The organism is Veillonella absiana (assembly GCF_032970865.1).
Lineage (GTDB): Bacteria > Bacillota > Negativicutes > Veillonellales > Veillonellaceae > Veillonella > Veillonella absiana.
Window position 1 is genome coordinate 115,344 of record NZ_JAWJZB010000005.1, and the last position, 56,963, is coordinate 172,306.

Consider the following 56,963-nt stretch of genomic DNA (forward strand, 5'->3'; position numbering starts at 1 on the left):
AGGTAGATTATTAAGAAAATAAATAATAGAAACCTAAGTTGGATTGAGTATGAGGGGTTGGAAATGTGGAATTTTTAGAGTTAAGTACATGGATAATTATTGGCAAGATTATTATGATAGATATTTTGCTAGCTGGCGATAATGCTGTCGTTATTGGTATGGCCGCAGGAAAATTGAGCCCGGACCTCCAAAAGAAAGCGATTTTATGGGGGACATTTGGTGCCATCGCGTTGCGCTTGTTATTTGCAACGGTATTAGTAGAGGCGTTACATTTGATTCCAGCCATTCATTTGGGCGGTGGTCTCGTATTGTTGTGGATTGCCATTCAATTATTGAAAGGTGATGACGAGGAACACAATATCGAAGCTAAGGATTCCTTACGTGGCGCCGTATTTACGATCATTATGGCCGATGCCATGATGAGTATCGATAATGTACTCGGTGTAGTAGGTGCATCCAATGGTCACTTGGAATTTGTTAGCGTCGGTATGTTAATTACGGTGCCACTCATCATTTACGGATCTTCCATATTTGCTAAATTAATTGGTAAATACCCAATCATCTTGTTATTTGGCGGTGGTTTGCTTGGTTGGGTTGCCGGTGAAATGATGGTAGAGGACCCAATTTTAATGCCATACGTACAAGGTGAGGAATTGTTCTTTAAAATTGGTACCGTATTCTTCGTTCTTATCGTAACAGCGATGATCAAGGCATACCGTAAATTGAAAGCAAGAAAATAGTAACATTAATCATAAGTAGGATACAATGGGAAAACAACAACGAAAACAAGAAAAAACATCCAAGAAATGGGCGAATCTGCCTGTTTCTATGGATGAAATTGTTTCAGTCAATATTCATGGTATCGGTTCTAGTGGCGAAGGAGTGGGCAAAGTACAGGATTTTACTGTCTTTGTCCCTTTTGCGTTACCAGGGGAAACCGTAACCGTAAAAATTACAACACTGAAAAAAACATATGCGGTGGGTCAACTAGTATCAGTGGATATGCCGGCAGATAATCGTATCGAGCCGAAATGTGAGCTCTACGGCACCTGTGGGGGCTGCCAGCTACAACATATTACATATGAAGGACAACTGGCCCTTAAAACGCAAAAAGTGCGTGATGTCATTGAACGTATCGGTCACCTCAATCCCGATTTGGTAAAACCAACGAAGGGGCCTGAAAATCCTTGGGCGTACCGCAATAAAATGCAAATGCCTGTAGGTGGTACAAAACAACACATCAAAATGGGCTTCTATGCCATGGGTTCTCATGATATCGTGCAGGGCACCAATTGCCTTATCCAACGAGATGAAAATAACCAAATCGCTCAGGTCTGCTACGATACAGTCGTTCATTTAAGTATCGAGCCATATAACGAACTCACCGGCGAGGGTATATTGCGCCATGTTATTGGCCGTATTGGTGAAAGTGGATGGATGGTAATCCTAGTTACCACAAGTGAAAGTCTACCAAATGCAGACAAATGGGTAGCAGCCATTCGCGAACAATTACCACAAGTAACATCCATCGTACAAAATATTAATCCCAAGAAAACAAATGTCATCTTGGGACCAAAAAATATTTTACTATATGGTGATGAGTACATTCGAGATAGCATCAAGGACATCTCCTTTAATCTATCTCCACATTCCTTCTTTCAGGTTAATCCTGAACAAACAACAGTACTGTACGATCAAGCATTAACCTATGCGGACCTACAAGGCGATGAAACCGTTATCGATGCGTATTGTGGCACAGGAACTATATCCTTGTTCCTAGCCCATAAAGCAAAACACGTCATCGGTATCGAAATAGTAGAACCAGCTATTCTAGATGCACGGGAAAATGCGAAACGCAATGGCTTTACCAATACCGAATTTATCGTAGCCGACGCCGCCGTAGAAATGCCAAAACTCTACAAAAACGGTGTGCGTCCCGATGTTATCGTTTTCGATCCCATCCGCGCCGGCTGTAAGGAAGAAGTCCTAACCTCTGCCGTTGCTATGGAACCAAAGAAAATCGTTTACGTATCCTGCAACCCAGCCACCATGGCCCGGGACATCGCCATCTTAGTAGATAACGGATATGAACTACAAGAAGTCCAACCCGTGGACATGTTCCCCATGACCAGCCATGTGGAGTGCGTAGCGTTGATGTCAAGGGTTCAGAAGTAATGTGTGAAAAGGACTTGAAATAAGGGGATTTCCGAGGGTTGAAGGTTAAACTTCAGCTCTCGAATTTTTGGTTGTAATCGAGGAACCATTATTATCGGTCAGGGCTCGAAGCTTGGCTGGACCAGCAATGTTATCATTGGTCTGTTTATAGCATTTGCGATTGCCGCCATTGCCTTTTTTAAGATTGAGTCGAGCAAGGCCAACGCATTCGTTGATTTCAAATTATTCAGCAACAGCACCTATACCGGCGCAACGCTGTCAAACTTTTTGCTGAATGGAGCCGCAGGAACGATTTTAGTCACACTTACTCTTGTGCAGAAGGGTGCCGGCTTATCCTTCTTCGAGGCCGGTTTGCTTACCTTGGGCTACCTGACTGCCATCCTTGCTACGATAAGGGTCGGGGAAAAGCTCCTGCAAAAATGGGGGCCGCGCAAGCCAATGCTGTTGGGCTGCAGTATTACGGCTGTGGGCATCCTGCTTAACTGCCTCAGCTTTCTTTATGCCTGGCAGTATATGATAGCCTCAGTCATAGGTTTCACACTGTTTGGCATAGGATTAGGGTTTTACGCAACTCCTTCAACTGACGCGGCCTTGTCGAACGTCCCACAGGACCAGGTGGGTGCTGCGGCCGGGATTTACAAGATGGCCTCCAGCTTGGGTGCGGCTTTTGGAGTTGCAATCTCAGCCGCGATTTTCACGGGGTTAAGCAGTGAGAAGGTTGTTTACTGGCATGAACTTTTCATAGGCCGTACCGATAATGTGGAAGTGAGGTTTGCCGCTGCTGTGGCCTTGCTTTTCAATCTCTTGATGACCCTTGTCGCGATAGCGGCAATCACAAAGACCGTTCCCAAAAAAGCTTAGGATTGAAGCTGGAGGCCTCGGGAAAACGATTTTGCCTGATCATTTTAAAAAGGCCCATCGGTATCGTGCTTCAGAACGATACCGATGGGCTTTTTTATTAAGAAAACGGCTTTCCCTGTTCGTAGCGCGTTCTTGCAATGGGAGATCCGATAGCTACATTTAGGAAGTATTAAGAAAGAAACCCGAATTGCAATAATAAGTTGAACACCCGGCGAACCTTTATGCAGTAAGTGCTGCAAGCATTTCTTCCCTAAAGCACTCCTCGGGTGTCTTATAGCCGAGTATTTTTCTTGGCAGGGTGTTGGCCCAGCACTCTACTCTGGAAATGTGTTCCACTGGGTAATCCTGGATTTTCTTCCCTTTGGGAAGAAATCGACGGAATAAGCCGTTGTGATTCTCATTCGTACCTTTGTCGCTGGAGCAGTACGGATGCGCATAATAGATCCGTGTGTGACTTAGTTTCTCTAGCTCCGACAGGCTAGAAAACTCACTGCCATTGTCTGTCGTAATGCTGAGGAACACTCGGCTGAAACAGCCGCGGAACATTCCATCCTTTATGTTTTTTAAATGGATTTTTAAGACCTTTGTGGCTGTGTTGATTCTCACAAATACTTTTAATATCATCATGGGGATTTTTGATATGTCACAGCATGTTGTATCAAATGCCGCAGGTGTAATCATCACAGATACCAATATCGACATAACCACAGTAATAGCCAACATGGAGGAAAGTCTTAAAGAAATGGAACTCGGCCCTCTTTTAGGCTTGTGGTTACAAAGCACTCTAATAGGTTTCACCATGACCGCACTATCTATTTGCATTTTTGTCATCATCTACGGAAGAATGATAGAGATCTATTTAATGACCTCAATGGCTGCAATCCCCCTTGCAACAATGGTAAATCGTGAATGGGGCAGCATGGGTCAGAACTATTTAAGAGCCATGCTCGCCCTTGGCTTTCAGGCGTTCCTAATCATGGTGTGCGTAGGTATTTATGCCGTACTTGTACAGTCCATTTCCACCGATGGCGATATTATCAAGGCAGTGTGGACTTGTGTTGGCTACACAGTACTACTCTGCTTTACCCTATTTAAGACAAGTTCAATGGCAAAAAGCCTGTTTAATGCCCACTAAGGGACGAAAGGAGCTTTTATGGCTTATGTATCCGTACCAAAAGATTTAAGCACCGTTAAAACAAAGGTTGTCTTAAATCTAACCAAACGACAGCTTATCTGCTTTTCTGCCGCACTTGCAGTGGGATTGCCCATATTTTTCCTCACAAAGGACAGTGTTGGCACAAGTGCATCATCTCTATTGATGATTTTTTCCATGCTACCTCTATTCATGTTTGCCATTTACGAAAAACATGGGCAGCCACTGGAGGTTATCCTAAGACACTATATTGAGGTGCGTTTCTTAAACCCCAAGCAGCGCCCCTATAAAACCGACAATTTCTATGCTGTTCTAATGAGGCAAGACAAATTGGACAAGGAGGTACAACACATTGTTGAACAAAGAAAAACAATCTCGCCTAAAGCTAACAAAGGCAGAACGGCAGAAAATTAACGCTGCCATTTTGATGGCAAGAAACAGAAACAAGAAGGAGAAAACCGCACAAGACTCTATCCCATTTCAAAAAATGTACCCCGATGGCATCTGCCGTGTGACGGATAAGCTTTACACCAAGACCATTCGTTTTCAGGACATCAACTATCAGCTTGCCCAAAATGAGGACAAGACCGCTATTTTTGAGAGCTGGTGTGATTTCCTCAATTACTTTGACAGTTCCATTCACTTTCAGCTCTCTTTCCTCAATATGACTGCCAATGCCAATGACTATGAAAGCAGCGTTACCATCAATCCACAACAGGACGATTTTGACAGTATCCGTAGTGAATACTCAGAAATGCTGCAAAGTCAGCTTTCTAAGGGGAATAATGGCTTGATGAAAACCAAGTATTTAACCTTTGGCATAGAAGCTGATAGCGTTAAAATCGCAAAACCAAGACTGGAGCGAATTGAAAATGACCTGTGGAACGCCTTTAAGAGGCTTGGTGCATCTGTAGACTCCCTCGATGGAAAAGAAAGACTGAGGCTCTGTCACAATATCCTGAGAATGGACGGTAATGAAACCTTTCATTTTGACTGGAAATGGCTTGTGCCTTCCGGACTATCAGTAAAGGACTTTATCGCACCTTCCTCTTTTGAGTTTCGTGAGGGCAGAATATTTAAAACAGGTGCTAAATTTGGGGCGGTATCCTTTTTACAGATACTTGCCCCCGAACTGAATGACCGCATTTTAGCAGACTTTCTCGATTTAGAAAGCAATCTCCTTGTAACCATGCACATTCAATCAGTAGACCAAACTAAAGCAATCAAAACCATTAAACGCAAGATTACTGATTTGGATAAGATGAAGATTGAGGAACAGAAAAAAGCTGTCCGCAGTGGCTATGATATGGATATTATCCCCTCCGACCTCGCCACTTATGGTGGTGAGGCGAAAAAACTCCTTGCGGATTTGCAGAGCCGAAATGAAAGAATGTTCCTTGTGACCTTCCTTTTGATGAACACGGCTGATACCAAACAGCAACTTGAAAACATTGTGTTTCAAGCATCAGGCATCGCCCAAAAGCATAATTGTACATTGGTAAGGCTTGATTACCAGCAAGAGCAAGGATTTATGTCCTCTCTCCCACTTGGCTTAAATCAGACTGTTATTCAGCGGAGCTTAACCACATCTTCAACAGCGATTTTCGTTCCCTTTACTACGCAAGAGCTATTCCAGTCAGGCGGCGAGGCTCTTTACTATGGACTGAACTCTCTTTCCAATAACCTCATCATGGTAGACCGCAAAAAGCTCAAAAATCCCAACGGCTTGATTTTGGGAACACCGGGCAGCGGAAAGAGTTTTTCTGCCAAACGTGAGATTACCAACATCTTTCTCATTACTACAGATGACATCATTATCTGCGATCCAGAGGCAGAATATTTCCCTCTCGTTAATCGTCTTAACGGTCAGGTGGTGAAAATTTCACCAACGAGCACCGACTTTGTAAACCCGATGGATATCAACTTAAATTACAGTGAGGATGAAAGTCCATTATCCTTGAAATCCGACTTTATTCTCTCCCTTTGCGAGTTGATTGTTGGAGGGAAAGAAGGCCTGATGCCTGTTGAAAAAAGTATCATAGACCGCTGTGTTCGTCTCATTTATGCTGATTACCTTTCTGACCCTGTGCCTGAAAAAATGCCAATTTTAGAGGACTTGTATAATGCCCTTAAACAACAGGATGAAAACGAGGCACAGCATGTCAGGGCAGCTCTTGAAATCTATGTTACAGGCTCACTCAATGTATTCAACCACCGCACCAATGTGGACATTACAAACCGACTTGTCTGCTTTGATATTAAAGAGCTTGGCAAGCAGCTTAAAAAGCTAGGTATGCTCGTAGTACAAGATCAAGTTTGGAACAGGGTAACGGTAAATCGTGCAGAAAAACGCTCCACACGCTACTATATAGATGAGTTTCACTTACTCTTAAAAGAGGAACAGACTGCCGCCTATTCTGTGGAGATCTGGAAACGCTTTCGTAAATGGGGCGGCATCCCAACAGGAATAACACAGAACGTGAAAGACCTTCTTTCCTCTCGTGAAGTGGAGAATATCTTTGAAAACTCCGACTTTGTATATATGCTCAATCAGGCATCAGGTGATAGACAAATCCTTGCAAAGCAGCTGAATATTTCGCCACATCAACTTTCCTATGTAACCCATTCGGGTGAGGGCGAGGGGCTTCTCTTTTATGGCAACGTTATTCTACCTTTTGCAGATAAATTTCCGAAGGATACTGAACTGTACCGAATTATGACTACCAAGCCAACTGAAACAGAAAAAGCATAGGTAAAAGGCAACAAGGGGACAATCTATCCCCCTGTTGTTTTTCAAAAGCTTTTTTCCCATTTTACAATGTGGGAAAAAATGATATAATGAGCGGAAGGCGGTGAGAAAATTGGCAACACTAATTGCAGCAGAATATAAACAATTTGAAGATATAAAGCACACTGATAAAAACGGCATTGAGTTTTGGTATGCCCGTGAGCTTGCCAGTGTCCTTGATTACACCCAATGGCGTAATTTCACAAAGGTAATTGATAAATCGATGTTGTCCTGCCAGAACAGTGGTTTTGAGTGTGCAGACCATTTTGTTGAGATCAGCAAAATGGTAGCGATGCCAAACAGGGCAAGCAAAAAAATCAACGATTTGGAATTGTCACGCTATGCCTGCTATTTGATTGTACAGAACGGCGATCCACGCAAAGAGCCTATCGCTCTCGGTCAAACCTATTTTGCTATACAGACCCGAAGACAGGAAATAGCGGATCGTTTTAATGAGCTTGACGAGGACAATAAACGCCTTGTTATACGTGGTGAGGTCACAAGTTGGAACGCTATGCTAGTGGATGCGGCACATAAAGCGGGCATCACAGATCAATTGGAATATGCTCAGTTTCAAAATGCAGGCTATATGGGATTGTATGGCGGCTTGACTGCCGCAGATATTCACAGACGAAAAAAACTCAAAACAAGTGAAAAAATCCTCGACCATATGGGCAGTGAAGAACTCGGTGCAAACCTATTCCGCATTACGCAGACCGAAGCAAAGCTCCGCCGTGAACAACCGAAAGGACTAGAAACGGCAAGTGGCATCCATTACCAAGTCGGACAGACTGTCCGTGAAGCTATAGCAAAAAACGAGGGTACAATGCCAGAGGATTTACCTACTCCCGAAAAGAGCATTGCCGAAATTGGCAAAGAGCAACTTAAAAAACTGAAAGAAAAAAAAGAACCGCCTATGCTTGATGAATAGGCAGTTTGAACGTCTTGCTGAGGTCAGCAAAACGTTAGCATATCGTGCGTTTAAGCCGCTTGTAGCGATACAGGCGGCTTTTTGCGTGGAAGGAGGATCATTAGTTGAGCCAAAAGAGACAAAAGCCTTTCCGTCCTGTTGGGAAGGTATCTCGCCTTGCCTTTACGGAAGAAGAACGTGCTGTCCCCACCCTAGAAAAGTCACTTAAAAAAGCAGAAAAAGCAGCTGACAAACTAGAAAAATCACAGGAGAGAATCCCTAAAAAGAAAGTCATTGTCCCAGAACGTGTTGTAAATACCAGCACAGGTAAAAGTAAGGTGCATTTGAACTTTGAAGAAATCGACAAACCAAAGCCTCCCACCAAGCTTACACATGGCATCAAGTCCATTCCTCAAAAGAAGCTACTCTCTCAGGTTCATAAAGAAATTAGAAAAGATGAACATGATAACGTGGGCTTAGAAGCAGCACATAAAACCGAGGAAAGTGCCGAATTTGTGGCAAGTAGTATGCAAAGAGCCTATCGCAGCCACAAGCTTAAGCCTTACCTACAGCTTGCAAAAGCAGAAAAAAATACGGTAAATGCAGAGATCAACTACCTATACAACAAGAATATAAAAAACAACCCACAGCTCTCCTCCAATCCGCTTTCAAGATGGCAACAAAAGCGAATGATTAAAAAGGAATACCTCGCTGCAAGGTACGGCAAAGGAGCAAAGACCTCACACCAGACTGCTGCCAATACCAAAAAAGCTGTTACTACAGTGGCAGATACAACCGATAAACTGATGCAGTTTATTGTCAGTCACCGAAAAGGTTTTTTTATGTTCCTTGCTATTGCCACTGTTATCATCGTTCTAATGAGTACAATTTCTTCTTGCTCTCTCATGCTTGAGGGTGGCTTGAATAGCATTATCGGAACTTCCTACACCTCAGAGGATGCAGATATTATCGCCACCGATAACAACTACACTGCCTTTGAAAATACCTTGCAACAACGAATTGACAACATTGAAAGTGAGTATCCCGATTATGATGAGTACCGCTATGACCTTGATACCATCGGGCATAACCCCCATGAGCTTGCAGCTTACTTAACTTCACTGTTCCAGACCTACAAGCCAAGCGAGGTGCAGGTCGAGTTGCAGCGTGTCTTTGATTTGCAGTATAAGCTGACCTTAACCCCAGTGGTGGAGGTACGCTACCGAACCGAAACAAGGACGGATACATGGACTGATGATGATGGAAATACCCACAGAGATACGTATACCGTGGAAGTCCCTTATAATTACTACATTTTAAATGTAAAACTTGATAATTTCTCAGTCACTTCCATCGCAAACAAGCTACTAAATATTGAACAGCTTGAAATGTATAGTATCTACCTCGAAACAAGGGGCAATAAGCCATTTATCTTTGGTGGTGGTACAAACAACTCTGCTCCTTCTACCGATTTAAGCGGTGTAAAATTTGAAAATGGAACACGAGAAGGCAATCAAAATATTGTGAACATCGCAAAAGATCAAGTTGGAAATGAAGGTGGTCAACCTTACTGGTCATGGTATGGCTTTAACAGCCGTGTAGAATGGTGCGCCTGCTTTGTATCGTGGTGCTTAAATCAAGCAGGATACAGTGAACCAAAGTTTGCCGCCTGCCAATCTCAGGGTATTCCTTGGTTTCGTAATAATGGGCAGTGGGCAAACGGTAATTACAAGGATTTAGCTCCCGGCGATGTGATTTTCTTTGATTGGGAAGGCGACGGCAGTGCAGACCATGTAGGTATCGTCATTGGTACCGACGGCCAGCGAGTTTATACAGTAGAAGGCAACAGCGGCGATTCCTGCCGCATAAGAGATTATGATATAAACAGCAATGTCATTATGGGATATGGACTAATGAATTGAAAGGAGACGCTATGAATACTAAGCTAAGCAAACTTCAAATGGAGATAGACAAGATCAAGCTAAAAATTACTGAGCATCAATCTAAGCTTCGTGAGCTGGAACAACAAAAAACCGAAATTGAGAATACGGAAATTGTAGAGCTTGTGCGTAGTCTGAAGATGAATACCAGCGAGCTTTCCAGCTTCCTAAAGGCGTATCGTGAAAAAAGCGATGCGCCTATTTTATAGCCAACTACACAGGAGGATAATGAACATGAAAAAAATTAAAACATGGCTTTTTACCATGCTTGCAGTAATGATGTGTCTTTGCGTATTCCCCACCACTGCTTTTGCAAACGGTGGTGAGAATAGCGAGGCTACATCTCCCGTAGTAACTGATAAACCTACTCCCGTAACTGTTCCTTTAACTCCTGACGGAAACCTGACCCTTGTGGATGATATTAAGGGCGAAGAGTCCAAGGATAAACAGTTTGTAACGCTACAATCCAAAAATGGCAACTACTTTTACTTAGTCATTGACCGTTCAGGCGATAAGGAAAATGTATATTTCCTAAACCTAGTAGACGAAGCCGACTTAATGGCACTCATTGAAGACAAAGACAAAAAGTCAGAGGCGCCCAAGATATGCAATTGTAGTGAGAAATGCGAGGCAGGCCATGTTAAAAACGATTGCACTGTCTGTATGAGTGACCTAAATCAATGTGCCGGCAAGGTAACAGCTCCTATTGAGACAACACCTGAGAAAAAGAGCAACACAGGCAATCTACTCCTAATTTTGATCTTTGCAGGCGGTTTGGGTGTTGGCGTATTTTACTTTTTCAAGGCACTTAAGAACAAACCAAAAACCAAGGGTAATACTGACCCGCTTGATTATGACTATGATGAGGACGAGGACGAGAACAATCCCGTCGAGGAAGAATACGAAACTGAAGACAATACGGAAAGTGAGGATGATGCAAAGTGAGCCTATTTATTAACAACGACAATAAGAAAATTGCGAAACAAAATCCATGTTATGGGCAGGGACAAAAATCACCTGCCACTACTGCCACTACGACTGTAAAGCATCCAAAAAAAGAGGATAAGTCACAGCACTACCGTGGCATTATATTCCTTCAAAAGGAAAGGAAAACAGGCGAATGAATTTAGTTATAGCAGAAAAGCCATCAGTAGCACAAAGCATTGCTGCTGTTGTCGGTGCAAATAAAAGACAAGACGGATATATTGAGGGCGGCGGCTTTATCGTATCGTGGTGCATAGGGCATTTGGTTGAGCTTGCCACCGCCGATACCTATGAGTCACGTTACGCAAAGTGGGAATATTCCGATTTACCTATCCTTCCACAAAACTGGCAATACAGCATTTCTAAGGGCAAGGAAAAACAGATGAAAGTATTACAAGAGCTGGCAAATCGAAAGGATGTGACCGTTATCACATCCGCTACCGATGCAGGGCGTGAAGGAGAGCTGATTTTCCGCTTGGTGTACGAAAAAATTAGCTGTAAAAAACCTGTGAAACGCTTGTGGATTTCATCTATGGAGGAAAGTGCCATTGCAGAAGGCTTCCAAAACCTCCGTGACAACAAGTATTACGATAATCTCTATCACTCTGCACTGTGCAGGGCGAAAGCAGATTGGATTGTGGGAATCAACGCCACAAGACTGTTTTCAGTTCTCTATGGGCAAACCTTGAACGTGGGCAGAGTCATGTCACCAATCCTTGCCATGATTGTGGAGCGTGAAACAGCTATCTCAGTATTTAAGTCGGAGCCGTTTTACACGGTACAACTTGATTGTGGCGGTTTCACGCTCTCCAGTGAAAAGCTCCAAGACATGCAGGCGGCAAAAACCTTGTGCCAAACATGTGATGGTCAGAGCATTACCCTTTATAGTGTGGAAAGCAAAGAAAAATCCGAAAATCCACCCAAGCTCTATGACCTTACCACCCTGCAAAGAGAATCAAATAGGCAGCTCGGCTTTACCGCTGAACAGACCCTTTCTTACACTCAAAGCCTCTATGAGAAAAAGCTCGTAACCTACCCCCGTACTGATAGCCGATACCTGACTTCGGATATGTCAGCAAACACCCCTGCTGTGGTAAAAGCCGCCGCAGGCTTTTTTATGCCCCAAGGCACAGAGCTTTCTATTTCTATGGAGCAAGTGACCGATAACAGCAAGGTATCCGACCACCATGCCATTATCCCCACGATGAACGTACAAGGCTGTGACATTGCTTCCTTACCCTTTGGGGAACGTGAAGTTTTACAGCTTATTGTCCTGCGTTTGGTGTGTGCTGTGGGCGAGAGCTGCCGTTATGGAGAAACTGTTGTAAAGGCGAATGTAGGCGGTGCAGAGTTTACTGCCAAGGGCAAAACAATCCTTGCAGATGGCTTTCGTGGCATTGAAAAGCTCTACCTCACCAATAAAAAAGAAGCGCCGCAGGAAGATAAAGAAAAGGCACTTCCGAAAATCCACCAGGGCGATAGTTTTACCTCAAAAGCGACTGTAAAGGAGGGCAAGACCACTCCACCCAAACATTATACGGAAGATACCATTCTTGCAGCAATGGAAAATGCCAACAACGCACTGGAGGACAACGACCGTAAGGGTATTGGCACTCCTGCCACTCGTGCAGGGATTTTGGAAAAGCTCATTAAAACTGAATTATTGGAGCGTAAAGGCGATAAAAAGGCGAAGTACCTTTTGCCTACTATAAAGGGAATTTCTCTGATTACTGTATTGCCAGAAACAATCCAATCTTCACAGCTTACTGCCGAATGGGAGGAAAAGCTAAAGCTGATCGAGCGTGGAGATCTCTCTCCCGTCAGCTTTTTGCAGGATATTTCTGAAATGACCGTGAGTCTTGTCAAAACCTATGAGGTAATCAAGGGGGCTAATGTCCTATTCCCGTCCGCTCAGGAAACTTTAGGCAAATGTCCTCGCTGTGGCAATGATGTAGTTGAAAATAAGAAAGGCTTTTGTTGCCTGGACAAGACCTGCGGCTTTGCCCTTTGGAAAGATAACAAGTTTTTTACTGCAAAGAAAAAAAGCCTTACCAAAGCCGTTGCAACAGAGCTATTGAAAAACGGCAAAGTAAAGCTCACAGGCTGTTATTCAGAAAAGACCGGTAAGAGCTATGATGCGGTTGTTTCGCTTGATGATACAGGCGGTAAATATGTGAATTTCACGATGGAGTTTGAGGTGAGGAAGAAATAGGGACTAAAGCGCTATGTTAATTCCCCCTCATTTTGAAAAACCGAAAGGAGTAAACCATTATGGCAGATAACAACACAACCAAAGAACGGTTAAAAGAAATAACTGATAGCATAGAAACAGGCATTATGGAGCTATTTGAAAGCGATAAATATATACAGTATCTTCGTACCATGTCACGATTTCATAACTATTCCCTTAACAACACCCTTCTCATTGCTATGCAAAAACCTGATGCCACCCTTGTGGCAGGCTTCAATAAATGGCGTGACCAATTTTCCCGCTATGTAAAAAAAGGCGAACGTGGCATAAAAATCATTGCTCCTACCCCATATAAGATAAAAAAGGAGCAGGAAAAGGTTGATCCTGTAACTCATGCCCCTATGCTTGATGAGCACGGCAAAGTACAGACCGAAGAAGTTGAAATCAAGATACCGATGTTTAAGGTGGTTTCCGTATTTGATCTCTCCCAAACTGAGGGCGAGCCATTGCCTGCCCTCGCTGCTGACCTGACAGGTGATGTCAATCAGTATAAAACATTCATGGAAGCTTTGAAACGCTCTTCCCCTGTTCCCATTGCCTTTGAACACATGGAAGCAGGAAAAGATGGATATTTCAGTAGCCGTGAACAGCGAATAGCTCTACGTGAGAGCATGAGTGAGGTACAGACCGTAGCAGCGGCTATACATGAAATCGCCCATTCAAAGCTTCATAATTATGAAAAAGAAAAACAAGCAGTCAAAGATGATGAAGCCGCACCACCTCCCATGCCTAAAGACCGTCGCACCGAAGAAGTAGAGGCAGAGAGTATCGCCTTTGCTGTATGCACCTACTACGGTATCAAAACCGATGAAAATAGTTTTGGCTATATCGCCTCGTGGAGTAAAGGCAAAGAGCTTTCTGAGCTGCGTTCTTCCCTTGAACTTATTAACAAAACTTCCTCCGCCCTCATTGGAGATATTGACCGTCATTTTGCCGAACTCGCCAAGGAGCAAGACTTGGAGCAAGCTCCCGAACACTTAGCCTATCAGGTAGGCGAGCTATATTTCTCCATTCAGGAAACCGAGGGCGGTTATGATTTTTCCATTTATGATAAAGACTATAATCTCCTTGACGGTGGTGTTTACGATAACCCCGACATAACCATCCATGAGGCAATCAAACAGATTGTTGAAGATGACCCCATCAGTGGTATATCGGCTCTTACAGACCGAGAAAATGCAACCTCCATTGACTATGACGAGCTGACCGCCAAAGCGGATCAGGTTTGGCAAGAAAGCATGAGGGCAACGGAAAAACCGACTGTTTCTCAAAACAGCACCAATATTGAGGTGAAGGGGCATACCGGCACTTGGTATGTTATTGATACTACCGAAATAACCGGAACGGAATACTTTCTCCTTGAGCATGAGGAACACGGCGATGAGGCGGCAAAAGTAATTATAAATGCTAAGGGCGAGCTTGTTTTAGATGATGTTTGGAATGGATTTACCGATTTGGAGGAATATTTTGATAGCCTTGAAGTTGTGGTTGATACTGCAAAAGACCCATTACCGGAACCGCCTGCCGAGGAACACAGCTATCCTATGCCCGACTCCTGTGTAAGTATTGCAAACCGCAATTCTTACGGCTACTTAGATGATGAAATGCTCCCCCTCTCCCAAGAACGAGCTGCCGAGCTGTTCGAACAGGACTTAACCGTGTATCTGCTTTATGAGGACAATACTGAGGCAATGGCTTTTGAGCGTGAGGACATTGACAATCACAGCGGATTATTTGGAATAGAAAAAGCCGACTGGTCTGCCCTGCAAGACTATGAGGAAATGAAAGGCGATGGCAAACTCTCTCCCGAAATACGAGAACAGCTCTTTATGAAAAGTACCGATGATGCCTTTGCCATTTATCAGCTAAAAGGTGGCGATGAATTAAGGGATTACCGTTTTGAAGGACTGGAGCGTTTACAAAATGCCGGACTTGAAGTAGAGCATGAGAATTATGACTTTATCTATACCGCATCTCTTACTGATTTTAATGGCAATGTAAACAGCATCTTGAACCAGATTTATGAACAGTTCAATATTAATCACCCAAATGGATTTACAGGACATTCCCTATCCGTCAGTGACATCATTGCCTTAAAGATAAACGATGTTGTATCCTCTCATTATGTAGATAGCTTTGGCTTTCAGGAACTTCCTCAATTTTTAGAATCTTCCCCCCTTGTGCCGGATAATTACCTAACCGGAGATCGGATCGATACACCACGGGGAAGTTTTTCCTTGACCTCCATGACAAAAGAACAGATGGAAGCAGCCGGTTATGGTTTTCATCACACTTCTGATAATGGTAACTATCATATCATGGGAAACGGGACTCGTGCATTTGCCATTAGAAATGAGGGTAATCCCCTTCGTACTGTCGAAATGTCAACTGAGCAAAACTACAATCAGATTGACGGTGTCTTAAACAATCAGCCGACTGTGGCAGGGCTTGAGGCGACCGTAAAAGCTGGTGGTACTATCTCCCTTTTAGACCTTGCCAAGGCTGTACAAGCAGAAAAGCAGGATAAACGGGCTTCAGTAGTGGAACAGCTAAAGACCAAGCCATCACAAGAGAAAGAAAAATCGAAAAAAGCACCGTCTATAGGTGCGGAAATGGAGCGATGATTATGAGTAAATTTACCGTAGAAGAAACCAATTTGATGTGCATTTACAACACAGGCTCAAGGGCTGACTTATTGGCCGAGCTTTCTGAAATGCAAAAACACCTTGAGGCAGACGAAACCGAACTGCTTGACCTGACCAAAACGGTTATGGATAAGCTGTCAGCCATGAATGACTTAGAGTTTGAGAGCCTTTCAGCAGAGCTTATCCCCGATTTCGAGGAACAGGAGGAATAAAAATGCCAACAAAAGCACAAGCCTTTGCACAGCTTGCAGAGGATACCGCCACCCACCTGACAAGTAGCCTCACCAGCTGGACTGGCTTTCTTACCACCGTAGGGCGGCTGTATAAATACCCTTACCATGAACAACTTATGATTTACGCACAAAGACCCGATGCAACGGCTTGTGCCGATTATGCGCTTTGGAATGACAAGATGAACCGTTTTGTTCACCGTGGCTCAACAGGCATTGCTCTGCTCGATTCCACAGGTGATAAGCCAAGGCTTAAATATGTATTTGATGTTTCCGATACGGGCGGCAGAGAAAATTCTCGCCGCCCTTTCCTTTGGGAAATTCAAGACCACCACAAAGAGCCAATTCTTAAAATGCTTGCTGATAAATTCGACGTTAAAAATAGTTCTCTTTCCGAGGCATTTGACATCATTGCCCGAAATCTATCGAAGGAGTATTATGAAGATCACAGGGAGGATATTCGGTCTCTTACGGAAAATAGCTTTTTAGCAGAATATGATGAGGACAGCCTTCGTTCTGCCTTTGTAGATGCTGCTACAGTCAGCACCACCTATACCCTTATGAAACGATGTGGACTTGATACGCAGGAATATTTCAGTCACGAAGATTTTCTCCCTATTTTCGATTTCAATACCACCGATGCAGTTTGCCTTTTGGGTACAGCAGTCAGTGAACAATCAGAGCAAATTTTCAGGCAGATTGCCATAACCATTACAAAAACAGAACGTGAAAGGAGCGATGAACATGAACAGCATCACTTATCAGAAGAACGGAGATTACCAGATACCCAATCTGAGCATAACCTCACCGGAGAAATCCTTGGGCAAATACGGGAGGATGCGGAAAACCTACCTTCAGAAGCATCGGACAGCATTATTCAATTCCATGCTCCTGAGCGAGAAACTTTATCCACACCTGCTGGAGATAGACCAGACAGCGAACAGGCGGATCACTCAGATAATGATCGACTTGCAGAAAACGCAGCCCCCACCCGACAAGATGACGCATCAGATGGAATGGGTAGGGTACATGAACAGCCTGAAAGCAGAGGCGGAGGAAATGATACTGACGGAGCTTATATACAGCTAAATCTTTTTCCCACTGAACAAGAACAAATACAGCGTATAGCAGAGAGCAAATTGCCCTCTGCTTTTTCTTTGCCCTTGGTAGAGATAGAACACGAGCTTTTTCGTGGTACAGGCACACAGGACGGAAAATTCCGTGTTCATCAGCTCTATCAATCCATGCCTGATAGCAAAACTGCTATTGATTTTCTGAAACAAGAATATGGGTTTTATGGACATAGCCACACCTTTACAGATGGTACAAGCGGATTTATTAATTATCAGCCATCGAAAGGCATGGTCATTCAGAACTACACCGCCAAAAACAATATCATTTTGAAATGGGCAGATGTAGAAAAACATCTTCGTGCCTTGGTTGCAGCTGACCGCTATTTAACCACCGAAGAAAAAAACGAGCTTGAGAGCCGTGAAAGATCCTTCGCGGGACTGGATACCCCCCTCCATGAGCATGAATCGTCACAGTCTCCACAGCCTGCACCCATAGCACAGGAAATCACACAGACGGACATTGACGCCGCTTTGCTGGCTTGGAATGGCAATACAGAGAGCAAGCGAAATGTAGTGTTGTATATGCAAGACCACAGCCGTGAGCGTAACACAGCTGAATGGCTGAAAAATGAGTACGGAGGTAACATCCCTGCTTTTATCGTCGTTAAAAGCGATTTGACACTGGAACTGCCATGGGCAAAGGTGCAAAGGTATATAGCAAAGCTCATTGCAGAAGATAACTTTCTCACTAAAACAGAACCTGCCTATAACGATTTTGAGAGCGAACCCCAACGCTTTACCGTAGAGCCTCCCTCCATTCCATATATCCCCGGTGATACGATCTATCTTGAAAATAATACAGCCTTCATCATTGAGAAAATCGGGCAGTATGATATTACCCTGCGTGATCCGTCACTGTTCTACCCTATCCTGAGATCCGAAAGCCGTGAGCGCTTTTTGCAGCTTTTGGAGCGTTACCCACAGCCTGAAACAGCACAGGAAAAAGGCGAAAACTTCCGCATTACCGATGAGCATTTAGGAGAAGGCGGCAAGCGTGAGAAGTTTCAGCGTAACCTTGCTGCTATCATCACCCTGCAAAGCATTGAAAAGGAAAACCGCCCTGCCACCAAAACTGAACAGGAAACCTTGTCAAAGTACATCGGTTGGGGCGGATTGCCGGAGGTGTTCGACAAGGACAACAACAGCTACGCAGGCGAGTTTGCACAACTTAAATCCGTTTTATCAGAAGATGAGTACGAAATGGCAAGAGCATCCACCTTAAATGCTCATTACACCAGTCCTACGGTTATCAAGGCAATCTATGACACCGTGGAGCGCATGGGATTTACCACAGGCAATATTTTAGAGCAAAGATGCTTGGGATTGATACAATATTGGGGACGGTGTGCATAGTGGAAAAGTCCATATATAGCGGGGGCTTGGCAAACGTCGGCAGATGGCCGGCTTTTTTTGTGCCTGGAAATAGGGGAGTGGCCTTAAGGCAAAGGCGAAGAAAAAGACGGCAATAAGAATACGGCAGTAACGATAGCTTTTTATCGTTACTGCCGTAGAGGATGACCGCTGGGAAAATCCTTAAGTTCAATAAGATACCAGAACTGCGGAATAATTGGCCTATAAATCAACTTTTTTAAAATATTGACGTATAGGTAAAAACATGATATTATTTACATATAATCAAAGGAGGAATGATAGATATGACGGAACAGTTCAATCCTAAGGTACTGTTTGACAATGTTGACTTCTTAATAAAAAGTGAGAACCGGAAAATTGGTGAGGTTGAAAGTGATGCAGGTGTCAGCGCCGGATATATATCTAGAACTAGCAAGGACGGTGGAAGTCGGCCAGGTATTGATTTCATTATGAATATAGCAAAAGTACTCCATGTTAGTATCGATACTCTTTTGAAAGTGGATATATCTTCGCTCACACCGACGGAACGATATTTAATATCATTTTTGAAAAAGTTGGAACATGATACAGTTCATGATTTGTTAGCCTGGGAAAGAGTTTCGGCAGAAAGTTTAAACAACATGGAAACGGATCAGAATGGTATTACAAATCATCCATTATTTGATTTTCATCGTTTCTATGAAGAGGGAGAGAGCGAGTACCCGGAAGAGGTTTCAAGAGTCGTATTTGTTTCAAATTCGTTCGGTGTTCATACTTCGATTCATGGGGATTGTTTCGAATTGAGGTTAAAGAATGGAGCCTACTTGCACCTCATGAATATTTCTAAGAGTGTGTATCGTACCAATGACTCGGAGGTCTTTGCAAAAGAGATATGGATGAGCATACCGGGACAAGAACCGCAATATCTGTGCAGTGATCATGGCGATTCCAAACTGGCAGAGTTCATTAACAACCTTTATGCAGCAGTGGCTGAAAATACAAAGCATCCAAAAGTAAAGCAGGAATTCAGGTATATCATTGATTCTTTCATGAAAGGTGAAAATGAGGATGATCCGCCACAACAGTTTGATGAAGAAATTCCATTTTAAAAGAGGAGGCAGTGTATATGGTGAAAATTAGGAAACAGATTAGAAATTTGCACGATACAACTCTTAATGGACAACGAGTTTTTGATGCTATCGTTGAAGGAGATAAAGTCATACTCGAAATTAAGACTAGTCAAAGAAAACTTGTGCAGATCCCTTGGGAAGATGTTGTATCCCAGGTGGATGCAGCAAAAGATATAAGCTTACTAAGATAAAGTAGAAGTTACCTCAATAGCCCGATGTGTTTTATGCGGAGCTGTAAAATGGAGCTATCTATATTGACTGAAAGGTCATGTAGATAGCTCTTTTTTTATTGTATCGGCAAATCGGCATTATTAACGAATTCACATAGATTTTCATGCAAATTAGCAAATATCTTTCTAAAAGCAAGCATCTTTTTTTGATGGGATTTTTTAACTTCTTCACTTCTTGGATAAAGTGGCTTTTTATATACACAATAGCCGCTAACTGTATCATATGACATCAAAAGTCCCCAATAAGAAAAATAATCGTAGAGATTATTAATAATATCATATTTTAGTGAATTGAGCTTCGCATTTTTAAAATCGGTATCTCTATATTTCCACATTTCATATAACATATCGAATTGTGTTGGAAGTTCAAGTGGCATAGGTTCAATTGTAGGATCTGTGCTAATACAAAATTTCAGAATTTCGTTAAAATCGTTCATAAATTTATCAAGATGCTCTAAGTCTCTGCCTGATAATAGCTTTGATATTGGTGGTTTAAGAGAGCGCTTATTTTTTGATGAAGAAACAATATCACATAAAATCTGCTCGAATAAATCGGCACAAGCATCGTCTGCATAAGTATCATTTATACCATTGCTTTTTAACCAGCCTACTACACCGTCATATGAATCAAATTCATCGGTTTGAGTTGCAATCCATTGGGAAAATTTTTTCTTATCACGATGATTATAAATGTATTTAGCCTCTTTAAGTGGAATAACACGTTTGCCGCTTAAATAACGATATTTAGTGTCAGGCTTCTTCTCAAGAATCGGACATGAATCCATGGCGGAATCCTGAATAAAATTTCCAATAATTTCATTAAAGTATTGTTCTTTGCCTAGGTGACCAGAGCAAAAAGGAAACAACCCGGTTGCAAATTCTGAAAAGTTCAAATCATATACCTCCCTTTAACCGATTGATGCTGTCCGAAATTGTCCGAGGCTGTCCATCCAGTCCGATTTTTGACGAGAGGGAATTGCTAGAATTAAGGCAGAACCAATGAGCAAGCATCTGGACAACCAAGGAAACACCATGAATTACTTATATTTTATCATACCTTGGGGAAATAGATGAGCTTATAAAGACATTTGAATGAAATTTCCGTCTCAACGTTCACTCCCGGACGCGGGTGTGCCCAGAGCCGAGAGACGGTCTGGAAAGTTAATCACGTCAGCCTACTGGGATGGTTGGCCATAGAAGCGAGGATGCATCTTATGGTCAATTTCGACAGGCTGCCTGCGTGGATTCTCGCTTCGCATTATGCGAAGGAGATCGCGCATGGCCAATCTACAGACAAACAAACAGAAGCAATACTACATTCCTCTGGAACGCACTCCAGAAACCGTCATCACCGAGGAATACAAGGACTGTGAAGTCCGCTGGTCAAAAATCGGCTGCCGTAAGGTTCGTACTGTCCTGATTCCGGCAACTGAAGAACAGTATCGTGAATACATGCGTCCGCTCTGGCGGGAAGATAAGCGCCAGCAGCGGCATGGTGCCGATGAAGTATCGGCGGACAAAGTGCGGGATGACTACGAGCTGGAGGTGCCTGATGACTTCAACTTAGAGGAAGAAGTCGTGAAGAAAGAGTTGCTGGCAGCACTGCGCCATGAACTGGCGGCCTTGCAGGATATCGACCGGACCATCTTACTGATGATTGCCGACGGTGCCAGCGAAGCGGCAACCGGGAAGGCCGTCGGCTTGAGCCAGAAAGCGGTGAATAAGCGCAAACACAAGCTGTATGCACTCCTGAAGGAACATCTCAAAGACTTCCGTTAAGAAGAAAAAGATCCGGTCACAAAAAATGTGGCCGGATTTTTTTCGGAATCGGTACTTAACGATGACGCGGCTGTCCTATTACTGGTGAAGGGCGAACGAAGAAGCCATTCAGGAAGGAGGAACTCAAGATGATGTACACACAGACACCTGAAAAACTGGCTCAGCAGCAAAAGCTGGACCGGGAACTGGCGGCGGTGCTGATGTCCATCAGCGTCACGACCCGCAGTATTGCCAGGAACATCTATCTCTTATCAATGCAAAGACATGTGAAAGGAGTCAATCCACATGAAAAACGATGAACTGCAGAAACTGGCAGCAGCCCTGGGCGATTGCGGCAAGGCGCTGCTGAAGATTTCCGAAGTCATGGCGGTGAAAGAAGATAATCCGACAGCTTCGGAAGCGAAATCAAAAAAAGCGGAAAAGCCGCTGGCACTGGAAGATGTCCGCAAAGTCGCTGCCGACAAGGCCCGCAAGGGATTCACGGAAGAAGTCCGCAGCCTTATTCAGAAGTACGGGGCGGACAAGCTCTCCGGCATTGATGCGGCGCAGTACGAAGCCTTCCTGAAGGAACTGGAGGTGATTGGACATGCCGGATAAACACGCGGTGCTGTCCGCATCTTCCTGCTACCGCTGGCTGGCCTGCCCACCATCTGCAAAGGAATGTGCCAAGCTGCCGGATACCTCCAGTGAATTCGCCCGGCAGGGGACGGATGCCCATACGCTCTGTGAATTCAAGGTGAAGACGGCCTTGGGCCAGAAACTGGAAAACCCGACGAAGGGACTCACGTTCTTTGATGAGGAGATGGCGGAATGCACTGATGAATACGCGCAGTTTGTCATGGAATGCCTGGCCACAGCCAAAGCATCCTGCAAGGACCCGCTGATCATGATCGAACAGCGGCTGGACTTTTCCCAGTGGGTGCCAGGCGGGTTTGGAACAGGCGACTGCCTCATCGTAGCCGACGATACCCTGACAGTCATCGATTACAAGCATGGCTTGGGAGTCCTGGTGGATTCCGAGAAGAATCCGCAGATGATGTGCTATGCCCTCGGTGCGCTGAACCTGTTTGATGGCATCTATGATATCCGCCAGGTGTCCATGACGATCTTCCAGCCCCGCCGGGACAACGTCAGCACCTGCACCATGAGCAAGGAAGAACTGCTCCAGTGGGCCGAAACGGTGCTGAAGCCTGCGGCAGAACTGGCGGCGAAAGGTGAGGGCGAATATAAAGCCGGTGACCACTGCCGCTTCTGCAAGATCAAGGCAACCTGCCGCAAGCGGGCCGAGTACAATCTGGAACTGGCCCGGTATGATTTCGCCGTCCCGTCCACGCTGCAGGATGAAGAAATCGAAGCCGTCCTGGAGAGGGCCGATGAACTGGTGAACTGGGCCGGGGATGTCAAGGAATATGCTTTGCAGCAGGCTCTTTCCGGCAAGCAGTGGGACGGATGGAAACTGGTCGAAGGCCGGTCGAACCGCCGCTACGTAAATGAAGAAGCGGTAGCAGAAGCTGTAGAAAAGGCAGGGTTCAACCCGTATGAAAAGAAGCTGCTCGGCATCACGGCGATGACGAAACAGCTCGGCAAGAAGCGGTTCGAAGAACTGCTGTCAGATTTAGTGGAAAAGCCGCAGGGCAAGCCAGTCCTGGTGCCGGCATCGGATAAGCGTCCGGCCATGTACACCGCGGCAGATGAATTCAATGATGAAAAATAAGGAGGAACTTGTTATGTCCAAGAATTATGTCAATCCGTGCAAAGTGATTACCGGAGTCAACACCAGATGGTCTTATGCCAACGTCTGGGAACCGAAGTCCATCAATGGCGGTACGCCAAAGTACAGCGTCAGCCTGATCATCCCCAAGTCGGATACGAAGACCGTAGAAAAAATCCGCGCCGCCATCAAGGCTGCCTACGAAGAAGGCGAAAGCAAGCTCAAGGGCAATGGCCGCGCTGTACCGGCTCTCGAAGCCATCAAGACGCCGCTCCGTGACGGTGACCTGGAACGCCCGGGCGATGATGCCTATAAAGACAGCTTCTTCGTCAATGCCAACTCGGCGACCAAGCCGGGCATCGTCGATGCCGACTGCCAGCATATCCTGGAACGCTCTGAAGTATACTCCGGCGTCTATGGCCGTGCGTCCATCAACTTCTATGCATTTAACAGCAACGGCAATAAAGGCATTGCCTGCGGACTGAACAATCTGCAGAAAATCCGTGATGGCGAACCCCTCGGTGGCAAATCCCGTGCAGAAGATGATTTTGCTACAGCTGACGATGATGATTTCCTGGCATAAGGAGGCGTGATGATGGAAACACTAATGAAGCTGATTCTGGAGTGCCTGTACTGCCTGCTTGCGCTGTGCGCTTGTGGATTCTTCGTGTCTATGATTTATACGGATATCAAAAAAGACCAGCGGGATGAAGAAATGGCCCGGCACCGGGAAGAAGAATATCATCGCAAGCAGATGGAATCCTTCCGGAACAAATAGTAGTGAATAGCGGCGGCGGGGCCTTGTGCCTCGCCGCTTTTTCGAGGTGAAGAGTATGAAAACAATCAGTATCGATATTGAGACATTCAGCGATGTCAATCTGGCGAAATGCGGCGTGTACAAATACGCAGAATCGCCAGCCTTTGAAATCCTCCTCTTCGGGTATGCTGTGGACGGCGGCGAGGTACAGGTCGTTGACTTGACGCAGGGAGAGCGCATCCCGGATGCTATCCTGGATGCCCTGACCGATGAATCCGTTACCAAGTGGGCGTTCAATGCCAGCTTCGAACGGGTCTGCCTGTCACGGTATCTGCGTGACCTGGGGATGAGCCTGGATCCGTTCCATGACCATCATCCGCTTTCCCGGAATTGTGCCAGATTCCTCAATTCGGCAGGATGGAAATGTTCCATGATCTGGTCGGCTTACATGGGGCTGCCCCTTTCTCTGGAAGGCGTGGGGGCCGTGCTGAGGCTGGACAGCCAGAAGATGAAGGAAGGCAAAGACCTGATCCGCTATTTCTGTGTTCCCTGCAAGGAAACCAAGTCGAACGGCGGCAGGACGAGGAACCTTCCTCAGCATGATTTAGACAAATGGATCTTGTTCAAGTCCTACAACAAACGGGATGTGGAAGTGGAAATGGCTATCCAAGAGCGGCTGAAGAAGTATCCCGTACCGGAACCGATATGGGATGAATATCATCTCGACCAGGAAATCAACGACCGGGGCATCGCCATTGACCGGACGCTGGCTGAAAATGCCATCGTCATCGATGCCCGCAGCCGGGACAGCCTGATGGCTGTACTGAAGGGAAAGACGGGCCTGGAGAATCCGAACTCCGTTATCCAGATGATCGGCTGGCTGGAACAGCATGGGATGAAGACCGATTCTTTGGGAAAGAAGCAGGTGCAGGAACTGCTGAAGACGGCAGAAGAACCGCTGCGCAGTGTACTGCTGCTCCGGCAGAAGCTGGCCAAATCCTCGGTCAAAAAATACCAGGCCATGGAAATGACGGCCTGCGAGGATAGCCGGGCCAGAGGCATGTTCCAATTCTATGGAGCCAACCGGACCGGGCGGTTTGCCGGCCGGCACATCCAGCTGCAGAATCTGCCCCAGAATCATCTGCCGGACCTCTCGGAAGCCAGGGAACTGGTACGCCAGGGAAATTATGAAGCCCTGGAACTCCTGTATGATTCCATCCCCGATGTCCTTTCCCAGCTCATTCGCACCGCCTTTGTACCACGGCAGGGGCTGAAGTTTGTGGTATCTGACTTTTCGGCCATTGAAGCCAGGGTGCTTTCATGGCTGGCAGGAGAAACATGGCGTTCGGATGTCTTTGCCAGGAACGGCGACATTTACTGCGCCTCGGCCAGCTCCATGTTCGGCGTTCCCGTGGAAAAGCATGGTGTCAACGGGCATCTCAGGCAGAAAGGGAAAATCGCAGAACTGGCCCTTGGCTATGGCGGCTCCGTAGGAGCGCTGAAGGCCATGGGTGCCCTGGACATGGGACTTTCGGAAGATGAGCTGTATCCTCTGGTGCAGTCCTGGCGGTCGGCCAATCTGCACATCGTCGATTTCTGGTGGCAGGTGGACGCCGCCGTGAAGACAGCCATCAAGGAACGTATCCCCATGCGGACTGGCTGCATCCGCTTTCTGTATCAGAGCGGCATGCTGTTCATACAGCTCCCCAGTGGACGGCGGCTTTCCTACGTAAAGCCCCGGATAGGCGAGAACCGCTTCGGTGGGGAATCCGTCACCTATGAAGGCATCGGCGCAACGAAGAAGTGGGAACGGCTCGAAAGCTATGGCCCGAAGTTCGTGGAGAACATCGTCCAGGGCATCAGCCGGGACATCCTCTGCTATGCCATGCAGACGCTGCGATGCTGCGCCATCGTCGGCCATGTCCATGATGAACTGATTATCGAGTGTCCCAAAGACACTAGCGTCGATGCCATCTGTGAGCAGATGGGCCGGACGCCGTCGTGGGCTGAAGGGCTATTGCTCCGGGCAGACGGGTATGAGTGCGAATTTTATAAAAAAGATTGATTTCCCGGTACTTAACATAGTGATTCCTGTCCTTTCACTATCAGAGGGAATTTCCTCGGATGTTTATTTTAAGAAAGGCGGGATTCGCTATGAAGTTTTTGATTCCGGAAGATGAATTTGGCGTGTTTGCTGATCAGAGAGGTGTACCAAGGGTCGACAGCCTGTTTGTTGCAGCGACTTTTGAAAAACAGCATTATAACGTTCTGCGTGATATCGGACGAATCACTGCATCCAATTCTGGATTAAGCCCAGAATTCATTGCACTCAATTTTGAGGGCAATACATATCGTGATGCCAGGGGAAGAAAACTGCCACGTTACCTACTGACCCGCGATGGGTTCACCATGCTGGTCATGGGCTACACAGGCTCGAAGGCGATGCATTTCAAGGAACTCTATATCCATCGCTTCAATGAGATGGAGCAGTGCATCCGGTCGCTCCTGTCTGCCCGGCAGGAATTCCCGATGCTGACGGACATGATCTGCCGCCTGCATGAAAGTCCGAAGCCGTACCACTTCAGCAATGAATGTGACATGTTGAACCGCATCGTGCTGGGGATGTCTGCCAAGCAGTTCCGGCTGGCCAACGGCATCGAAAAAGGGCAGAGCATCCGGCCTTATCTGACTGCACAGCAGATCCATGCTCTGGACCGGCTGCAGCACCTGGATTACGGCCTGCTGTATTCCTGCCCGGATTTCCAGCAGCGCAAGCAGATGCTCATGACCTATTACAAGACGGAACTGGAAGGATGAAACATGTTTTACGTAAAAGAACCACTTAAGGATGGTGTCGATGTGACGGTCGAAATCAATGACGAAAACGTTTTCTGCCGTTGCCCGGTCTGTGGCAGGGAAGTACCTGTCAATCTGAAGGATGTCCTGTCAGACAGTGACGCTGACCTGGTGGGAACGGCAGTATTGTGCGATGAATGTGCGGAGGGGTGGATGGAACTGCATGGAAAACAATCCGAAACGTAATGCAGAGTACTATCCGGACCCGACAGCGTATCAGGCAATCAGGAACGTGGAACCACAAAGGTTCCCGTTCATGCCTGTTGTGTACGTGTGTTCGCCCTATGCCGGGGATGTGGAAGAAAATATCCGGAAAGCCTGTGCCTACTGCCGCTATACGGTAGACCAGGGATATATCCCTCTGGCACCGCATCTGTATCTACCGCAGTTCCTCGACGAAGAATCGGAACGGGAACTGGCACTCTTTATGGATATTGCACTATTGTCCCGTTGCGTCGAACTCTGGGTCTTTGGCGATGTGATTTCGGCGGGAATGGAAAAAGAAATCCAGTACGCCCAAAGAAAAGGAAAACCAATTCGGTATATTAACGAGGTGAAATAAGATGGATTTTACACTTTATAGGTCAGACTTTGCTGGCGTGGAAGCGAATTGCCGCTATCCCAGGCAGCAGAAAATCAGCTGTGCCGAGGACCTGAAGGCGGCAGCCGCCTTCGATCATGTCTGCGTAGCCTTCGAAGATTGTTATCGGAAGCGGGAGAATTTTCTCTCCGCCGACGTCCTGGTCATGGATTGTGACAACACTCACTCGGAGAATCCTGCTGACTGGATTACCATGGAAAACCTCCTGGCCATGCTGCCAAAAGTCTCGGTGGCCATCGTGCCGTCAAGGAATCACATGAAACCCAAGGACGGCAAGTGTGCCAGACCACGCTTCCATGCCTATTTCGGGATTCCGGATATCACGGATGAACAGCACTATGCAGAACTGAAGCGGGCAATCCACCGTGCCTATCCCTTCTTTGATGAAGCGGCTCTCGATGCAGCCCGGTTCATTTATGGCTGCCCTGTCGAGAAAGTATTGTGGCAGGACGGGGAAACGACAATCGACCAGGTACTCAAAGTGGGAGATACCGAGTCACGCAGTATCCCGGCCGGACGCCGGAACAGCACCATGAGCCGTTTTGCCGGCCGCGTCATCAAACGTTACGGGGCGACGGAAAAGGCGTACCAGATTTTCCTCGACGAAGCGGAAAAGTGCGACCCGCCGCTTCCCGACACCGAGCTGAACACTATCTGGGGCAGTGCCGTACGGTTCGGCAAGCGCATCGCAAAGCAGGAAGGTTACGTCAGCCCGGATGAATACAACAACGATTTCGGCACCCGGGACTCCTTGCGGCCGGAGGATTATTCGGATATCGGCCAGGCCAAGGTCATCGCCAGAGAATACGGCAACGAGCTGCGCTACACCGACAGCACGGATTTCATCCGCTACGATGGCATCTGCTGGGAAGAATCGCGGCAGGCAGCGGTCGGTGCAGCGGAAGAATTCCTGGATTTGCAGCTGGCTGATGCTAATGAACAGTCCGAGCAGGCACTCATGGAATTAGCAGGGACAGGGATTTCGGAAGATATCATCCGTAAGGGCGGACGGAACCTGGAGAAGATGATCGAGGAAAAGCAGACCAAAGTCTACGCCGCCTACCTTGCCGCAGAAGCGTACCGGAAGTTTGTCCTGAAACGCCGCGATATGCGCTATATCCTGTCGGCCCTGCAGGCACTGAAACCCATGGTCCAGATGCCTATCCAGTCACTGGATGCAGATGAATTCCTGCTGAACACCCCGTCTTATACATATGATCTGCGGAAAGGGATGCGGGGACGGCAGGAACACCGAGCGACGGACTTCATCACGAAATGTACCTCTGTAGACCCGGGCATCGAAGGGAAAGCTATTTGGGAACAGGCCGTCCGGCAGTTCTTTACCGGCGATACGGCGCTCATCGACTACGCCCAGGAAATCAGCGGTCTCATGGCTATCGGCAAAGTCTATGTAGAAGCCCTGGTCATCGCATACGGCGACGGCCGCAACGGCAAGTCGACCTACTGGAATTCCCTGGCCCGCGTCCTTGGCAGCTACTGCGGCGGCATCTCTGCCGATGCCCTGACGGCAGGCTGCAAGCGGAACGTCCGTCCGGAAATGGCGGAGCTGAAGGGGAAGCGCATGATCATTGCCGCCGAAATGGAAGAAGGTGTCCGGCTATCTACGTCCATCCTGAAACAGCTCTGCTCGACGGATGAAGTGAGCGGCGAAAAGAAGTATAAGGATCCTTTCAAGTTCGTACCGACACACACGCTGGTCCTCTATACGAACCACCTGCCCAGGGTAGGCGCCAATGACGAAGGGACATGGCGGCGTCTTATCGTCATGCCCTTCAAGGCCCAGTTCGAAGGGAAGAGCGACATCAAGAACTACGCAGACTACCTGGTGGAGAAAGCCGGTCCTGCCATCCTGCAGTGGATTATCGAAGGGGCGGAGAGGGTCATTGCCAAGAACTATCACCTGGATACGCCTGATTGCGTCGCATCTGCCATCAATGAATACCGCGGGCAGAATGACTGGCTTCGGCATTTCCTGGATGACTGCTGTGAAGAAGATGCCTCTTTCAGCGAGAAGTCCGGGGAACTTTATACGGCCTATCGGCTGTACTGCCAGCAGATGAACGAGTATACCCGCAGTACGACGGATTTTTACGGAGCATTAGAGAAAACTGGGTTTGACAGGCGTAAGCGGAAAGCCGGGTATTTCATTTATGGGCTGAAGCTGAAAGTCACAGATTTCCTGTAAGAAAAAGGGAAGGGTGCAGGTCGGTGCAGGTCAATATATAAACCCCCTTTAGGGCTGAAAAATAGAAAAAATGTCTTTAAGGGAAGTTTATGAAACGACCTTCACCGACCTGCACCCCTATAAAAAAGGGGTGAGTAATATGCGAGAGAAAGTAATCGAACACCACCTGGTGATGGAAACGGAGAAGGCTGGCGGTAAGGCAGTGAAGCTTGTTTCGCCATCATTTGCAGGTATGCCGGACCGCTTGATTCTATTGGCTGATGGGAAGATGGGCTTTGTGGAAGTAAAGGCGCCGGGGCAGAAGCCAAGGCCGCTGCAGCTGAAGCGCCATGCCATGTTGCGACGGCTGGGCTACCAGGTATTCGTCCTGGATGCCATGGAGGATATTCCCGCAGTCCTGAAGGCTATCGCCCACATGCCTGATGGGAAAGGGGGCGGAGGTGCATGAAGTTCATGCCGCATGATTATCAGAAATACGCCATCGAATACATCAAGTCCCATCCCATTACAGCCCTGTTCCTAGACATGGGCCTTGGCAAGACGGTGACAACGCTGACAGCCATCCGTGACCTCATGTATGATGCCTTTGAAGTTAAGCGGGTGCTGGTGGTAGCTCCGCTGCGGGTGGCGAGAGACACCTGGCCGGATGAACTCAGGAAGTGGAATCACCTGAAAGAGCTGACCTGCAGTGTGGTCGTGGGAACCGTGGCAGAACGGCGGCGGGCTTTGCAGCAGGATGCGGATATCTATATCGTGAACCGCGAGAACCTGGCCTGGCTCTATGAGAACAGCCGCCTGGATTTCGATATGGTCGTCCTGGACGAGCTGTCGAGTTTCAAGAACCACCAGTCGAAGCGGTTCCGGGCCATGAAGGCCATGCGGCCGAAGGTGAAACGCATCGTAGGGCTGACGGGGACACCAACCGGGAACGGCTTGATGGATCTCTGGGCCGAGTTCCGTATCCTGGATATGGGGGAGCGGCTGGGAAGATATATCAGCCAGTACCGTAACTTATACTTCAAGCCGGATAAGCGCAACGGCATGGTGGTGTATTCCTACAAGCCCCTGCCGGGAGCGGAAGAAGCCATCTATCACCAGATTTCCGACATCACCATGTCCATGAAGGCAACAGATTATCTGGAGATGCCGGAACTGGTGAGCGTAGCGAAAGAGGTCCGCTTGAGTGAAACGGAAAAGAAACGGTACGATGAGCTGAAGAAGTCCCTGGTACTGGAGCTTCCAGGCGGCGAGGTCACCTCTGCTAATGCTGCATCGCTTACCCTGAAGCTTTCGCAGATGGCGAACGGCGCCATTTACACAGATGACAAGAACGTCGTGAATATCCATGACCGTAAACTGGAGGCCCTGGAAGACCTAGTAGAAAGTGCCAACGGGAAGTCTGTCCTGGTGGCGTACTGGTTCAAGCACGATAAGGACCGCATCCGGGAGCGGATGGAAGCCAGGGAACTGAAGGAGCCGCAGGATTTCGCCGACTGGAACGCAGGAAAGATTCCTGTGGCCCTCATCCATCCAGCTTCTGCCGGACACGGCCTGAACCTGCAGAAGGGTGGTTCCATCCTGATCTGGTTCGGCCTGACTTGGAGCCTGGAGCTGTACCAGCAGACCAACGCCCGGCTCTGGCGGCAGGGGCAGGCGGACAAGACGGTCATCATACAGCACATCGTAGCCAAGGACACGATTGATGAACGCATCCTGAACGTCTTGAAACACAAAGACGGAACCCAGGCGGCTTTGATTGATGCCGTAAAGGCTGACCTGGGCATGACGGAAACAGGAAATGGGGGTATACTATGAAGCAGGAAACAGAAGAAGAAGAAAAGCGTATGGAAGCCAAGGCGTACCTGGAACAGGCACGGAACATCAACATACAGATAGACAGCAAGCTGGAGCAGGTATCGTCTTTGCGGCAGCTGGCCATCAAGGCGTCATCGACACTCAGCCCGGTGCCGCCGAGCGGGACGCCTAACCCGCACCGACTGGAAGAAACCATTGCCCGCATGATGGATATGGAGCATGAAGTGGATGAAGCCATCGACGGCCTGATCGAACTCAAGGCAGATATCATGAAAGCCATCAGCCGGATTCCGGATGCCCGGGAACGGGTCATCCTGGAACTCCGCTACTTGGCCTTTAAAGACTGGGCATCCATTGCCGATGCCCTCGGACTTCATGTCCGCCAGGTGTACCGCCTGCATGACGAAGCCCTGAAACACATCGAGATTCCTGGCGAATGTCACTGAATGTCACTAAAGCAGCACTTGATGTCACAGGCTTCTGTAAGATATACTATAATCAGCAAGAAAAGAATGAAGGACCGAGGTTTGAACGCTATCGGTCCTTTTTTGATGCCGGAGATGATGTAAATGCCCAGAAGACCGAATACGCCTTGCAAATATCCGGGCTGCCCCAGGCTGGTGCCGTATGGAAGAAAATATTGTGAGGAACATGAACGGCAGTGCCAGGGCGACCGGGCCAGTGCAGAGACACGTGGTTACGGATGGGAGTGGCAGAAGGCTAGAAAGTTTTTCCTGAAACGCCATCCCTGGTGCATTCGCTGCAAAGCAAAAGGCCGTCTCGTCCCGGCAACGGTCGTTGACCATATCAAACCGCATCGCGGTGATGAGAAACTGTTCTGGGACGAAACGAACTGGCAGCCCCTTTGCAAGAGCTGTCATGACCATAAGACGATGACCGAAGACCGGAACATCGAGTACAAGTACTGAATCCGTCCGTAGGGCGGGGGGATGCAAATCTCTGTGACCCTTCCGTCCATGACCGCCGCCCCCTCAAACGTGAAAAAACGCGAAATTCATAAGGGGGGATACCCGGCATCTAAAATCGAATCATCTGCTCCAGGCTATTTGGCCCGGAGCTTTTTTGTTGTGTGAAAGGAGCCTGTCATGAACGACTGCCAGCGTCGGCAGATAGAAGCCATGCGGAAGCAGGGGATGGGCTACAAAGCCATCGCCAGGAAGACCAAGCTGTCACGGGACAGCGTACGGAATTATTGCAGGTGGCACCACCTCGCCGGTTACGGCAGAGCGGTGGCGGCTGCCTTCAGAGAGGAGCAAGCGTGTGAAGACATCGGATATGGAATGGAAGATGATGCCCATCGGCCAGCTGAAGCCTGCGGCATATAACCCCAGGAAGCAGCTGAAGCCTGGCGACAAGGAATACGAGAAAATCAAGAAGTCCATTCAGGAGTTTGGCTATGTGGAACCCATCATCGTCAATTACGACATGACGGTCATCGGCGGGCATCAGCGCCTGACCGTACTGAAGAATCTGGGCTACGAAGAAGTCCAGTGTGTCGTTGTCCATATCGAGGATGAGCATAAGGTCAAGGCGCTCAACATCGCACTCAATAAAATCACGGGTGCTTGGAACGAACAGCTCCTGGCCGACCTCATCGTCGATTTGCAGAGCGTCGACTTCAACGTCGACCTGACGGGCTTTGAGGCACCGGAAGTGGAACAGCTCTTTTCCAAAGTCCACAACAAGAAAGTGAAAGAAGATGACTTTGATGTCGACGGTGAACTGGCAAAGCCGACCGTCGCCCGGGCGGGAGATATCTGGTTCCTGGGTGACCACCGCGTCATCTGTGGCGATGCGACGCTGCCGGAAACCTATGAACGGCTGATGGTGGGGAAGAAGGCCAACATGGTGCTGACGGATCCGCCGTATAACGTCGATGTCGAAGAAACGGCCGGCAAGATTAAGAACGACAATATGCCGGATGACAAGTTCTACCAGTTCCTTTTCGCGGCCTTCGTCAATATGGAACAGAACATGGAGCAGGATGCTTCCATCTATGTATTCCACGCAGATACCCAGGGGCTGAACTTCCGCAAGGCATTCAAGGACGCAGGCTTTTACCTGTCCGGCTGCTGCATCTGGAAGAAGAACGCCCTGGTGCTGGGCCGCAGCCCGTACCAATGGCAGCACGAGCCGTGCCTTTTTGGCTGGAAGCTGAACGGCAGGCATCAATGGTATTCCGACCGCAAGCAGACGACCATCTGGGAATACGACCGGCCGAAAGCCAGCAAAGAGCATCCCACCATGAAGCCTGTAGCTCTCATGGCCTATCCTATACAGAATTCATCCATGAGCCACTGCATCATCCTGGACCCGTTCCTCGGTTCCGGTTCTACGCTCATGGCCTGCCAGCAGACGGGCCGCATCTGTTACGGCATCGAGCTGGACGAGAAGTTCGTCGACGTCATCGTCAGGCGCTACATCAGTGAATATGGGGACGCGGGTGTGTTTATCCTGCGCGGGGATGAAAAAATCCCCTATGGTGATATTGCACCTGAAACAGATGAATAGTTTCTCCCAAAGATGCAGAATAACTTGCTATTATCGGAGTTCAGAGTGATATATGTACTAACAAAAAAAGGAGGTACATACATATGACCATCAAAACCAATCTGGACGACCGCAAGGAACTGGCGAAACACCTGATTCCCTTCAACCATAACGAAAAACTGCACTATGCAGGAACTCCGACCTTTGCTTTTGAAGGCTGCGGCTTCCGCATCCTCCGAAGCGGAGAAATCGAATGTGATGACGAAAAGACGCAGCAGGCCCTGCGCCGCTTCCTCGAAGAGGAAGGGCTGGTGGAACCGGAAGCAGAAGCCGAAACAGAAACCATCGAAGTCGGTGTTCCCATTGACGGGATGGACGGCATCCATCTCCGCAGCCTGATCTTCACCCTCAGCGCCCAGCAGTACCTGCTGAACCGCGCAGCAGGCTCCGAGAACTTCCATATTACAGAAGACTGCGTGACGGCCCTGAAAGAAGCCGCACTTACTGACGCTGCTTCCTTCTTCAAGGTGTACGGTACTTGCCTAAGCGGCAATAAGGGTATCCGTCTGAATGAAGAATCGGCGACCTTCTGCTTTGCCGACAAGGGGAACGCCGTAAAGAACCGGGCCATGGTGGAACTTTTCGCCTTCCTGATTAGCGCGGCCCGCAAAGCAAAGCGGGTACAGCCTGCGGTGAAGAAACCGGAGAACGAAAAGTACTATTTCAGGAGCTGGCTCCTGCGCATCGGCATGGGGACCAAGGCCAGCCATGAATCCCGCATGGCCCTGATGAAGGACCTCAACGGCTGGAGTGCTTTCCGCACGGAAGAAGAAGCAAAGCGTCATGCAGAGCGGGTGAAAGCACACCGGAACCGGTAAAATTAATCCATAATTATTCTCAAAATGACTTGCTATTGTGTGCCTTTAGAGTGATATATGGTGTACCGAGAGGACACACGCACACATAGAAAGGACAGAGAGAATTATGAAAACACAGCACTTTGGCATCGAAATCGAAATGACAGGGATTACCCGCAGCAAGGCGGCCAGCCTGATGGCCACCTTCTTCGGGACGGAACGCAAATACCACGAAGGCGGCGCCTACGACACCTACATCGCAGAAGACGGACAGGGACGGAAATGGAAAGCCATGAACGATTCCAGCCTGGTTCCCGAAAAGAAGGTCGGCGGACGCACTGTTGAAGCCTCGACAAACTACCGCACCGAAGTGGTCAGCCCCATCCTTTCCTACGACGACATCCCGAGCCTGCAGGAACTCATCCGCACCCTGCGCAAGGCCGGCGCTTTCGCCAACAGCTCCTGCGGCATCCACATCCATGTGGGGGCGGAACGGTTCACGCCGAAGACACTGCGGAATCTGGTGAACGTCTTTTACAGCAAGGAAGATCTGATCTACCGCGCACTGAGCATCAACCCGGGCAGGGAACACCGCTACTGCCGCAAGACCAATGAAAAGTTTCTCAGGGAGCTGAATAAGAAACGGCCGGCGACGATGGCGAAATTCGCAGACCTCTGGTACATGGAAGCCCCCTGCGGACGGAACATGCATTACAACAGCAGCCGCTACCACGGCCTGAACATCCACGCCACCTTCACCAAAGGCACCGTCGAGTTCCGCCTTTTCAACGGCACCCTCCACGCCGGCGAAATCAAAGCCTACATCCAGTTCTGCCTTGCCATGACCCACCAGGCCCTGACCCAGAAGAAAGCCTCGGCACGGAAAACGGAAACGGACAATGAAAAATACGCCTTCCGCTGCTGGATGCTCCGGCTTGGCCTGATTGGCGACGAGTTCAAGACCTGCCGCCATCACCTTTTGAAGAACCTGACGGGCAACGCCGCATGGAGACACGCAGCCGCCTGAAGGGAACGATAAACTACACACAGGGCAGCCCCGGCTGCCCTTAAGGGGGTAGAAGGACATTCCCTTCAGAAAGGATGAGCAATATGAAGAAATACTACATCGCTTACGGAAGCAATATGGACGAACAGCAGATGGCCGTACGGTGCCGCGACGCCGGCCTTGTGGGGACAGGATTCATTCAGGGATACGAGCTGCTTTTCAAAGGCTCGCTGACAGGCTGCTACGCCACCATCGAACCCAAGGAAGAAAGCACTGTTCCCGTCACGGTCTGGGCCATCTCCAAGGCCGACGAGAAGCGGCTGGACCGTTACGAAGGCTTCCCGACGTTCTACTACAAGAAGGATATCGAAGTGCAGATGAAAGATGGGGCGATTACAGGGCTGGTCTACATCATGCATGAAGACCGTCACTGCGGGATGCCATTCCCTTGGTATTATGAGCAGATGGAACGGGATTACCGGAAATTCGGCTTCGACCGCGTCATCCTGAAAAAAGCACTGGAAGCCAGTAAAGCAGGCATGGCCGGGATGCGGGTGAAGCTAATCTATATGGAGGACCCGCAGGCACCGGCACTGGGGACGGAAGGCACCGTCCAGTTCATCGACGATATAGGGACCATCCACGTGGCATGGGATACGGGCTGCAGCCTTGGTCTGGTGCCGGGAGTCGATGAATGGAAAATCCTCAACTAATCTATCAGAAATGACTTGCTATATTATGCATTTAGAGTGATATATATACATACCGAAAGGAAAACACTCAAAGCATAAGAAAGCGGGGAAATAACGATGAGAACAATCATTACCTTGGATGGAAAGAAAATCAGCAAGAAAGCCGCCTGTGAACAGTTCGGCAAGGAAGACATGGAAAGAAAAATTAAGGAAGCGAAACAGACCTTCATGGAAGATCCATGGGTCGAAAACAGCTGGTGGATGGGGAAAGGGATGCTGACCATCAGCTTCTGCTAAGAAGCAGGCGCCAAAAGAGGGCTGGGAATCAGCCCTCTTTTCTCATCAAGCTCCTCAAGAAAATGCATAAATTCTCAATATAAAGCTCACTATTATGTGCCTTTAGAGTGATATATATACATACCAAATGGGAACACCCACAAAGGAAAAGCACATGAAAGCGAGGAAAAACATGAAAGACTTGAACGCAATCGACAAACAGAACCTGGACGGAGCATACGGAGCCACCGCAGTAGCGATGGACTGGCCGGAAGACCTTTCCGAAAAGGCGAAAGAAGCTTTGGGTTACCTGGATGACACTGCTTACCTTTTCCATTACCTTGGGAAGTACATCATCACCGACGAAAGCCTCTGGCTTACAGAATTTGGAAACGGCACCATGGACAGCCCTTACGATTTTCCCAGAGCCGAATTTAGCAGTCTTGAAGAAGTCGGCCCCTGGCTGGAAAGTGTGGCGGACGAACTGGAAGATTTCTAACTTAACACACAAACAGCCCTGCGGGGCTGTTTTTTATTACAGAAAGGAGGTGTATGGCTTGGCAGTACGAGGAAGGAAGCCGAAACCGACAGCCCTCAAAGTATTGGAGGGCAATCCCGGCCATCGGCCGCTCAATAAGAAAGAACCCATGCCCAAAGGCAAACTGCCGCGCTGCCCGGAGTGGCTGGAAGATGACGCCAAGAAAGAATGGAAGCGGCTGGGAAAAGTCCTCGCCGAGATGGGGATGCTGACGGAAATCGATCGTGCCGCTTTCGCCGGTTACTGTCAGGCCTACGCCCGCTGGAAAGGGGCTGAGGAATTCATTACCCAGCACGGCGACATGGTACGGACGCCGAACGGCTACCTGCAGCAGGTACCGCAGGTGTCCATCGCCCAAACGAACCTCAAGATCATGCTGAAGTTCTGCGAGCAGTTCGGCCTGACGCCGTCTGCCCGGAGCCGCATGATTGGAGAAGACACGGGCGGCGAACGGGAAGTGGATGAAATGGAATTGATTCTAAGGGGGTGAGTGGTTTGGCGTTTGTATATAGGCCGTCAGCGTTCATGCTGCCGGATTCCCATTACAACAAGGACAAGGCCGACAGGGCGGTTGCCTTCATCGAGCATCTCTGTCATACCAAAGGCAAATGGGCCGGGCAGCCGTTCCTGCTCCTGCCGTGGCAGGAACAGATTGTGCGTGATCTCTTCGGCATCGTCAAGGAAAACGGCAAGCGGCAGTTCCTGACGGCCTATATAGAAGTTCCAAAGAAGAACGGAAAGAGCGAGCTGGCTGCCGCTATCGCTTTGTACCTTCTTTATGCCGATAACGAACCGAGTGCCGAAGTGTATGGTGCGGCCTGTGACCGAAACCAGGCGTCCATTGTCTTTGATGTGGCACGGCAGATGGTCGAGATGAGTCCGGCCCTGATGCGCCGCTCCAAGATACGGACGGCGGGCAAGCGCATCATCAATTATCGCAACGCCGGGTTCTACCAGGTGCTGTCGGCGGAAACCGGGACCAAACACGGACTCAATGTGTCGGGCCTGGTCTTTGACGAAATCCACGCCCAGCCGAACCGCAAGCTCTATGATGTCCTGACCAAAGGCTCCGGCGATGCCCGGGAGCAGCCGCTCTTCTTCATCATCACGACGGCGGGCAACGACAAGAACAGTATCTGCTATGAGCTGCACACAAAGGCCCTTCACTTGATGGCGGGCCGAAAGAAAGACTACACCTTTTACCCCGTTGTCTATGGCCTGGAAGGGGAAGCGGACTGGACAGATGAAGCCAACTGGTACAAAGCGAATCCTTCCCTTGGCCACACCATCCAGATCGACCGCGTCCGGGAAGCGTACCAGAACGCTATCGAGAATCCGGCCGAGGAGAATGTGTTCAAACAACTCAGATTGAATATCTGGACTTCGGCCAGCATCCGCTGGATACCGGAACAGGTCTACGATAAGGGGAATCTCCCCATTGACCTGGATTCCCTGCGGGGGCGGATGTGCTACGGCGGGCTGGACTTGTCCAGCACATCGGATATCACGGCCCTGGTACTGGCCTTCCCGCCCCGGACGGAAGAGGAAAAATATATCCTGCTGCCATTCTTCTGGCTGCCGGAAGACACACTGGAACTTCGCTGCCGACGTGACCATGTCCTCTACGACGTCTGGCAGAAGCAGGGCTTCATCCAGACGACGGAAGGAAACGTCATCCATTACGGCTTTATCGAGAAGTTCATCGAACGCCTGGGGGAAACGTACTACATCCGGGAAATCGCCTATGACCGCTGGAACGCCACCCAGATGGTGCAGAATCTTGAGGACATGGGCTTTACCATGGTGCCTTTCGGCCAGGGGTTCAAGGATATGTCGCCGCCGTCGAAGGAGCTGTTCAAGCTTCTGATGGAAGGGAATATCAACCATGGCGGCAATCCCGTCCTCAAATGGATGGCCGGCAACGTCGTCATGCGCCAAGACCCTGCGGGGAACATCAAGCCGGACAAAGAAAAATCCGTCGAAAAGATCGACGGAATCGTGGCGTCCATCATGGCACTGGACCGCTGCGTCCGCAACGGGACTGGCAGCGGCAGCGTCTATGATGAACGGGGCGTTATTGCATTTTGATTAACGTAAATAATCTATGCAGATTTTAAGGATATAGGCTCCCCAGCTATTAGGATATACACGATTGGTATGACCGAATGAATTGGGCTTTTGCATTGTAGAGGTTTGATATCGCCATTCATCAGATAGCCTGTCAAAATTCCAGAACACTACTTTTTGGACAGAACCATCTTTTACTTGTTTTACAGCACAAGTTATTTTTGAATAGTCGTTGTTCCATTGAATTGATTCACTGACAACATAGGCTTGGTAGTTACCATCCTGAGGAGCGGCAGTATATGCCCAGATGTCAGTGGCTTCGGCAGATTGTGGGAAAAGCCAAAGTGAAAAGCAAAAGATAAAAAATACGGCAAGATAAGATAGATATTTTTTCATTGGGCATCATTCCTTTCGTAATTTGAAAATATCATAAATTTGTCGATAGAGCAATAGGAGGTTTCCATGCACATCCCTTTTTTATCCAGCCTGTTCCGTACCCGGGACAAGCCTCAGAACTATTATATCGGCACGGATTTCCGTTATCTGTTCGGCCCCTCTGCCAGTGGCAAGACGGTGAACGAGTTCACGGCTATGCAGACGACGGCAGTGTATGCCTGCGTCCGCATCCTGGCGGAAACTCTGGCAGCCCTGCCGCTCCAGCTGTACCGTTACACGCCTGGCGGCAAGGAGCGGGTCTATGACCATCCGCTGTACCATCTACTCCATGATGAGCCGAATCCGGAGATGACTTCGTTTATCTTCCGGGAAACGCTCATGAGCCACCTGCTCATCTGGGGCAATGCTTACGCCCAGATCATCCGCGACCGATTAGGGCGGGTACAGGGACTATACCCGCTCAGGCCGGACAAGATGACCGTCTGCCGGGATGACCGGGGAAAGATTTTTTATCTGTATACCAAGACGGGAGATGAGAATCCGAACATCAAGCCGTATGGTCAGGTGGCCCTGCAGAAGGAAGAAGTGCTGCATATCCCCGGCCTTGGGTTTGACGGCCTGGTCGGTTATTCGCCGATTGCCATGGCCCGCAATGCCGTGGGCATGACCATGGCCTGCGAGGAATACGGTGCCTCTTTCTTTGCGAACGGGGCCAGCCCCAGCGGGGTGCTGGAACATCCAGGCGTTCTGAAGGATCCGGCCAAAGTCCGGGATTCGTGGAATGCCGTCTACCGGGGGACGGGCAATGCCCACAAGGTGGCTGTGCTGGAAGAAGGCATGAAGTACCAGCAGATCGGCATCCCGCCGGAAGAAGCACAGTTCCTGGAAACACGGAAGTTCCAGCTCGATGAGATTGCCCGGCTCTACCGCATCCCGCCACACATGATTGGCGACCTGGAGAAAAGTTCCTTCAATAACATCGAGCAGCAGTCCATGGAATTCGTGAAATACACGTTAGACCCATGGGTCATCCGCTGGGAGCAGGCCATGCAGAAAGCCCTATTCCTGCCGGAAGAGAAGAAGCAGTATTTCCTGAAGTTCAACGTGAACGGCCTCATGCGCGGCGACTACGAGAGCCGCATGACCGGGTACAGCATCGGCCGGCAGAACGGCTGGCTGTCCGCCAACGATATCCGGGAGATGGAAGACATGAATCCCGTCCCCGATGAGGAAGGCGGTAATCTGTACCTGGTGAACGGCAGCATGACCAAGCTCAAAGATGCCGGGGCCTTTGCCCGGAAGGGAGAAACGAATGAAACATAAATTTTGGAAGTGGGTGACCAATGCGGCCCCCGATGCCTTCGGCAGTGAACGGACGCTGTACCTGGACGGCCAGATCTCGGACGAGACCTGGTGGGGCGATGAGGTAACGCCGAAGGCGTTCAAGGAAGAACTGAATGCGGGCAGCGGCGATATCACCCTCTGGATCAACAGTCCGGGCGGTGACTGCTTTGCCGCTGCCCAGATTTATAACATGCTCATGGAATATCCGGGGAACGTCACCGTTAAGATTGACGGACTGGCTGCTTCGGCGGCCTCTGTCATCGCCATGGCCGGGACCAAGGTCTGTATGTCGCCAGTGGCCATGCTGATGATCCATAATCCGGCGACCCTGGCCTATGGTGACCAGTCAGAGATGGAAAAGACCATCGGCATGCTGAGCGAAGTCAAGGAAAGCATCATCAACGCCTACGAAATCAAGAGCGGCCTGGCCCGCACGAAGATTTCTCACATGATGGATGACGAAACCTGGCTCAATGCAAAGAAGGCGGTAGAACTTGGCTTTGCCGATGAAATCCTGTTCGACCAGAAGAAGGACAATGGAGAGCAGCCGGAAGCCATGATTTATACGCCAGTAACTGTTACCAATTCGTTGGTACAAAAACTGAAGCCCCATGAACCGATTCATAAAGTGCCAGCCGCATCCTTAGAAAAACGGCTGGCATTGCTCATTCATTAAGGAGGACAACAATGGATACGATTTTAGCACTGCGTGAGAAACGCAAGAACCTCTGGGATGCCGCCAAGAATTTTCTGGATACCGTCCGTGATGAAAATGGCATGGTCTCTGCAGAAGATGCGGCTCGCTACGACAAGATGGAAGCGGATGTAGTAAATCTCGGCAAAGAAATCGACCGCCTGGAACGCCAGCAGCAGCTCGACGCCCAGCTTGCCCAGCCCACTACTACACCGATTACTGAACTCCCTGGCGCAGGCCAGAATGGAGCAGAAAAGAAAGGCCGTGCGTCTGATGCCTATCGTAAGGCTTTCTGGGACAGCATCCGCCATAAGAACTTCATTGATGTACAGAACGCCCTGAGTGCAGGCACCGATGCTGATGGTGGCTATCTGGTACCGGACGAATTCGAACACCAGCTCATCGACAAGCTCCAGGAAGAGAATTTCTTCCGCGGCCTGGCCACGGTCATCCACACCAGCGGCGACCGCAAGATTCCCATCGTGACGGGTCATGGCGAAGCGTCCTGGATGGAAGAGAACGGCCTCTACCCGGACAGCCAGGATACCTTCGGCCAGCAGTCCATCGGGGCGTACAAGCTGGGGACGGCTATCCGTGTGTCGGAAGAACTGCTGAACGACAGCGCTTTCGACCTGGAAAGCTACATTGCCGGTGAATTTGCCCGCCGTATCGGCACGAAGGAAGAAGAAGCCTTCCTCACCGGTGACGGGAAGAACAAGCCGACTGGCGTGTTCCCGTCCGCGGAGCTGGGCGTGACAGCCAATGGCGCATCCATCACCTTTGATGATGTCATCGACCTGTATCACTCCCTGCGCATCCCGTACCGCCGCAAGGCCGTATGGCTCCTGAACGATGCAACCATTAAGGCCTTGCGCAAGGTGAAGGACAACAACGGCAACTACATCTGGCAGCCGTCTGTCACGGCCGGTACGCCGGATACTATCCTGAACCGTCCCTGCTACTGCACTTCCTTTGCACCGGAACTGGCGGCGGGCAGCCGTCCCATGCTCTTCGGGGACTTCAGCTACTACTGGATTGCCGATAGGGAATACCGCTCCTTCAAGCGGCTTAACGAATTGTATGCCGCCAACGGCCAGATCGGCTTCCTTGCCAGCCAGCGCGTCGATGGCATGCTGATGCTCAAGGAAGCGGTCAAGGCCCTGGAGATGAAAGCGAAGGGATAAGCCATGATTGTGACGCTGGAAGAAGCCAGGGAATACCTGCGGATTGATGAAGATGACACGAGTAATGATGACGTCATCCAGTCTTCCCTGGAAACAGCCCAGGCCCTCTGCCTGGACTTGGCCCGCTGCGAGGAAGCGGATGCCGAAGAGAATCCCGTCGTGTTCCATGAAGCCATCCTCTATGCTGCGGCTTTTTTGTATGAACACCGTGAGGAAGCGGACTACGCAGGACTTTTGAAACGTCTGCGCTGGCTGCTGTTCGGGGTCCGGCGGAGCTGTTTTTGAAAAAGGGGGGATGCCCATGAAGACGGGGCTTTTGAACAAACGGATTGAGATTCTGGGAAAGCAGGCCGTGACGGATGAATATGGTTTCGATACCCAGGCTGACGTCGTAGTATATCGCTGCTGGGCATCCATCGAGCCTGCCCGGGGCAAAGTGTTCTATGAGATGGAACGCAAGGCGGACACGGAGTACAGCAAGATCACTATCCGCTGGCGTCCCCATATCACCCATGATATGAAGGTGAAGTATCAGGATCACTTCTACGACATCGACACCATCGTCGACCCGTACATGCGCCATGAAGCACTGGAACTGTACTGCACGGAAGAAGTGAGGGGGACGGGCAATGAGCGGAAGTGACTTTGAGGTCAAAGGATTGGATGACCTTTCAGAAAAACTGCTTTCTGCTATTGAAGAGTTTCCCGGCACTGCCGAGAAGGGCCTGGTGACGCTTGGCAACAAGCTCAAAAAGGAGTGCGTAAAAAACACGCTGGAAGGCAGCACGGGCAAGCTGAAGAAAGGCTGGAAGCATAAGGTGGAAGGGTATAACGGCTCGGAGCTGACCTATGAACTGGTCAACAGGCATCCGGTCCATCACCTCTTGAATAACGGCCATGTCAAGAAAACGCCGGGCGGCAGGACCGTGGGCTATTATGAAGGCCGGCACTATACGGAGAAATCCGTCAAGGTCTTCGAAGCCAGCGACTTGCAGCCGGGACTGGAGAGACTCACGAAGAAGCTCCTCAAGAAAGCAGGCGGCACATGATCCATGATCTCGATATTCTGCAGGCGGTGCAGCAGAAATTCAAAGAGCGGTTCCCGTATCCCGTCTACCTGCAGGAAGTCAAGGAAGGCTTTGCGCCGCCGGCCTTTTTCCTGAAGACAATGACGGTAGCGACGCCGCAGAAAGAAAACGAGGTCTACCGGGATACGGACCTCTACATTACGTATCTGCCGAAGAAGCAGGAAAAAAGCACGGCCATCTACGCCGTGCTTTTTGCTGCGGAAAATTTATTCCGGGACGGACTGAAAGTCGGCAACCGTTATCTCCCTGTCGTGTCTATGAGTGAGGAGCTGATGGGGACGGACAATGACGGCGGGCGTCTGACGCTGACCTTCCAGTACTATGACGTCCGGGAAAAAGAAGAAACGGCAGAAATCATGAAGGTATTGCATCAGCGGTACCAGGGAAAGGAGACGTAACCCATGAAAATGCCATCCATCAATATCGCGTTCAAAGAAAAAGGCATCAGTGCCGTCGAACGCAGCGAACGCGGTATTGTCCTTCTGATTCTGAAAGAAGAGACACTGCCGTCCCAGACGGAAGTGAACCTGTATACGGCAGATGACATTCCCAAAGAACTCTCAGACAGCAACCGTGAGCAGCTGGAACTGACCCTTCGCGGCTACGTGAACAGTCCGAAGAAGGTCATCGCCGAAATCATCAGCAAGGATGCAGAAGATTATACCGATGTCCTCAAGGCCATCGAGAACAAGCGCTTCGATTACCTGGTCATCCCGGACATCGAAGAAAACCACATCGACACCATCGCGACCTGGATCAAGGGGATGCGGACGAATAAGAATAAGCGCATCAAGGCCGTCCTGCCGGACTGCACAGCGGATACGGAAGGAGTCATCAACTTCGTCAATCAAGTCATCCGCACGAAAACGAAGACCTACACGACGGCCCAGTACTGCGGGCGCATCGCGGGTATCATCGCAGGAACGCCGATGACCATTGCCTGTACGTATGCGCCGCTGCCGGAAGTCATTGGCTGCGACGTCTGGACGAAGGAAGAAATGGATACTATGACGGATGCCGGCAAATTGTTCTTCTTCTTTGACGGGGAAAAGGTCAAGCTGGGCCGCGGCATCAACTCCCTGGTCACGACGGTCCAGGGCAAAGGGGTATCGTTCCAGAAAATCAAGCTCGTCGATTTGATGGACATGATGTATGACGATATCCGCACCACAGCCCAGGATCATTACCTTGGCAAGTATGCCAACAGCTATGCCAACCGATGCCTCCTGGTGACGGCTATCCAGGGGTATCTTGACCAGCTGGCCCAGGAGGGCCTGCTGGAGCAGGGGCAGAATACGGCTTATATCGATGTGGAATCCACAAAGATCTGGCTGGAATCCAATGGCAAGTATACGAAAGAGGAACTGGCGGATATGTCGGAAATGGACATCAAGATGGCCAATATCGGCAGCAATGTCTTTATAGCCGTAGATGCTTCGCTCCTGGATGCCATGGAAGATGTCACGATTGCCGTCAATATCTGAGGAGGTGAGGTACAGTGAACAGCATGGAAGCCAAACGGGTGATGAACGGCAAGTATGCCGACCTCTATATCGACGGCGACCTCATGGCCGAAGCCACGGCTTTCAAGGCCGAGGTCACGCTGACCAAGGAAGAAGTGAAGATGCTCCGTCATGTCGGCAAGGGCTACAAGGTCACAGGCTATGACTGCAAAGGGCAGCTGAAGCTCCATAAAGTCTCGAGCTACATGATCAAGAAGATGAACGACAACATCAAAGCGGGCAAGCAGACCGTCGTGACCATCGTATCCGTCCTTGACGATAAGGACGCCATTGGCAGCGAACGCATCGTCATCAAGGATGCGACCTTTGACAGCCTGATCCTGGCCGACTGGGAAGTGGACAAGATGGGCGAGGAAAGCTACAGCTTCACCTTTTCGGATTGGGATCTCTTGGATTTAGCATAAGGAGAACAAGCACATGAATATGGTAGACCGACTGCTGAAAGCAGATATAGTGAACAAGCTGGCCGAACGGCCTGAAAAGAAAGTGAAGATGGAACGGCTCTCGAAGCTGTTCGGATTCGATTTTATCATCACGCTCCGGGCCATCGACCCGGAACGCTACGCCGATATCCAGAAGATGGCCGTGGACTTCACCAACGGCAGCGCCGACAATATCGACATTTATCAGATGCAGACCCAGACGCTCCTGGCGGGGATTGCCGATCCGGACCTCAAGAATAAGGATCTGCTGGAAAAATTCGGGGCCGTACTTCCTGGTGACATCATCCGCAAGCTCTTCCTGGCAGGCGAGATTGCCGACCTTACGGCACAGATTACAGAACTTAACGGCTATACGACCCAGGAAAAGGCGGACAAAGCCGTAAAAAACTGATTCGGACCGATGGCGAGGTGCAGGCGATGTATCTATTGTTCCGGGAGCATCACCTGCTGCCGTCAGCGGTCATGAAACTGGGATACGGCGAACGGCAGGTGCTGTATGCTTTTATCCGCTATGAGATGGAAGAACGCGATAAAAAAGTATCTTCAGCATTATCGGATTAACTGCTGAAAATACGGCTATCTGCCATAAAGTCATAAGGCAGGCTCAAGCCACTTAGATATTTCATAGACGAAGTCGCTTTTTTTCTTGCATTGTGGGTGGCCGACACGTAGTACATGAAAGGTTTGATTGCCCAGAGTGGAAATGGCTTCCTGCCAGGGCATTTTTCTTTTCCCGATGTCTTTAGAACCGTTGTAATGAATATTATAACGGTCAAAAACGTTAGGTATGTAATCGTCATAATACCAAGCTGTATAAAAAATGATATGAGTAGGATGTATTACCTTTAATTCCTGCTGAAGGACTTTTAGGTTTAGGATACAGTTGGATTTTACAAAATCTGAGGTAGTATCCTTTCCTCCGGAATTGTTGCATTTGACAATATTGGTAAATGCGATGTGTTCTATAGAATCGTCACCGAATATTCTCTGAGTGATAGCACGAGTATAGCTCCAATATGGCCAGCTTTTGTTCCACAGAGATTCACGGGTATATTGAAAGGGATTGCGAAAGCCGTCTTCAATCGTGCCGGGATTGTTTCTGGCATTTTTACCGACAAATAGAATTCTCTTGGAAGTTTTATTAAAATCGGAACCTACGCACCAGCAGCCAATCGGTAAGGATAAATGTTCTTTCTTGTGACATTCTTCACAGATTTTGCAAGTACCAAGCTCCATATGGTGATATCGTTCAGCTAATCTTTTTTCTGTTTCATTGAAATAGCGCATTGGAATTCCTCCGTAACGATAGACTTCTTTTATCTTACTATATTTTTAATATCTGTAACAACATTGAGAGGTGAAACAGCATGGCCAATAATGTCATCGATGCCGCCATCCGGCTGCGGGATTTGTTCACGCCGACCGTGCGTAGCGTCAATGCCAGCCTGGGGACCATGAAGACCCAGATGGCGGCGGCGAAACAATCGGTCAGCGGACTGTCGGACAAGCTGACGGAGCATGAGCGCATCCAGAAACGGACGGCGAAGAGCATCGAGCAGACGGGAAGCAAGATTTCCGGCTTATCAGACAAGATGGCCCTGCTGTCAGCCCCCCTCCTGGCAGCCGCAACGGCAGGCTTCAAGCTGCACAGCGACTTTGCCAACGGTATCGCCAAGATTTCGACTTTGGTCGACACGACGGTCGTTTCCATGCAGAAGGTCAGTGATGAGATTCGTGCTGTCAGCGATGAAACGGGCGCAGGTGTCGCTGATCTTTCGGAATCGGTCTACCAGGCCATTTCCGCTGGTGTCGATGCGGCCCATGCCGTGGGCTTTGTCAAAGACATGACAATTGCTGCGAAAGCCGGCTTCACCGACACGACGACTGCCGTTAACGGTGTGACCACGGTCCTCAATGCCTATGGAAAATCGGCAGAAGAAGCCACGGCGGTGACGGACCAGATGCTCCTGGCACAGAACTTCGGCAAGACATCCTTTGGCGAGATGGCCCAGTCCATGGGCAATGTCATTCCCATTGCGGCACAGCTCAATGTCAGTACCCAGGAACTGTTCGGTTCCATCGCCGTCCTGACCAAGAACGGTATCCGGACCAGCGAGGCCATTACCGGACTCAAGGCGGCTTACAGCAACATCCTGAAGCCGTCTGCCGAAGCGGCGAAACTGGCTCAGTCCCTTGGCCTTGAGTTCAATGCGGCTCATCTGCAGAGCGTGGGCTGGGTGAAGTTCCTGGACGAAGTGAAGCGGGCGACAGGCGGCGATGCCGAACAGATGGCCCAGCTCTTTGGCTCTGTCGAGGGCCTGAACAGCATCCTGGTCCTGACGGGCAAGGGAGCCGGGGACTTCGATAAGGTCATGGACCAGATGGCCCAGTCTGCCGGCATGACCCGGGAAGCCTATGAGAAGATGCTGACCCCGTCGGAGCAGATGCAGATTGCCATGAACCAGCTGAAGAATGCCGGCATGGATTTAGCGGTGTCGTTTACGCCGTACTTCAAGGCCATGTCGATGCGCGTCAAGGAACTGGCTGCCTGGTTCCGTGCGCTTACACCGGAACAGAAAACGCTGATTGGCCAGGTGGCTTTTGGCATCGTGACCTTCCAGCTCTTCGGTTCCACCCTGGGGCGGGTGCTGACGGTCGGCGGCAGGGCTTTTGGTACTTTCAACTCTATTGCCACGGGCATTAGCAAAGCCGGCAGTGTCTCGAAGTATCTCTCGACCCAGTTCAAAGGACTCATTCCGGTCTGCCGGGGCATTGCCATCGTGGCCAGGGGCATGGGCAGTACCTTTCTGACTGCCGGACGCATGATGATCACCATCATCCGTGCCGTAGGCGCCGCAGCCATGGCCAATCCCATCATTATCATCATTGCCGCGATTATTGCTGCCTTGTACCTTCTGTGGAGGAACTGGGATACCGTGTCGCATTATATCGAACAGGCTATACAGGCTGTATCGGACGCCGTCGATGCAGGGATGAACTGGATCAGTTCTGCCTGGGACGGAGCCATGAACGGCATCAGCGAGACGGCCTCCAGTATCTGGGAAAGCATCAAGGACACCTTTCGCAGCGGTGTGAACTGGGTCATCGACCAGGTGAACGGCCTGATTTCCAGCATCAACAGCCTGTCTATCGACATTCCGTCCCTGACGGGAGGGGCGCCGACCCATGTGGGATTTGATATCCCAAGTATCAGCCACTTTGAAAGCGGTGTCGAGAACTTTCGTGGCGGCTTTGCCGTCATCAATGAAGACCGCCGGGGCGAGTTGGTACACCTGCCCAACGGCAGTACGGTCATACCTCATGATGAAAGCATCCGTCAGGCCATGAACGCCGGCAGCGGCGGCATCACCATCTGCATTGATACGATGAACGTTCGCAGCGAGCAGGACATCGACGCCGTCGCTGAAAAACTCGTCGAAAAAATGAGACTGTACGGCATGAACCGCATGAAAGGAGCGACCCTCTGATGAGTTCTTTCTTAGCATCCCTGTTGAACGCCATCGGCCAGGCTGCATCTTCCCTCACAATTTCTCTCTCTTCTGAATCGGCAGCGGTGGTCTTTCCCGTCCTGCCTTCGGAGCTGATGGTATCTGTCAATACGAATCATGGCACGGTGAACATCAATAACTTCGGCGACTACCTCATGATGGGAAAGACGGGACTCAGGACACTGACCCTTTCCGGATTTTTCCCAGCACAGGATTATCCCTTTGCCATGATGGGCCTTGCGCCTTATACATACATCGCCCAACTGGAAACGATGCGTACCGGTGACAGCGTCTGTCAGCTGACGGTGTCGGATACGCCGCTTTCCATGCCCTGCCTGATTTCGTCCTTCAAGTTTGGTGAAAAGGACGGCAGCGGCGATGTCTATTACGAGCTGGGCCTGACAGAGTACCGCTACGTCACAGCACCGGAGACGGGAAAGACCGATGCTGCGACAGGGCTGAAGAAGCGGCCGGAATCGTTCTGGTCGAAGATGAAGAAGAACATCACCTATTATCCCGGTGACAGTATCGGGAACGTCATCGGCCGGGCCGTGGGGAAATCGGTGACGCTCAACAATGAGCAGTTCTCGAAGTTCCAGATCTATCGCAGCATCGTCCGTAACGGCGGTCTTTCGCCCGGGGATATCATCCGCCTGACGACGATGAACCTCAAAAGGAATGATGAAAATGTTCCAGTTGCAAAGAATCAATAAGAAAACCAATACCGAGGATGCTCAGACGGAAGGCCAGAAAAAGCCCGAGAACGCAGACCTTACGGGCTGGCTGATTTGTGCAACTTGGTCCGGGGACGTCGAACAGGCCGGACGCAGGCTGGAATTCGATCTGGCCTATACGACGCGGGATAAATCTTGGCAGAATCCGGAACTGGAACTGGGGGACGAGGTGCTGTTTATCCACATTGACGATAAGACGCAGCAGACTGTCCACCTGTTCCAGGGACGTATTTTTGGCCGCAGCCGGGAGAGCGGCTCTTCCGTGATGCATTTTACAGCCTTTGACAATATCGTCTATCTGGCCAAGTCCCGCATAACCAAGAAGTACACGAACGTCACAGTGGCCGACGCCATCCGCCAGACCATCAATGACTTTTCTATTCCGGCCGGGACTATTCCCGACCTGTCCGTCACCTGCAATTTCATTGCCGATGATATCTCGGCTACGGAGGCTATCAAGCAGGCATTATCCTATCAGTCTGCACAGGATGGCAAGGGATACCATATCTACATGACCGAAGGGAAGCTCAACGTGGTCTGCATGAATGACCAGGTGGTGGAGGACTTCCTGATCAGCGATGTGACGAATCTGACGGGCGCGTCTGTTTCTGAATCGGTGGAAGACATGGTATCGAAAGTGGTCGTCGTTGACAGTACGGGACAGACGAAGGGGGAGCTGCCCAATACTACAGACATCCAGAAATTTGGTCTCATCCAGGCCATTTGCAAGGCCGACCCTAAGCAGGACGATGCCTCGCAGGCAAGGGCCATGCTGAAGACCGTCGCCCATGACATGTCCATCCGGGCCATCGGTCATATCCAGTGCATCGCTGGGCTTTCTGTCTCAGTCCAGGAAGAACAGCTCAAGGGCCAGTTCTTCATCAAGTCGGACAGCCATAAAATCGAAGGCAACAAGCACCTGATGGAGCTGCATCTGGTATTCAACAAACTGCTGGATGAGCAGAAACAGGAACTGGACAGTACATCGTACAATGCCAACCCAGACTATGTGCCGCCAGCGGAAACGGAATCGACATCTTCTGTTCCTGCAGGTGGCGCTATCGCTGGCAGCAGTGTGGTCGATGCGTGCATGGCCAATTTCGAGGGTACCGTTTCTCCCTATGGCTCAGAAGGCTGTGTCGACCGGGCGACCATCGCTGCAGCGGGCTATTCCCCTTTTGCAGCGCAGGAATATAACAATGGCGTGAAAGGCTGCGACCAGCTGCGCGCCGATGCCGAAGCGCAGGGTATGGCTATCCCTTATGACCCGTCGCAGCTCGAAAAGGGCGACATCATCATGTACAACCGCTACAGCAAGCCGGACCCGAACTGGCATGTCGTCGTCTATGACGGAAGCGGCGGCTGCTGGGGCAACAGCTCCAATGTCTATGGCTGTTTTCATCACTACGAAGGCAGCATCGATATGGGGAGCGACTATTATCCGGCGACCATCATCAAGACATCGAGGGGGTGACAGGAGATGCAGAAAAATCCGTATATCAGCCTGCTGAATCTGATGGAGCAGGTCAGCCGCAGCAGCAATAGCCCGGACATTCAAATCGGGCAGATCCTTGCTTCGCCGCCAGAGATTAAAGTCCGTTACAACGGCATCATCCTGACGAAAGAGGAGCTGTGGATTTCCCATTATCTCCTGGCAGGTTATGGCCGCACGGCTAAAGGCCATCTGGTATCGGCGACACAGAACCGTGCCGGCGGCAGCGGCGATGCGGCTTACCAGTCCCATAATCATGATATCGATAATGCCTACACCGATTCCGTCATCTATACGGATACGCTGAAGCCCGGCATGTACGTGGCCATCATGCCCATGCTCATCAACGACCGGATTCAGCAGTACATTATTTTGGATGAGATTGTGAGGATTGATGGCCATGGCTGATCCTTTTGTAGCAATGAACAGCATCCAGGCAGCGAACCGGAATGAGTCGCTGCCTCTTTTCGTAGAATACGGCTATGACTTTGATAAGCAGTGCTTCCGCTACGATGAAAAAGGCCAGAACCTGATGGTGACAGAAAATGAAGCCCTCAAGGTCTGGATTTATAAGGCAATCCTCACCGAGCGGTATCGCTACTTGGCCTATGATGACAGCTATGGCATTACCATCGAGCCGTATCAGGGGAGAGCGCCAAACAGCCAGTATACGGCAGACAGGATTTGCCAGAATATCCGTGAGGGATTGATGGTGAATCCGTACATTGCCCGCATTAACCATATCGAGGTGGAGAAGCGGGAACGGGATGATTTGGCCATTACGGTTGACGTCACTTCCATTTACAGTGACGAATCATTGACCGTGACGGCAGGAAGGAGCGAGGCATGAGCAATTTATTTGATGCACAAACCAAAGATGTGATTGAGAGCCGCATGGCCCAAACCCTGCACACCATTACGGAAAAAGAGCAAAGTACCATGGAAGGCACCTTTGCCCGCGACCTGATCGACGCCAATGCCGTGGAATTTGAGAGCAGCTATGCCGAGATGGCCATGTTGCGCGACGCGGCCTTTGCCGAAACGTCCTGGGGCGACTACCTGACGCTGCGGGCAGCGGAATTTGGCGTCGATCGCAAGAAAGCCGTCAAGGCCAAAGGAGAAGTTACGGTGACGGGGATGGCAGGAGCCTACATCATTCGCAGCAGTCTCTTCCAGACAAAAGACGGCCAGCGATTTTATACCCTGGAGTCGGCCACCATTCCTGCCGATGCCGCTGAGGTTACGATTCCCGTGGAAGCTGCCGATGCCGGGGCGAGTGGCAATGTGGCCGAAGGAACGATTACAGAAATCCCCTATTCCATCCCGAATATCTCGGCAGTCGTTAACCATAAGAAATGCACCGATGGGGCGGATGAAGAAACGGATGACGCACTCCTTGCCCGGCTCCTGTTCCGGGTGCGCCAGCCTATCACCTCGGGCAATGCCAATCATTATCGTGACTGGGCCATGTCTGTCGATGGCGTCGGGAACTGCAAAGTCATCCCGCTCTGGCAGGGCAATGGCACGGTGAAGGTCATCATCGTCACGGCAGAGAATGAATCGGCATCGGCTGAACTGATCCAGGAGGTCTATGACTACATCGAAAGCCAGCGGCCTATCGGTGCGACCGTGACCGTCGTTTCGCCGGCGCCATTATCCATTGATTTGACGGCAGATGTCTATGGCACAGCCAGCCCCGATGCCGTAAAGGCAGCCATGACAGCCTATCTCAAGCAGACGGGCTTCACGCTTTCTTATGTCAGCCTGGCCCAGATGGGGAAACTCCTCCTTTCCATCAGTGGCATTACGGATTATAAGGATTTGAAGCTTAATGGAAAAGCGGCCAACGTGGAACTGACGAACGAGCAGATCCCCGTGGCAGGGAAGGTGGTGCTGAACCTTGTCAGCCAATGACTGGATGCGGCAGAGCCGGATGGATATCCTGAAGTATTTGCCGAATTTCTTATCCAAAGACCCGATGTTCCACTGCGCGGCAGAAACCTGCAATGAGGAACATGACCGTCTGCGCCTGGCTCTGCAGGATCTGGCGGACAACTTCTTCGTGAACACCGCCACCTGGGCGCTGCCGCTTTATGAATCGTTCCTGGGCATCAAGCCCAGTGACGGAGATAGTGACGAATTCCGCAGGCAGCGGATTTTCTTCAAGCTGCAGCACGTGGATGTGTCTACAAAAGATTTCATGAACTCCATCATCAATCTCTACAGTGTCGGCCATATCGAGGAAGTCAATGAGGAATACTACTTCAAGGTGTACTGCATCATGAACGGCAAAGATACCACGACCTTGCAGAAGCTCATCACGCAGCTCAACATCTACAAGCCGGCCCATCTGGGATACGCCATCTACCTGGGTTATTCCTGGAATGGCAAGATTCACTGGAACGGGGAAGCTACCTTCTCGACGGCGACCATCGTATCCAAGAAAGGAGTGATGACAAATGGATGATTACAGCAAAGAGAAATGGTCTGCCGACTTCCCGGACCGTGCCGGACAGGAAGTCCGGCCCACAGAAGCTGTGGAGAATACGCTGGATTATGATGTGCTTTTCCCACAGTATCTTTCGGAAGACCCGGTTGTATTCAACCAGCAGAACAAGACTGTGTCCCAGCTGGTCAGCAATGATGCCCGGCTCTATGAGCGGATTTCCGCTACGGCAGCTGACATCAATGCCCATCTGACGGACGCCAATGCCCACGCGACTGGCATCAGCGGCAATGCGGCCAGTGCGTCGAAGCTGCAGACGGGGCGGAAGATTCACCGGGTTGTCTTTGATGGCACGAAGGATATTACACTGCCAGATTTCAGCGGCTGCGGCGAAAAGACGGCAGGCCAGAGCGGTATGGTCCCGTCACCTTCTGCTGGGAAGCTGAATACCGTCCTGCACAGCAACGGCAGCTGGGGCAAGGTCACCTACGCCGATATGGACGAGGAAGCCGTGGCCAAGATCCAGGCATGCCCGTTCCCTGTCAATGCCATCTACATTTCTACGGACGGGAAGAATCCCGCGACATACTGGCCCGGGACGACCTGGGTGGCCTTTGCCATGGGACGTTGCCTGATCGGGGCCGGAGCAGCAGACAGCGGAACCATGTACAAGGCCGGGGACAAGCTGGGTGAGGAGAAGCACAACCTTACGATTCCAGAAACTCCGGCTCATGGCCATACAGTCGGAGACAGCGGAAATCATCGTCACTGGTCCTGCGGGTCATTGCCGCGCAACTTCCAGTGGGATGCCTGTGAAGGCAATGATGCACCTGTTGCCGTAGGTTATGGCGACGGTTGCTGGCATGGGAATCAGGTGGACGGGCATACCTCCTGGGATGGGAATCATTCCCACAGCCTTTCCCGGACGGGTGGTGGCCAGCCGCACAACAACATGCAGCCGTCCATCGTCGTGTACATGTTCCAGCGGACAGGCTAGGAGGTGAGGAATATGGCTGAATGGTTACAGATGGCCGCATCCTTGGTATCGGTCCTGATGCTCTGCGGCGTCATCTTTAATTTCAGCGTCATCAAGCCGCTGAATGAATCGGTGCGGAGCCTCCGGGACTGTATCGCAGAACTTCGCCGCCAGCTGTCGGATACGGAAGCCAAGCGGCAGAAGATGGCGGAACGGCTGTCCCGGGTGGAAGCCCTGGCAGAACATGCCCACCGCAGGCTGGATGCCATGGAACAGCGGCAGCCGGAACAGGGGGGATGGAAATGAGCTTCTCCGTGGTGCAGAACCGGATCCGCCTGGTGAGGGGCGATTCGGCAGAAATCCGCCTGGTCATCTGCGACCGGGTGACGGGGGAACCTTTCATCCCTGGAAAGCGCGATGAGTTGACGTTCACGCTGAAGCGCAGTCTCCCCGATGAAAGACCTGTCCTGACCAAGACACTGGAACAGGGCATCCGGCAGGAAGGGGCGGAGTGCTTCCTGGTTTTCTGGCCGGACGATACGCGGAGCCTTCCCTGCGGCCGCTATATCTATGATGTAGAGCTGGTGCGGGAGAACGGATACACCGATACCCTTATCCCGCCCCGCCCTTTTTTCCTGGAAAGGGGTGTGACGGACGATGGCGCATAAGGAAAACAGCCTCATCGGCATCCTTTCCATGCCCCAGGCCCCGTCCGGGGACTATCAGGAAAAATGCATCATCCCATCCGATGAGGAACAGGTCGTCACCGCTGACAGCGGTCATGCGGCCCTTTCCCGGGTGACGGTAGCTGCCATCCCGTCGAACTATGGCAGAATCAGCTTTAATGGCTATGAGTTGAAAGTCGAGTAAAGGAGCAATCAACATGGCGAAAAATGTAAAAATCAATTCGGTCGTGTATGCGGAAGTGCCGCAGGTTTCCATTCCTCTGGCTGAAGGACAGGGGACGGCTGTCTTTTATGATACGACCGGGGCCACGGCGGCATCGGGGGATATCCTGACGGGAAAATCCGCTTTTATCGGGAATGGCTTCGTCGCGGGTTCCATGCCCAATAACGGAGCCGTCAGCGGCAGTATCAGCAAGGCCGATGGCACGTATGCCATCCCGGCCGGGTTCCATAACGGCAAAGGGGCAGTCCGCATCAGCAGCGAGGAACAGGCCAAACTGGTCAGCGGGAATATCAAGGCTGGCGTGACCATCCTCGGCGTGTCCGGCAAATCCAGTGTCGTCGATACGGGCGATGCCACAGCGGCAGCCGGCACTATCATCAGCGGCAAGACGGCCTACGTCAATGGCACCAAAGTGACCGGGAGCCTGACAACCGTGACCGTATCCCAGGACAGTCTGACCAAGGTGCTGACCATCGAGTAAAGGGGTGATGACATGAAGGTAGATGTGAAAATGGCCGGGAACAGCTACAGTGGGGTACCGTCCGTCCTGATTCCGCTGAAAAGCGGCGGGAAGGCCCGTTTCTGCGAAGTGTCGGATACGACGGCGAAAGCCTCCGATGTGGCCCAGGGCAAGACCTTCTATGATGCAGACGGGAACTATACGGAAGGAACCCGTACGGGAAGCGGCGGCACAGCGGCAGAAGCGGCACCATACAGAGTCACCATCCAACAGGTGCCGCATCAGACTATCGAGGTAACTTTTACGCCACAAG

Annotated in this window: 65 protein-coding genes and 1 pseudogene (1 of these 66 only partly in view); 62 read left to right on the forward strand and 4 right to left on the reverse strand. The window is 50.0% G+C overall.

The window, feature by feature from the left end; translation table 11 throughout:
- The first annotated feature begins 65 nt into the window (after positions 1-65).
- From RVY80_RS05170 to RVY80_RS05180, 3 genes are all read left to right on the forward strand, one after another.
- Positions 66-740, forward strand: coding sequence for a YjbE family putative metal transport protein (locus RVY80_RS05170; protein ID WP_295189734.1), 675 nt, complete (start codon positions 66-68; stop codon positions 738-740).
- Between the two features lie 25 nt (positions 741-765).
- Complete coding sequence (gene rlmD, locus RVY80_RS05175; RefSeq protein ID WP_317329861.1) at positions 766-2,175, forward strand: 23S rRNA (uracil(1939)-C(5))-methyltransferase RlmD; 1,410 nt, start codon at positions 766-768, stop codon at positions 2,173-2,175.
- A 93-nt stretch (positions 2,176-2,268) separates the two neighbouring features.
- Entirely contained in the window at positions 2,269-3,036 is a 768-nt protein-coding gene (locus RVY80_RS05180; RefSeq protein WP_317329880.1) for an MFS transporter, read from the forward strand.
- A 219-nt stretch (positions 3,037-3,255) separates the two neighbouring features.
- Here the strand turns inward: RVY80_RS05180 and RVY80_RS05185 are convergent.
- Positions 3,256-3,600 (reverse strand): annotated as a pseudogene (locus RVY80_RS05185) (IS30 family transposase); the annotation flags it as partial.
- Here RVY80_RS05185 and RVY80_RS05190 point away from each other — a divergent pair.
- The 13 genes from RVY80_RS05190 (at position 3,593) to RVY80_RS05255 (ending at position 19,741) form a co-directional block, all read left to right on the forward strand.
- Positions 3,593-4,171, forward strand: coding sequence for a VirB6/TrbL-like conjugal transfer protein, CD1112 family (locus RVY80_RS05190; protein WP_459350128.1), 579 nt, complete (start codon positions 3,593-3,595; stop codon positions 4,169-4,171). The pseudogene RVY80_RS05185 and the gene RVY80_RS05190 sit on opposite strands and share 8 nt — an antisense overlap.
- 18 nt (positions 4,172-4,189) lie before the next feature.
- Entirely contained in the window at positions 4,190-4,603 is a 414-nt protein-coding gene (locus RVY80_RS05195; protein ID WP_317329862.1) for a PrgI family protein, read from the forward strand.
- Entirely contained in the window at positions 4,542-6,941 is a 2,400-nt protein-coding gene (locus RVY80_RS05200; RefSeq protein ID WP_459350129.1) for a VirB4-like conjugal transfer ATPase, CD1110 family, read from the forward strand. The genes RVY80_RS05195 and RVY80_RS05200 overlap by 62 nt, the downstream gene beginning before the upstream one ends.
- A 100-nt stretch (positions 6,942-7,041) precedes the next feature.
- Positions 7,042-7,908 carry a DNA damage-inducible protein D gene (gene dinD / locus RVY80_RS05205; protein ID WP_317329863.1) on the forward strand — a complete coding sequence of 289 codons (867 nt, stop codon included), beginning with the start codon at positions 7,042-7,044 and terminating at the stop codon, positions 7,906-7,908.
- Positions 7,909-8,012: 104 nt separating this feature from the next.
- Entirely contained in the window at positions 8,013-9,809 is a 1,797-nt protein-coding gene (locus RVY80_RS05210) for a CHAP domain-containing protein (protein ID WP_317329864.1), read from the forward strand.
- Between the two features lie 11 nt (positions 9,810-9,820).
- Positions 9,821-10,036, forward strand: coding sequence for a DUF4315 family protein (locus RVY80_RS05215; protein ID WP_317329865.1), 216 nt, complete (start codon positions 9,821-9,823; stop codon positions 10,034-10,036).
- Between the two features lie 25 nt (positions 10,037-10,061).
- A complete protein-coding gene (locus RVY80_RS05220) occupies positions 10,062-10,772 on the forward strand; it encodes a DUF4366 domain-containing protein (RefSeq protein WP_317329866.1) in 711 nt (236 codons plus the stop codon).
- A 175-nt stretch (positions 10,773-10,947) separates the two neighbouring features.
- Positions 10,948-13,023, forward strand: a complete 2,076-nt coding sequence (locus RVY80_RS05225) for a type IA DNA topoisomerase (protein ID WP_317329867.1) — start codon at positions 10,948-10,950, stop codon at positions 13,021-13,023.
- 59 nt (positions 13,024-13,082) lie between these two features.
- Positions 13,083-15,686, forward strand: a complete 2,604-nt coding sequence (locus RVY80_RS05230) for a YodL domain-containing protein (protein ID WP_317329868.1) — start codon at positions 13,083-13,085, stop codon at positions 15,684-15,686.
- Between the two features lie 2 nt (positions 15,687-15,688).
- Complete coding sequence (locus RVY80_RS05235; protein ID WP_317329869.1) at positions 15,689-15,919, forward strand: transposon-transfer assisting family protein; 231 nt, start codon at positions 15,689-15,691, stop codon at positions 15,917-15,919.
- A 2-nt stretch (positions 15,920-15,921) separates the two neighbouring features.
- Positions 15,922-18,423, forward strand: coding sequence for a hypothetical protein (locus RVY80_RS10275; protein WP_459350130.1), 2,502 nt, complete (start codon positions 15,922-15,924; stop codon positions 18,421-18,423).
- Between the two features lie 302 nt (positions 18,424-18,725).
- On the forward strand, positions 18,726-19,529 hold the full coding sequence (locus RVY80_RS05250; RefSeq protein WP_095340932.1) for a helix-turn-helix domain-containing protein: 804 nt from the start codon (positions 18,726-18,728) through the stop codon (positions 19,527-19,529).
- Positions 19,530-19,546: 17 nt separating this feature from the next.
- The gene (locus RVY80_RS05255; RefSeq protein ID WP_095340931.1) at positions 19,547-19,741 is read left to right on the forward strand and encodes a hypothetical protein; all 195 of its coding nucleotides are present in this window, start codon (positions 19,547-19,549) and stop codon (positions 19,739-19,741) included.
- A 95-nt stretch (positions 19,742-19,836) separates the two neighbouring features.
- Here RVY80_RS05255 and RVY80_RS05260 read toward each other — a convergent pair whose 3' ends face one another.
- Entirely contained in the window at positions 19,837-20,673 is an 837-nt protein-coding gene (locus RVY80_RS05260; protein WP_179286733.1) for a hypothetical protein, read from the reverse strand.
- A 385-nt stretch (positions 20,674-21,058) separates the two neighbouring features.
- On the opposite strand from RVY80_RS05260, the gene RVY80_RS05265 reads away from it, so the two are divergent.
- From RVY80_RS05265 to RVY80_RS05370, 23 genes are all read left to right on the forward strand, one after another.
- Positions 21,059-21,559 carry an RNA polymerase sigma factor gene (locus tag RVY80_RS05265; RefSeq protein ID WP_095340930.1) on the forward strand — a complete coding sequence of 167 codons (501 nt, stop codon included), beginning with the start codon at positions 21,059-21,061 and terminating at the stop codon, positions 21,557-21,559.
- Positions 21,560-21,687: 128 nt separating this feature from the next.
- Positions 21,688-21,858, forward strand: coding sequence for a hypothetical protein (locus RVY80_RS05270; RefSeq protein ID WP_164726697.1), 171 nt, complete (start codon positions 21,688-21,690; stop codon positions 21,856-21,858).
- Positions 21,845-22,156: an rRNA biogenesis protein rrp5 gene (locus RVY80_RS05275; RefSeq protein WP_095340929.1), complete on the forward strand. Its 312-nt coding sequence runs from the start codon at positions 21,845-21,847 to the stop codon at positions 22,154-22,156. The genes RVY80_RS05270 and RVY80_RS05275 overlap by 14 nt, the downstream gene beginning before the upstream one ends.
- On the forward strand, positions 22,146-23,273 hold the full coding sequence (locus RVY80_RS05280; protein WP_127007644.1) for a DUF2800 domain-containing protein: 1,128 nt from the start codon (positions 22,146-22,148) through the stop codon (positions 23,271-23,273). The genes RVY80_RS05275 and RVY80_RS05280 overlap by 11 nt, the downstream gene beginning before the upstream one ends.
- 13 nt (positions 23,274-23,286) lie before the next feature.
- Positions 23,287-23,853, forward strand: a complete 567-nt coding sequence (locus tag RVY80_RS05285) for a DUF2815 family protein (RefSeq protein WP_317329872.1) — start codon at positions 23,287-23,289, stop codon at positions 23,851-23,853.
- Positions 23,854-23,865: 12 nt separating this feature from the next.
- Positions 23,866-24,048, forward strand: coding sequence for a hypothetical protein (locus RVY80_RS05290; protein ID WP_095340926.1), 183 nt, complete (start codon positions 23,866-23,868; stop codon positions 24,046-24,048).
- Positions 24,049-24,103: 55 nt separating this feature from the next.
- On the forward strand, positions 24,104-26,092 hold the full coding sequence (locus RVY80_RS05295) for a DNA polymerase (protein ID WP_317329873.1): 1,989 nt from the start codon (positions 24,104-24,106) through the stop codon (positions 26,090-26,092).
- A gap of 89 nt (positions 26,093-26,181) precedes the next feature.
- On the forward strand, positions 26,182-26,844 hold the full coding sequence (locus RVY80_RS05300; RefSeq protein ID WP_095340924.1) for a Rha family transcriptional regulator: 663 nt from the start codon (positions 26,182-26,184) through the stop codon (positions 26,842-26,844).
- 3 nt (positions 26,845-26,847) lie between these two features.
- Positions 26,848-27,069: a hypothetical protein gene (locus RVY80_RS05305; RefSeq protein WP_021840393.1), complete on the forward strand. Its 222-nt coding sequence runs from the start codon at positions 26,848-26,850 to the stop codon at positions 27,067-27,069.
- On the forward strand, positions 27,047-27,445 hold the full coding sequence (locus RVY80_RS05310) for a DUF7768 domain-containing protein (protein ID WP_095340923.1): 399 nt from the start codon (positions 27,047-27,049) through the stop codon (positions 27,443-27,445). Before RVY80_RS05305 ends, RVY80_RS05310 begins: the two co-directional genes overlap by 23 nt.
- Before the next feature lies 1 nt (position 27,446).
- Complete coding sequence (locus RVY80_RS05315; protein WP_127007640.1) at positions 27,447-29,690, forward strand: phage/plasmid primase, P4 family; 2,244 nt, start codon at positions 27,447-27,449, stop codon at positions 29,688-29,690.
- A 70-nt stretch (positions 29,691-29,760) separates the two neighbouring features.
- A complete protein-coding gene (locus RVY80_RS05320) occupies positions 29,761-30,138 on the forward strand; it encodes a VRR-NUC domain-containing protein (protein WP_263969962.1) in 378 nt (125 codons plus the stop codon).
- Positions 30,135-31,505, forward strand: coding sequence for a DEAD/DEAH box helicase (locus RVY80_RS05325; protein WP_127007638.1), 1,371 nt, complete (start codon positions 30,135-30,137; stop codon positions 31,503-31,505). Before RVY80_RS05320 ends, RVY80_RS05325 begins: the two co-directional genes overlap by 4 nt.
- A complete protein-coding gene (locus RVY80_RS05330) occupies positions 31,502-31,951 on the forward strand; it encodes an ArpU family phage packaging/lysis transcriptional regulator (protein ID WP_317329874.1) in 450 nt (149 codons plus the stop codon). The genes RVY80_RS05325 and RVY80_RS05330 overlap by 4 nt, the downstream gene beginning before the upstream one ends.
- Positions 31,952-32,074: 123 nt before the next feature.
- Positions 32,075-32,434 (forward strand): HNH endonuclease, encoded by a 360-nt coding sequence (locus tag RVY80_RS10215; RefSeq protein WP_127007634.1) that lies wholly within the window; start codon positions 32,075-32,077, stop codon positions 32,432-32,434.
- Positions 32,435-32,786: 352 nt separating this feature from the next.
- On the forward strand, positions 32,787-34,037 hold the full coding sequence (locus RVY80_RS05335) for a site-specific DNA-methyltransferase (protein ID WP_225723665.1): 1,251 nt from the start codon (positions 32,787-32,789) through the stop codon (positions 34,035-34,037).
- Between the two features lie 83 nt (positions 34,038-34,120).
- Positions 34,121-34,894 (forward strand): hypothetical protein, encoded by a 774-nt coding sequence (locus RVY80_RS05340; protein ID WP_127007630.1) that lies wholly within the window; start codon positions 34,121-34,123, stop codon positions 34,892-34,894.
- A gap of 106 nt (positions 34,895-35,000) precedes the next feature.
- Positions 35,001-35,900 (forward strand): amidoligase family protein, encoded by a 900-nt coding sequence (locus RVY80_RS05345; protein ID WP_127007628.1) that lies wholly within the window; start codon positions 35,001-35,003, stop codon positions 35,898-35,900.
- Positions 35,901-35,983: 83 nt separating this feature from the next.
- Positions 35,984-36,592: a DUF4314 domain-containing protein gene (locus RVY80_RS05350; RefSeq protein ID WP_127007626.1), complete on the forward strand. Its 609-nt coding sequence runs from the start codon at positions 35,984-35,986 to the stop codon at positions 36,590-36,592.
- Positions 36,593-36,688: 96 nt separating this feature from the next.
- The gene (locus RVY80_RS05355; RefSeq protein WP_127007624.1) at positions 36,689-36,868 is read left to right on the forward strand and encodes a hypothetical protein; all 180 of its coding nucleotides are present in this window, start codon (positions 36,689-36,691) and stop codon (positions 36,866-36,868) included.
- A gap of 172 nt (positions 36,869-37,040) precedes the next feature.
- Entirely contained in the window at positions 37,041-37,346 is a 306-nt protein-coding gene (locus tag RVY80_RS05360) for a hypothetical protein (RefSeq protein WP_151384939.1), read from the forward strand.
- A gap of 58 nt (positions 37,347-37,404) precedes the next feature.
- Positions 37,405-37,875 carry a phage terminase small subunit P27 family gene (locus RVY80_RS05365; protein WP_127007620.1) on the forward strand — a complete coding sequence of 157 codons (471 nt, stop codon included), beginning with the start codon at positions 37,405-37,407 and terminating at the stop codon, positions 37,873-37,875.
- Between the two features lie 5 nt (positions 37,876-37,880).
- Complete coding sequence (locus RVY80_RS05370) at positions 37,881-39,473, forward strand: terminase large subunit (protein ID WP_192496426.1); 1,593 nt, start codon at positions 37,881-37,883, stop codon at positions 39,471-39,473.
- On the opposite strand, the gene RVY80_RS05375 is transcribed toward RVY80_RS05370, so the two are convergent.
- Entirely contained in the window at positions 39,474-39,848 is a 375-nt protein-coding gene (locus tag RVY80_RS05375; RefSeq protein ID WP_127007618.1) for a hypothetical protein, read from the reverse strand.
- 66 nt (positions 39,849-39,914) lie between these two features.
- On the opposite strand from RVY80_RS05375, the gene RVY80_RS05380 reads away from it, so the two are divergent.
- From RVY80_RS05380 to RVY80_RS05425, 10 genes are read left to right on the forward strand one after another with little or no spacing between them, the layout of a single operon-like run.
- Entirely contained in the window at positions 39,915-41,171 is a 1,257-nt protein-coding gene (locus tag RVY80_RS05380) for a phage portal protein (protein ID WP_127007616.1), read from the forward strand.
- A complete protein-coding gene (locus RVY80_RS05385; RefSeq protein ID WP_127007614.1) occupies positions 41,161-41,868 on the forward strand; it encodes a head maturation protease, ClpP-related in 708 nt (235 codons plus the stop codon). Before RVY80_RS05380 ends, RVY80_RS05385 begins: the two co-directional genes overlap by 11 nt.
- A gap of 11 nt (positions 41,869-41,879) precedes the next feature.
- Positions 41,880-43,070 carry a phage major capsid protein gene (locus tag RVY80_RS05390; RefSeq protein WP_277202918.1) on the forward strand — a complete coding sequence of 397 codons (1,191 nt, stop codon included), beginning with the start codon at positions 41,880-41,882 and terminating at the stop codon, positions 43,068-43,070.
- A gap of 3 nt (positions 43,071-43,073) precedes the next feature.
- Positions 43,074-43,355 (forward strand): head-tail connector protein, encoded by a 282-nt coding sequence (locus RVY80_RS05395; RefSeq protein WP_127007610.1) that lies wholly within the window; start codon positions 43,074-43,076, stop codon positions 43,353-43,355.
- A 16-nt stretch (positions 43,356-43,371) separates the two neighbouring features.
- Positions 43,372-43,713 (forward strand): phage head closure protein, encoded by a 342-nt coding sequence (locus RVY80_RS05400; protein ID WP_225723666.1) that lies wholly within the window; start codon positions 43,372-43,374, stop codon positions 43,711-43,713.
- Positions 43,700-44,119, forward strand: a complete 420-nt coding sequence (locus RVY80_RS05405; protein WP_317329875.1) for an HK97 gp10 family phage protein — start codon at positions 43,700-43,702, stop codon at positions 44,117-44,119. The genes RVY80_RS05400 and RVY80_RS05405 overlap by 14 nt, the downstream gene beginning before the upstream one ends.
- Positions 44,116-44,556, forward strand: coding sequence for a phage tail terminator family protein (locus RVY80_RS05410; protein ID WP_127007604.1), 441 nt, complete (start codon positions 44,116-44,118; stop codon positions 44,554-44,556). The genes RVY80_RS05405 and RVY80_RS05410 overlap by 4 nt, the downstream gene beginning before the upstream one ends.
- Before the next feature lie 3 nt (positions 44,557-44,559).
- Entirely contained in the window at positions 44,560-45,642 is a 1,083-nt protein-coding gene (locus RVY80_RS05415) for a phage tail sheath subtilisin-like domain-containing protein (protein WP_127007602.1), read from the forward strand.
- Positions 45,643-45,665: 23 nt separating this feature from the next.
- Positions 45,666-46,085, forward strand: coding sequence for a phage tail tube protein (locus RVY80_RS05420; protein WP_014128573.1), 420 nt, complete (start codon positions 45,666-45,668; stop codon positions 46,083-46,085).
- A 13-nt stretch (positions 46,086-46,098) separates the two neighbouring features.
- Positions 46,099-46,515 carry a phage tail assembly chaperone gene (locus tag RVY80_RS05425; protein ID WP_075581378.1) on the forward strand — a complete coding sequence of 139 codons (417 nt, stop codon included), beginning with the start codon at positions 46,099-46,101 and terminating at the stop codon, positions 46,513-46,515.
- Positions 46,516-46,715: 200 nt separating this feature from the next.
- Here RVY80_RS05425 and RVY80_RS05430 read toward each other — a convergent pair whose 3' ends face one another.
- Positions 46,716-47,411 (reverse strand): hypothetical protein, encoded by a 696-nt coding sequence (locus RVY80_RS05430; protein WP_127007600.1) that lies wholly within the window; start codon positions 47,409-47,411, stop codon positions 46,716-46,718.
- Positions 47,412-47,491: 80 nt separating this feature from the next.
- Here RVY80_RS05430 and RVY80_RS05435 point away from each other — a divergent pair, with 80 nt between their 5' ends.
- The 13 genes in view from RVY80_RS05435 to RVY80_RS05495 are tightly spaced (at most 13 nt apart) and all read left to right on the forward strand, a layout consistent with a single transcriptional unit that may run on beyond the window.
- Positions 47,492-49,612, forward strand: coding sequence for a phage tail tape measure protein (locus tag RVY80_RS05435; RefSeq protein WP_317329876.1), 2,121 nt, complete (start codon positions 47,492-47,494; stop codon positions 49,610-49,612).
- On the forward strand, positions 49,612-50,346 hold the full coding sequence (locus RVY80_RS05440; RefSeq protein WP_021840505.1) for a hypothetical protein: 735 nt from the start codon (positions 49,612-49,614) through the stop codon (positions 50,344-50,346). Before RVY80_RS05435 ends, RVY80_RS05440 begins: the two co-directional genes overlap by 1 nt.
- Entirely contained in the window at positions 50,312-51,841 is a 1,530-nt protein-coding gene (locus RVY80_RS05445) for an XkdQ/YqbQ family protein (protein WP_127007596.1), read from the forward strand. Before RVY80_RS05440 ends, RVY80_RS05445 begins: the two co-directional genes overlap by 35 nt.
- 6 nt (positions 51,842-51,847) lie before the next feature.
- Positions 51,848-52,267, forward strand: coding sequence for a DUF2577 domain-containing protein (locus RVY80_RS05450; RefSeq protein WP_014128566.1), 420 nt, complete (start codon positions 51,848-51,850; stop codon positions 52,265-52,267).
- On the forward strand, positions 52,254-52,709 hold the full coding sequence (locus tag RVY80_RS05455) for a DUF2634 domain-containing protein (protein WP_225723667.1): 456 nt from the start codon (positions 52,254-52,256) through the stop codon (positions 52,707-52,709). Before RVY80_RS05450 ends, RVY80_RS05455 begins: the two co-directional genes overlap by 14 nt.
- A complete protein-coding gene (locus tag RVY80_RS05460) occupies positions 52,706-53,773 on the forward strand; it encodes a baseplate J/gp47 family protein (RefSeq protein ID WP_075581372.1) in 1,068 nt (355 codons plus the stop codon). The genes RVY80_RS05455 and RVY80_RS05460 overlap by 4 nt, the downstream gene beginning before the upstream one ends.
- Positions 53,760-54,326, forward strand: a complete 567-nt coding sequence (locus tag RVY80_RS05465; protein WP_226974272.1) for a putative phage tail protein — start codon at positions 53,760-53,762, stop codon at positions 54,324-54,326. The genes RVY80_RS05460 and RVY80_RS05465 overlap by 14 nt, the downstream gene beginning before the upstream one ends.
- Complete coding sequence (locus RVY80_RS05470) at positions 54,319-55,302, forward strand: phage baseplate protein (protein ID WP_127007594.1); 984 nt, start codon at positions 54,319-54,321, stop codon at positions 55,300-55,302. The genes RVY80_RS05465 and RVY80_RS05470 overlap by 8 nt, the downstream gene beginning before the upstream one ends.
- 12 nt (positions 55,303-55,314) lie before the next feature.
- Entirely contained in the window at positions 55,315-55,587 is a 273-nt protein-coding gene (locus tag RVY80_RS05475; RefSeq protein WP_225723669.1) for a hypothetical protein, read from the forward strand.
- On the forward strand, positions 55,584-55,949 hold the full coding sequence (locus RVY80_RS05480) for a hypothetical protein (RefSeq protein ID WP_164726696.1): 366 nt from the start codon (positions 55,584-55,586) through the stop codon (positions 55,947-55,949). Before RVY80_RS05475 ends, RVY80_RS05480 begins: the two co-directional genes overlap by 4 nt.
- Entirely contained in the window at positions 55,939-56,151 is a 213-nt protein-coding gene (locus tag RVY80_RS05485; RefSeq protein ID WP_127007590.1) for a hypothetical protein, read from the forward strand. The genes RVY80_RS05480 and RVY80_RS05485 overlap by 11 nt, the downstream gene beginning before the upstream one ends.
- A gap of 13 nt (positions 56,152-56,164) precedes the next feature.
- Positions 56,165-56,671, forward strand: a complete 507-nt coding sequence (locus RVY80_RS05490) for a hypothetical protein (protein WP_127007588.1) — start codon at positions 56,165-56,167, stop codon at positions 56,669-56,671.
- Between the two features lie 12 nt (positions 56,672-56,683).
- Positions 56,684-56,963, forward strand: the beginning of a protein-coding gene (locus tag RVY80_RS05495; protein ID WP_127007586.1) for a leucine-rich repeat domain-containing protein. Its footprint extends 887 nt past the window's final position; only the first 280 of its 1,167 coding nucleotides appear in the window; its start codon is at positions 56,684-56,686; its stop codon lies off the right edge, out of view.

Bases quoted from the DNA above. Each gene is read 5' to 3' on its own strand.
- RVY80_RS05190 (WP_459350128.1), top strand. From the start codon at position 3,593: ATGTTTTTTAAATGGATTTTTAAGACCTTTGTGGCTGTGTTGATTCTC.
- RVY80_RS05480 (WP_164726696.1), top strand. From the start codon at position 55,584: ATGAGCTTCTCCGTGGTGCAGAACCGGATCCGCCTGGTGAGGGGCGAT.
- RVY80_RS05265 (WP_095340930.1), top strand. From the start codon at position 21,059: ATGGCCAATCTACAGACAAACAAACAGAAGCAATACTACATTCCTCTG.
- RVY80_RS05195 (WP_317329862.1), top strand. From the start codon at position 4,190: ATGGCTTATGTATCCGTACCAAAAGATTTAAGCACCGTTAAAACAAAG.
- RVY80_RS05225 (WP_317329867.1), top strand. From the start codon at position 10,948: ATGAATTTAGTTATAGCAGAAAAGCCATCAGTAGCACAAAGCATTGCT.
- RVY80_RS05315 (WP_127007640.1), top strand. From the start codon at position 27,447: ATGGATTTTACACTTTATAGGTCAGACTTTGCTGGCGTGGAAGCGAAT.
- RVY80_RS10215 (WP_127007634.1), top strand. From the start codon at position 32,075: ATGCCCAGAAGACCGAATACGCCTTGCAAATATCCGGGCTGCCCCAGG.
- RVY80_RS05255 (WP_095340931.1), top strand. From the start codon at position 19,547: ATGGTGAAAATTAGGAAACAGATTAGAAATTTGCACGATACAACTCTT.
- RVY80_RS05460 (WP_075581372.1), top strand. From the start codon at position 52,706: ATGAGCAATTTATTTGATGCACAAACCAAAGATGTGATTGAGAGCCGC.
- RVY80_RS05220 (WP_317329866.1), top strand. From the start codon at position 10,062: ATGAAAAAAATTAAAACATGGCTTTTTACCATGCTTGCAGTAATGATG.
- RVY80_RS05320 (WP_263969962.1), top strand. From the start codon at position 29,761: ATGTCTTTAAGGGAAGTTTATGAAACGACCTTCACCGACCTGCACCCC.
- RVY80_RS05385 (WP_127007614.1), top strand. From the start codon at position 41,161: ATGAAACATAAATTTTGGAAGTGGGTGACCAATGCGGCCCCCGATGCC.
- RVY80_RS05295 (WP_317329873.1), top strand. From the start codon at position 24,104: ATGAAAACAATCAGTATCGATATTGAGACATTCAGCGATGTCAATCTG.
- RVY80_RS05270 (WP_164726697.1), top strand. From the start codon at position 21,688: ATGATGTACACACAGACACCTGAAAAACTGGCTCAGCAGCAAAAGCTG.
- rlmD (WP_317329861.1), top strand. From the start codon at position 766: ATGGGAAAACAACAACGAAAACAAGAAAAAACATCCAAGAAATGGGCG.
- RVY80_RS05215 (WP_317329865.1), top strand. From the start codon at position 9,821: ATGAATACTAAGCTAAGCAAACTTCAAATGGAGATAGACAAGATCAAG.
- RVY80_RS05470 (WP_127007594.1), top strand. From the start codon at position 54,319: ATGGATGATTACAGCAAAGAGAAATGGTCTGCCGACTTCCCGGACCGT.
- RVY80_RS05360 (WP_151384939.1), top strand. From the start codon at position 37,041: ATGAAAGACTTGAACGCAATCGACAAACAGAACCTGGACGGAGCATAC.
- RVY80_RS05475 (WP_225723669.1), top strand. From the start codon at position 55,315: ATGGCTGAATGGTTACAGATGGCCGCATCCTTGGTATCGGTCCTGATG.
- RVY80_RS05280 (WP_127007644.1), top strand. From the start codon at position 22,146: ATGCCGGATAAACACGCGGTGCTGTCCGCATCTTCCTGCTACCGCTGG.
- RVY80_RS05445 (WP_127007596.1), top strand. From the start codon at position 50,312: ATGATGAAAATGTTCCAGTTGCAAAGAATCAATAAGAAAACCAATACC.
- RVY80_RS05305 (WP_021840393.1), top strand. From the start codon at position 26,848: ATGTTTTACGTAAAAGAACCACTTAAGGATGGTGTCGATGTGACGGTC.
- RVY80_RS05275 (WP_095340929.1), top strand. From the start codon at position 21,845: ATGAAAAACGATGAACTGCAGAAACTGGCAGCAGCCCTGGGCGATTGC.
- RVY80_RS05415 (WP_127007602.1), top strand. From the start codon at position 44,560: ATGAAAATGCCATCCATCAATATCGCGTTCAAAGAAAAAGGCATCAGT.
- RVY80_RS05440 (WP_021840505.1), top strand. From the start codon at position 49,612: ATGAGTTCTTTCTTAGCATCCCTGTTGAACGCCATCGGCCAGGCTGCA.
- RVY80_RS05400 (WP_225723666.1), top strand. From the start codon at position 43,372: ATGAAGACGGGGCTTTTGAACAAACGGATTGAGATTCTGGGAAAGCAG.
- RVY80_RS05250 (WP_095340932.1), top strand. From the start codon at position 18,726: ATGACGGAACAGTTCAATCCTAAGGTACTGTTTGACAATGTTGACTTC.
- RVY80_RS05285 (WP_317329872.1), top strand. From the start codon at position 23,287: ATGTCCAAGAATTATGTCAATCCGTGCAAAGTGATTACCGGAGTCAAC.
- RVY80_RS05455 (WP_225723667.1), top strand. From the start codon at position 52,254: ATGGCCATGGCTGATCCTTTTGTAGCAATGAACAGCATCCAGGCAGCG.
- RVY80_RS05420 (WP_014128573.1), top strand. From the start codon at position 45,666: ATGGAAGCCAAACGGGTGATGAACGGCAAGTATGCCGACCTCTATATC.
- RVY80_RS05350 (WP_127007626.1), top strand. From the start codon at position 35,984: ATGAAGAAATACTACATCGCTTACGGAAGCAATATGGACGAACAGCAG.
- RVY80_RS05375 (WP_127007618.1), bottom strand. From the start codon at position 39,848: ATGAAAAAATATCTATCTTATCTTGCCGTATTTTTTATCTTTTGCTTT.
- RVY80_RS05410 (WP_127007604.1), top strand. From the start codon at position 44,116: ATGATCCATGATCTCGATATTCTGCAGGCGGTGCAGCAGAAATTCAAA.
- RVY80_RS05435 (WP_317329876.1), top strand. From the start codon at position 47,492: ATGGCCAATAATGTCATCGATGCCGCCATCCGGCTGCGGGATTTGTTC.
- RVY80_RS05300 (WP_095340924.1), top strand. From the start codon at position 26,182: ATGAAGTTTTTGATTCCGGAAGATGAATTTGGCGTGTTTGCTGATCAG.
- RVY80_RS05235 (WP_317329869.1), top strand. From the start codon at position 15,689: ATGAGTAAATTTACCGTAGAAGAAACCAATTTGATGTGCATTTACAAC.
- RVY80_RS05395 (WP_127007610.1), top strand. From the start codon at position 43,074: ATGATTGTGACGCTGGAAGAAGCCAGGGAATACCTGCGGATTGATGAA.
- RVY80_RS05230 (WP_317329868.1), top strand. From the start codon at position 13,083: ATGGCAGATAACAACACAACCAAAGAACGGTTAAAAGAAATAACTGAT.
- RVY80_RS10275 (WP_459350130.1), top strand. From the start codon at position 15,922: ATGCCAACAAAAGCACAAGCCTTTGCACAGCTTGCAGAGGATACCGCC.
- RVY80_RS05490 (WP_127007588.1), top strand. From the start codon at position 56,165: ATGGCGAAAAATGTAAAAATCAATTCGGTCGTGTATGCGGAAGTGCCG.
- RVY80_RS05330 (WP_317329874.1), top strand. From the start codon at position 31,502: ATGAAGCAGGAAACAGAAGAAGAAGAAAAGCGTATGGAAGCCAAGGCG.
- RVY80_RS05450 (WP_014128566.1), top strand. From the start codon at position 51,848: ATGCAGAAAAATCCGTATATCAGCCTGCTGAATCTGATGGAGCAGGTC.
- RVY80_RS05430 (WP_127007600.1), bottom strand. From the start codon at position 47,411: ATGCGCTATTTCAATGAAACAGAAAAAAGATTAGCTGAACGATATCAC.
- RVY80_RS05405 (WP_317329875.1), top strand. From the start codon at position 43,700: ATGAGCGGAAGTGACTTTGAGGTCAAAGGATTGGATGACCTTTCAGAA.
- RVY80_RS05310 (WP_095340923.1), top strand. From the start codon at position 27,047: ATGGAAAACAATCCGAAACGTAATGCAGAGTACTATCCGGACCCGACA.
- RVY80_RS05355 (WP_127007624.1), top strand. From the start codon at position 36,689: ATGAGAACAATCATTACCTTGGATGGAAAGAAAATCAGCAAGAAAGCC.
- RVY80_RS05325 (WP_127007638.1), top strand. From the start codon at position 30,135: ATGAAGTTCATGCCGCATGATTATCAGAAATACGCCATCGAATACATC.
- RVY80_RS05290 (WP_095340926.1), top strand. From the start codon at position 23,866: ATGGAAACACTAATGAAGCTGATTCTGGAGTGCCTGTACTGCCTGCTT.
- RVY80_RS05340 (WP_127007630.1), top strand. From the start codon at position 34,121: ATGACCATCAAAACCAATCTGGACGACCGCAAGGAACTGGCGAAACAC.
- RVY80_RS05425 (WP_075581378.1), top strand. From the start codon at position 46,099: ATGAATATGGTAGACCGACTGCTGAAAGCAGATATAGTGAACAAGCTG.
- RVY80_RS05345 (WP_127007628.1), top strand. From the start codon at position 35,001: ATGAAAACACAGCACTTTGGCATCGAAATCGAAATGACAGGGATTACC.
- RVY80_RS05485 (WP_127007590.1), top strand. From the start codon at position 55,939: ATGGCGCATAAGGAAAACAGCCTCATCGGCATCCTTTCCATGCCCCAG.
- RVY80_RS05380 (WP_127007616.1), top strand. From the start codon at position 39,915: ATGCACATCCCTTTTTTATCCAGCCTGTTCCGTACCCGGGACAAGCCT.
- RVY80_RS05390 (WP_277202918.1), top strand. From the start codon at position 41,880: ATGGATACGATTTTAGCACTGCGTGAGAAACGCAAGAACCTCTGGGAT.